Source organism: Larkinella sp. VNQ87, from assembly GCF_049445795.1.
In the GTDB taxonomy this organism is placed as follows: Bacteria; Bacteroidota; Bacteroidia; order Cytophagales; family Spirosomataceae; genus Larkinella.
The window spans coordinates 400,293-457,963 of sequence record NZ_JBMSDT010000002.1 but is presented as its reverse complement, the minus strand read 5'-3'; the positions used below and the strand labels follow the sequence as shown (position 1 = coordinate 457,963).

50 protein-coding genes (2 of these 50 cut by a window edge) are annotated in these 57,671 nt (G+C 54.4%); 29 read left to right on the top strand and 21 right to left on the bottom strand.

What is annotated here, in order from left to right:
• From ACO2Q8_RS04570 to ACO2Q8_RS04535, 8 genes are all read left to right on the top strand, one after another.
• Nucleotides 1-193: the 3' portion of a winged helix-turn-helix domain-containing protein gene (locus ACO2Q8_RS04570; RefSeq protein WP_423343602.1), read on the top strand. 143 nt of this gene lie to the left of the window's left edge; 193 of the gene's 336 nt are visible here — the last part of the coding sequence; its start codon lies beyond the left edge, outside the window; it ends in the stop codon at nt 191-193.
• 327 nt (nt 194-520) lie between these two features.
• Entirely contained in the window at nt 521-1,288 is a 768-nt protein-coding gene (locus ACO2Q8_RS04565; protein ID WP_423343601.1) for a ferritin-like domain-containing protein, read from the top strand.
• A gap of 12 nt (nt 1,289-1,300) precedes the next feature.
• On the top strand, nt 1,301-2,113 hold the full coding sequence (locus tag ACO2Q8_RS04560) for a ferritin-like domain-containing protein (RefSeq protein WP_423343600.1): 813 nt from the start codon (nt 1,301-1,303) through the stop codon (nt 2,111-2,113).
• Nucleotides 2,114-2,459: 346 nt separating this feature from the next.
• Entirely contained in the window at nt 2,460-2,828 is a 369-nt protein-coding gene (locus tag ACO2Q8_RS04555; protein WP_423343599.1) for a sugar 3,4-ketoisomerase, read from the top strand.
• Complete coding sequence (locus ACO2Q8_RS04550) at nt 2,825-3,913, top strand: DegT/DnrJ/EryC1/StrS family aminotransferase (RefSeq protein ID WP_423343598.1); 1,089 nt, start codon at nt 2,825-2,827, stop codon at nt 3,911-3,913. The genes ACO2Q8_RS04555 and ACO2Q8_RS04550 overlap by 4 nt, the downstream gene beginning before the upstream one ends.
• A gap of 2 nt (nt 3,914-3,915) precedes the next feature.
• A complete protein-coding gene (locus ACO2Q8_RS04545) occupies nt 3,916-4,881 on the top strand; it encodes a glycosyltransferase family 2 protein (RefSeq protein ID WP_423343597.1) in 966 nt (321 codons plus the stop codon).
• Nucleotides 4,832-5,584 (top strand): class I SAM-dependent DNA methyltransferase, encoded by a 753-nt coding sequence (locus tag ACO2Q8_RS04540; RefSeq protein ID WP_423343596.1) that lies wholly within the window; start codon nt 4,832-4,834, stop codon nt 5,582-5,584. The genes ACO2Q8_RS04545 and ACO2Q8_RS04540 overlap by 50 nt, the downstream gene beginning before the upstream one ends.
• Complete coding sequence (locus ACO2Q8_RS04535) at nt 5,584-7,191, top strand: hypothetical protein (protein ID WP_423343595.1); 1,608 nt, start codon at nt 5,584-5,586, stop codon at nt 7,189-7,191. The genes ACO2Q8_RS04540 and ACO2Q8_RS04535 overlap by 1 nt, the downstream gene beginning before the upstream one ends.
• A gap of 16 nt (nt 7,192-7,207) precedes the next feature.
• Here ACO2Q8_RS04535 and ACO2Q8_RS04530 read toward each other — a convergent pair whose 3' ends face one another.
• Nucleotides 7,208-9,601 carry a family 78 glycoside hydrolase catalytic domain gene (locus tag ACO2Q8_RS04530; protein WP_423343594.1) on the bottom strand — a complete coding sequence of 798 codons (2,394 nt, stop codon included), beginning with the start codon at nt 9,599-9,601 and terminating at the stop codon, nt 7,208-7,210.
• A 657-nt stretch (nt 9,602-10,258) separates the two neighbouring features.
• Between ACO2Q8_RS04530 and ACO2Q8_RS04525 the strand changes: the two genes are divergently transcribed.
• A complete protein-coding gene (locus ACO2Q8_RS04525; protein WP_423343593.1) occupies nt 10,259-10,636 on the top strand; it encodes a hypothetical protein in 378 nt (125 codons plus the stop codon).
• A gap of 160 nt (nt 10,637-10,796) precedes the next feature.
• Nucleotides 10,797-12,734: a metallophosphoesterase gene (locus ACO2Q8_RS04520; RefSeq protein WP_423343592.1), complete on the top strand. Its 1,938-nt coding sequence runs from the start codon at nt 10,797-10,799 to the stop codon at nt 12,732-12,734.
• Nucleotides 12,735-12,754: 20 nt separating this feature from the next.
• Here ACO2Q8_RS04520 and ACO2Q8_RS04515 read toward each other — a convergent pair whose 3' ends face one another.
• Nucleotides 12,755-13,783 (bottom strand): YpdA family putative bacillithiol disulfide reductase, encoded by a 1,029-nt coding sequence (locus ACO2Q8_RS04515; protein WP_423343591.1) that lies wholly within the window; start codon nt 13,781-13,783, stop codon nt 12,755-12,757.
• Between the two features lie 251 nt (nt 13,784-14,034).
• Between ACO2Q8_RS04515 and ACO2Q8_RS04510 the strand changes: the two genes are divergently transcribed.
• The 3 genes from ACO2Q8_RS04510 to ACO2Q8_RS04500 all read left to right on the top strand — a co-directional run bounded on the left by ACO2Q8_RS04510 (nt 14,035) and on the right by ACO2Q8_RS04500 (nt 18,436).
• Nucleotides 14,035-14,625: an NAD(P)H-dependent oxidoreductase gene (locus ACO2Q8_RS04510; RefSeq protein WP_423343590.1), complete on the top strand. Its 591-nt coding sequence runs from the start codon at nt 14,035-14,037 to the stop codon at nt 14,623-14,625.
• A 9-nt stretch (nt 14,626-14,634) separates the two neighbouring features.
• Nucleotides 14,635-16,521, top strand: a complete 1,887-nt coding sequence (locus ACO2Q8_RS04505; protein WP_423343589.1) for a monovalent cation:proton antiporter-2 (CPA2) family protein — start codon at nt 14,635-14,637, stop codon at nt 16,519-16,521.
• 109 nt (nt 16,522-16,630) lie between these two features.
• The gene (locus tag ACO2Q8_RS04500; RefSeq protein WP_423343588.1) at nt 16,631-18,436 is read left to right on the top strand and encodes a protein kinase domain-containing protein; all 1,806 of its coding nucleotides are present in this window, start codon (nt 16,631-16,633) and stop codon (nt 18,434-18,436) included.
• 125 nt (nt 18,437-18,561) lie between these two features.
• On the opposite strand, the gene ACO2Q8_RS04495 is transcribed toward ACO2Q8_RS04500, so the two are convergent.
• Nucleotides 18,562-18,927, bottom strand: coding sequence for a winged helix-turn-helix transcriptional regulator (locus ACO2Q8_RS04495; protein WP_423343587.1), 366 nt, complete (start codon nt 18,925-18,927; stop codon nt 18,562-18,564).
• Nucleotides 18,928-19,064: 137 nt separating this feature from the next.
• On the opposite strand from ACO2Q8_RS04495, the gene ACO2Q8_RS04490 reads away from it, so the two are divergent.
• Complete coding sequence (locus tag ACO2Q8_RS04490; protein WP_423343586.1) at nt 19,065-19,439, top strand: DoxX family protein; 375 nt, start codon at nt 19,065-19,067, stop codon at nt 19,437-19,439.
• A gap of 73 nt (nt 19,440-19,512) precedes the next feature.
• Here ACO2Q8_RS04490 and ACO2Q8_RS04485 read toward each other — a convergent pair whose 3' ends face one another.
• The 8 genes from ACO2Q8_RS04485 to ACO2Q8_RS04450 all read right to left on the bottom strand — a co-directional run bounded on the left by ACO2Q8_RS04485 (nt 19,513) and on the right by ACO2Q8_RS04450 (nt 27,948).
• Nucleotides 19,513-19,953: a hypothetical protein gene (locus ACO2Q8_RS04485; protein WP_423343585.1), complete on the bottom strand. Its 441-nt coding sequence runs from the start codon at nt 19,951-19,953 to the stop codon at nt 19,513-19,515.
• 33 nt (nt 19,954-19,986) lie between these two features.
• Complete coding sequence (locus ACO2Q8_RS04480) at nt 19,987-20,604, bottom strand: RNA polymerase sigma factor (RefSeq protein ID WP_423343584.1); 618 nt, start codon at nt 20,602-20,604, stop codon at nt 19,987-19,989.
• Nucleotides 20,605-20,631: 27 nt separating this feature from the next.
• Nucleotides 20,632-21,384, bottom strand: coding sequence for a caspase family protein (locus ACO2Q8_RS04475; RefSeq protein WP_423343583.1), 753 nt, complete (start codon nt 21,382-21,384; stop codon nt 20,632-20,634).
• Between the two features lie 24 nt (nt 21,385-21,408).
• Complete coding sequence (locus ACO2Q8_RS04470; protein WP_423343582.1) at nt 21,409-22,986, bottom strand: protein phosphatase 2C domain-containing protein; 1,578 nt, start codon at nt 22,984-22,986, stop codon at nt 21,409-21,411.
• A gap of 14 nt (nt 22,987-23,000) precedes the next feature.
• Nucleotides 23,001-23,681, bottom strand: coding sequence for an FHA domain-containing protein (locus ACO2Q8_RS04465; protein ID WP_423343581.1), 681 nt, complete (start codon nt 23,679-23,681; stop codon nt 23,001-23,003).
• Between the two features lie 52 nt (nt 23,682-23,733).
• Entirely contained in the window at nt 23,734-25,170 is a 1,437-nt protein-coding gene (locus ACO2Q8_RS04460) for a hypothetical protein (RefSeq protein ID WP_423343580.1), read from the bottom strand.
• Between the two features lie 104 nt (nt 25,171-25,274).
• Nucleotides 25,275-25,976 (bottom strand): FHA domain-containing protein, encoded by a 702-nt coding sequence (locus ACO2Q8_RS04455; protein WP_423343579.1) that lies wholly within the window; start codon nt 25,974-25,976, stop codon nt 25,275-25,277.
• 109 nt (nt 25,977-26,085) lie between these two features.
• The gene (locus ACO2Q8_RS04450) at nt 26,086-27,948 is read right to left on the bottom strand and encodes a protein kinase domain-containing protein (protein ID WP_423343578.1); all 1,863 of its coding nucleotides are present in this window, start codon (nt 27,946-27,948) and stop codon (nt 26,086-26,088) included.
• A gap of 334 nt (nt 27,949-28,282) precedes the next feature.
• Here ACO2Q8_RS04450 and priA point away from each other — a divergent pair, with 334 nt between their 5' ends.
• Nucleotides 28,283-30,814, top strand: a complete 2,532-nt coding sequence (gene priA, locus ACO2Q8_RS04445; RefSeq protein ID WP_423343577.1) for a replication restart helicase PriA — start codon at nt 28,283-28,285, stop codon at nt 30,812-30,814.
• A 70-nt stretch (nt 30,815-30,884) separates the two neighbouring features.
• Here the strand turns inward: priA and ACO2Q8_RS04440 are convergent, their stop codons facing one another.
• The 6 genes from ACO2Q8_RS04440 to ACO2Q8_RS04415 form a co-directional block, all read right to left on the bottom strand.
• A complete protein-coding gene (locus tag ACO2Q8_RS04440) occupies nt 30,885-32,327 on the bottom strand; it encodes a TolC family protein (RefSeq protein WP_423343576.1) in 1,443 nt (480 codons plus the stop codon).
• Nucleotides 32,311-35,514, bottom strand: coding sequence for an efflux RND transporter permease subunit (locus tag ACO2Q8_RS04435; RefSeq protein ID WP_423343575.1), 3,204 nt, complete (start codon nt 35,512-35,514; stop codon nt 32,311-32,313). The genes ACO2Q8_RS04440 and ACO2Q8_RS04435 overlap by 17 nt, the downstream gene beginning before the upstream one ends.
• Nucleotides 35,515-35,615: 101 nt before the next feature.
• Entirely contained in the window at nt 35,616-36,698 is a 1,083-nt protein-coding gene (locus ACO2Q8_RS04430) for an efflux RND transporter periplasmic adaptor subunit (RefSeq protein WP_423343574.1), read from the bottom strand.
• A gap of 895 nt (nt 36,699-37,593) precedes the next feature.
• On the bottom strand, nt 37,594-37,773 hold the full coding sequence (locus tag ACO2Q8_RS04425) for a hypothetical protein (protein ID WP_423343573.1): 180 nt from the start codon (nt 37,771-37,773) through the stop codon (nt 37,594-37,596).
• Nucleotides 37,774-37,777: 4 nt separating this feature from the next.
• Nucleotides 37,778-38,242 (bottom strand): hypothetical protein, encoded by a 465-nt coding sequence (locus ACO2Q8_RS04420; protein ID WP_423343572.1) that lies wholly within the window; start codon nt 38,240-38,242, stop codon nt 37,778-37,780.
• A 102-nt stretch (nt 38,243-38,344) separates the two neighbouring features.
• On the bottom strand, nt 38,345-38,755 hold the full coding sequence (locus tag ACO2Q8_RS04415; protein ID WP_423343571.1) for a hypothetical protein: 411 nt from the start codon (nt 38,753-38,755) through the stop codon (nt 38,345-38,347).
• 135 nt (nt 38,756-38,890) lie between these two features.
• Here ACO2Q8_RS04415 and ACO2Q8_RS04410 point away from each other — a divergent pair, with 135 nt between their 5' ends.
• The 6 genes from ACO2Q8_RS04410 (at nt 38,891) to ACO2Q8_RS04385 (ending at nt 48,399) form a co-directional block, all read left to right on the top strand.
• A complete protein-coding gene (locus ACO2Q8_RS04410; RefSeq protein WP_423343570.1) occupies nt 38,891-39,919 on the top strand; it encodes a helix-turn-helix transcriptional regulator in 1,029 nt (342 codons plus the stop codon).
• 117 nt (nt 39,920-40,036) lie between these two features.
• Nucleotides 40,037-41,491 (top strand): DUF3375 domain-containing protein, encoded by a 1,455-nt coding sequence (locus tag ACO2Q8_RS04405; protein ID WP_423343569.1) that lies wholly within the window; start codon nt 40,037-40,039, stop codon nt 41,489-41,491.
• Between the two features lie 43 nt (nt 41,492-41,534).
• Nucleotides 41,535-42,137 carry a DUF4194 domain-containing protein gene (locus ACO2Q8_RS04400; protein ID WP_423343568.1) on the top strand — a complete coding sequence of 201 codons (603 nt, stop codon included), beginning with the start codon at nt 41,535-41,537 and terminating at the stop codon, nt 42,135-42,137.
• Nucleotides 42,124-45,606 carry an ATP-binding protein gene (locus ACO2Q8_RS04395; RefSeq protein ID WP_423343567.1) on the top strand — a complete coding sequence of 1,161 codons (3,483 nt, stop codon included), beginning with the start codon at nt 42,124-42,126 and terminating at the stop codon, nt 45,604-45,606. The genes ACO2Q8_RS04400 and ACO2Q8_RS04395 overlap by 14 nt, the downstream gene beginning before the upstream one ends.
• The gene (locus tag ACO2Q8_RS04390) at nt 45,593-47,371 is read left to right on the top strand and encodes a Wadjet anti-phage system protein JetD domain-containing protein (RefSeq protein WP_423343566.1); all 1,779 of its coding nucleotides are present in this window, start codon (nt 45,593-45,595) and stop codon (nt 47,369-47,371) included. The genes ACO2Q8_RS04395 and ACO2Q8_RS04390 overlap by 14 nt, the downstream gene beginning before the upstream one ends.
• A gap of 86 nt (nt 47,372-47,457) precedes the next feature.
• Nucleotides 47,458-48,399 (top strand): carbohydrate-binding family 9-like protein, encoded by a 942-nt coding sequence (locus tag ACO2Q8_RS04385; protein ID WP_423343565.1) that lies wholly within the window; start codon nt 47,458-47,460, stop codon nt 48,397-48,399.
• A 17-nt stretch (nt 48,400-48,416) separates the two neighbouring features.
• Here ACO2Q8_RS04385 and ACO2Q8_RS04380 read toward each other — a convergent pair whose 3' ends face one another.
• From ACO2Q8_RS04380 to ACO2Q8_RS04365, 4 genes are all read right to left on the bottom strand, one after another.
• Entirely contained in the window at nt 48,417-49,271 is an 855-nt protein-coding gene (locus ACO2Q8_RS04380) for a DUF3037 domain-containing protein (RefSeq protein WP_423343564.1), read from the bottom strand.
• Between the two features lie 63 nt (nt 49,272-49,334).
• Nucleotides 49,335-50,267 carry an HNH endonuclease gene (locus ACO2Q8_RS04375; RefSeq protein WP_423343563.1) on the bottom strand — a complete coding sequence of 311 codons (933 nt, stop codon included), beginning with the start codon at nt 50,265-50,267 and terminating at the stop codon, nt 49,335-49,337.
• 89 nt (nt 50,268-50,356) lie between these two features.
• Entirely contained in the window at nt 50,357-50,554 is a 198-nt protein-coding gene (locus tag ACO2Q8_RS04370; protein ID WP_423343562.1) for a hypothetical protein, read from the bottom strand.
• Between the two features lie 44 nt (nt 50,555-50,598).
• Nucleotides 50,599-51,264: an SWIM zinc finger family protein gene (locus ACO2Q8_RS04365; protein ID WP_423343561.1), complete on the bottom strand. Its 666-nt coding sequence runs from the start codon at nt 51,262-51,264 to the stop codon at nt 50,599-50,601.
• A gap of 148 nt (nt 51,265-51,412) precedes the next feature.
• Here ACO2Q8_RS04365 and ACO2Q8_RS04360 point away from each other — a divergent pair, with 148 nt between their 5' ends.
• The 8 genes from ACO2Q8_RS04360 to ACO2Q8_RS04325 form a co-directional block, all read left to right on the top strand.
• A complete protein-coding gene (locus tag ACO2Q8_RS04360; protein WP_423343560.1) occupies nt 51,413-53,134 on the top strand; it encodes a PQQ-dependent sugar dehydrogenase in 1,722 nt (573 codons plus the stop codon).
• A gap of 147 nt (nt 53,135-53,281) precedes the next feature.
• The gene (locus ACO2Q8_RS04355; RefSeq protein ID WP_423343559.1) at nt 53,282-53,542 is read left to right on the top strand and encodes a type II toxin-antitoxin system RelE family toxin; all 261 of its coding nucleotides are present in this window, start codon (nt 53,282-53,284) and stop codon (nt 53,540-53,542) included.
• A complete protein-coding gene (locus ACO2Q8_RS04350; RefSeq protein WP_423343558.1) occupies nt 53,539-53,751 on the top strand; it encodes a prevent-host-death family protein in 213 nt (70 codons plus the stop codon). The genes ACO2Q8_RS04355 and ACO2Q8_RS04350 overlap by 4 nt, the downstream gene beginning before the upstream one ends.
• A gap of 164 nt (nt 53,752-53,915) precedes the next feature.
• A complete protein-coding gene (locus ACO2Q8_RS04345; protein ID WP_423343557.1) occupies nt 53,916-54,401 on the top strand; it encodes a VOC family protein in 486 nt (161 codons plus the stop codon).
• A gap of 63 nt (nt 54,402-54,464) precedes the next feature.
• A complete protein-coding gene (locus ACO2Q8_RS04340) occupies nt 54,465-55,031 on the top strand; it encodes a dihydrofolate reductase family protein (RefSeq protein ID WP_423343556.1) in 567 nt (188 codons plus the stop codon).
• 17 nt (nt 55,032-55,048) lie between these two features.
• Nucleotides 55,049-55,447, top strand: a complete 399-nt coding sequence (locus tag ACO2Q8_RS04335) for a polysaccharide deacetylase family protein (protein WP_423343555.1) — start codon at nt 55,049-55,051, stop codon at nt 55,445-55,447.
• A gap of 251 nt (nt 55,448-55,698) precedes the next feature.
• On the top strand, nt 55,699-56,043 hold the full coding sequence (locus ACO2Q8_RS04330; RefSeq protein WP_423343554.1) for a hypothetical protein: 345 nt from the start codon (nt 55,699-55,701) through the stop codon (nt 56,041-56,043).
• Between the two features lie 134 nt (nt 56,044-56,177).
• On the top strand, nt 56,178-57,671 hold the 5' portion of the coding sequence (locus ACO2Q8_RS04325; RefSeq protein WP_423343553.1) for a glycoside hydrolase family 31 protein. Its footprint extends 675 nt past the window's final position; the window shows 1,494 of its 2,169 coding nt (coding positions 1-1,494); the start codon lies at nt 56,178-56,180; the stop codon falls past the right edge of the window.

The window sequence follows — 57,671 nt, the reverse complement described above, 5'->3', positions numbered from 1 at the left end:
ACGGGCCTGGGAATTGGTACAATCCATGAATAACCAGGCGGATGCTCCGCTGGTATCGACACAAACCGGCGGGGAGCGGGGTGGGGGCGCTGTTGTCACCGAGGAGGGACTTAAATACCTTACGTATTACCGGGGACTACAGGAACGATTTCAGCATTTTTTAAAGCAGGAACTTCAGAACTTACCCCTTTAGCCCACGTACTAAATCTGACGGCTGCTTACCAATAATTGCTCTTCGGCTGAAAATAACAAAAGCGGTTTCTCTCCAATTCGTTCGAGTCCAAATTCACTTCTGCTGATCCTTAACCTGAAGGTAAGGAAAAAAATAATAAAAAATTATTTAGGGAAGAAAGGCCTTTATTTCTTCAGAATCAGCTTCTTTTTTGAGCCGGTCGCTCGGTTATTTGTCTGAATTTGTAAAAAAACAAACGGTCTGAAATCCAAAAAACCAACTGGTTCGTTCGTATGGGTGTCTTGCAAGGCACACCATTTCATACACCCATTAAAATAAACTTTTCTTATGGAAGAACTAACCAGTACCGCTACGCCCAAGAAAGGACCGAGTGTACCCGCCATCCCGTCGGTTGAGCGCCGGATGTTTCTGCGTGCGCTGGGTCTGACGACTGTTTCAGCGTCGGCTTTTCTGGCGGCTTGCCAGAATTCACTCACTGAGACGGCTCCCAAGCATTCCGGGGCCCGGATTACAGCCGCTGGTATCAGCTTCGGAGAAGGAGATTTTGCCATTCTGAACTACGCCTACGCCCTTGAACAACTGGAAACCGCTTTTTACATGGCTGTCGTTGAGAAAAAGACGTTCGCTATGGGAAGTCAGGAAGATATGGTGTTCCGGACCATCCACGACCATGAACTGATTCACCGGGAATTTTTCAAAGCAGCTATTCCGAACGAGCAGCGCATCACGGACAACTTGGAATTCGATGTCAGCAGCATCGATTTTACCAATCGCCGGGAAGTATTGAACACCGCCCGGGTGCTGGAAGATACGGGCGTGGCGGCTTACAACGGTGCGGGTCCGCTGATCTCGAAAGCCGGAGCGCCTTTTCTGACGATTGCGGGTAAAATCGTGTCGGTCGAAGCGCGTCACGCTTCGCTGATCAGCTCGATTCTGCAACCAAACGGGGCCTTATTTGCCGGTGACTATGTCGTCGATAACAACGGTCTGGAAAAAGCACTGACGGTTGCCGAAGTACTGGGTCGCGCTGGTAAATACATTAAAACAGAACTGAATCCGGCCTCTCTGCTTGCCCTGGAAGCCGCCAACTCATAACCCCAACGAACGATGAATCTCTTCGGAATATTCTCTCAAATCGAAAAAGCTGATCCGGAAGCGGGTGAAAAGCTGGACTTTGCCCGCCGGAAAATGTTGAAAACCGCCACGGTGGCGGCCGCTACGCCGGCTTTCTTTGTCGGGATGGTCAACAAAGCTTTTGCAGCCGATGGCTGTGCCGGTGATGCCATTGCGATCCTGAAATATGCCCTGACGCTCGAATACCTGGAGCGTGATTTCTACCGGGCCGCTCAATTTAAGGCCGGTTTGTTGCCCGTCGGAACGCGCACGTATGTGGTACAAATTGCCAAGCACGAAGCGCAGCACGTCGATTTGATCGAGGGTGTTTTGGGCTTGAAAAAGAATGAGTTACAGCCTAAATACAACATGGCGACCCTGAACGCAGCCCTGGCCGACTACCCGACGTTCCTGACCTACGCACAGGCGCTGGAAGATACGGGCGTGCGGGCTTACAAAGGGCAGGCCGCCTGCTTGCTGGAAGAGGGTACCCCGACAGCCAAAACGGTTTTGGGTGTAGCCTTGCGAATTCACTCCGTAGAAGCCCGGCACGCGGCTGCGGTTCGGTACATGCGGGGGTTACGGCCCTATCCGGCGGGCGGTCAGAACGGTACCGAGCCAGATCCGAAAGTCTACGCAAACGAGGATCAGGGCAGCCAGGCTGGTGTCAGTCTGTCACCGTTGGTCAGCGGCAAACTATACGAAAATGGAATGGTCGATCAGTTGATCTACGAATCGTTCGATGAGCCGCTGACGGCTGCGGAAGTTTTGGCCATTGCCGGTCCTTTCTTTGCGCCGATGATGTAAGAATCAGTGTTGTGTTTATTGATCAAAAGGCCGGTTCAAAAAACCGGCCTTTTGATGTTTTTAATCGATTCTGGCTGGCAATGAATAAGTTGGTAGTAAGGACAAATTAAATGCAAAAAAATTGCCATGAATAATGAAGTTGATAAGATCAGTTCTGGCAGGAAGTCATATGTGGCTTATTTAATAAATTGAGCGGTTTTATCGAAGTAGATAATCTCTCGGTATGGAAATTGAACAGGTAGCTCAGTCAGTCATTCTTTCAACTATTTATAGTTAATTATTCCCGTTTATCCGATTTCAAAAAAATAAAATTATACCTAATTTCACGCCAGTAACTACTGTCTCTATGCCCAAACTTGTACAGCTAACTACTTTTTCAGCAGAAAAAGGCGACTTAACCGTTTTCGAAAAAATATTACCCGGCGAATTAAAGCGAGCTTTTTACATATATAACGTTACGTCTCCTTCACAACAGCGGGCTTTACACGGGCACCGGAAAGAGTCGAATGCCCTGATTGCGCTGAACGGACATTGCCGGGTGTTTGTGACCAACGGAAATGAAGAATCCTTCTTTTGCCTGAATCGGCCGGATGAATGTCTGGTAATTGAGCCCGGTGATTGGCATATCATCGATGAGTTTTCGAAAGAAACCATTTTACTCGTCCTTTCGAATGAGCATTATGACCCATCCGATTACTTCTTCGATCGACCATGATTTCGCACCTGGACCTCAGGCAGGTCAATGAACCGTATCTAACGGCTTTGCAGGAAGCGACCGCCCGGGTGCTGGCGTCCGGTTGGTATGTGCTGGGTCGGGAGTTGGAAGCGTTCGAAAACCAGTTTGCCGCCTACTGCGGAACAAAATACGGCATTGGTGTAGGCAATGGCCTGGATGCCATCAACCTGATTCTCCGGGCGTTTGCGTTCCCGGCGGGCAGTGAAGTCATCATTCCGGCTAACACCTACATTGCCACCATTCTGCCCATCACCGACCTCGGCCTGGTGCCGGTTTGGGCCGAGCCTGATCCCCGGACGTATACCCTTGATGCAGAGAAGCTGGAACCGTTGATTACCGAAAAAACCCGCGCCATCGCGGTCGTGCATCTCTACGGACGCTGCTGCGACATGGCCCCGATTCGGGCATTGGCTGAGCAATACAACCTCCGGCTGCTGGAGGATGCGGCTCAGGCCCACGGCGCTGCGTACGGTGGCCGGAAAGCCGGTAATTGGTCCGATGCAGCCGCGTTCAGCTTTTACCCGACCAAAAACCTGGGCGCGCTGGGCGACGCCGGCGCCGTGGTGACCAACGACGATGCCCTGGCGCAACGAATCCGGCTTCTGCGCAATTACGGTTCTGAACAAAAGTACATTCACCAGATTCCGGGCGTCAACAGCCGTCTGGACGAGGTGCAGGCAGCCATGCTGATGGTGAAGTTGCCGCATCTGGACGCCGATAACCGCCGTCGGCAGGATCTGGCAGCCCGTTACCTGCGCGAAATTCGGCATCCGGCCGTTATACTGCCCCCCGCCGACCGGATTTACGACGATGTCTGGCACCAGTTTGTAGTCCGCCATCCGAACCGGGAAGCTTTTATGGCCTATCTCGCGCAGCAGGGCGTGGGAACGGCCATCCATTACCCGGTGGCTCCGCACCGGCAAGATGCGTATACCGATTATCGGCGGTTGTGTTTACCCGTTACCGAACAGTTGCACCGGGAAGTGCTGAGTTTGCCGCTTAATACGGCCTTAACGGATGCCGAAGCCGATTACATCATTCAAACCATTAACCAAGCGCCGTAGCGATGTTACTCTCTGTCATTATTCCGGTTTATAATAGTGAGCGCACGATTCTACCGCTGGTGGAATGCCTGGTCGACGAACTGGCGGCCTATCCGTTCGAAATCGTGCTGGTCAACGATGGCAGCCGCGATGCCTCTGAGGCCATCTGCGAAAGTCTGGTGCAGCTATACCAACCGGTTCAGTTTATTTCACTTCGCAAAAACTTCGGCGAGTTTCAGGCCGTGATGTGTGGCCTCAACCACGCCCGGGGCGAATTCTGTGTGATTATCGACGATGACTTTCAAAACCCCCCGCAGGAAATCATCAAGCTGCTGCGGGAAGCGCAGCGGGGAGGCTACGATGTGGTGTATTCACAATACATGAAGAAAAGACATGCCTGGTTCCGGAACTGGGGAAGCTGGCTCGTCAACCGGTTGACCACCTGGCTGTTGAAAAAACCGTCGGACCTCTACCTGTCCAGTTTCAAGCTGTTGCGGAGGGAAGTCGTTCAGGAAATTATCCGGTACAAAGGTCCTTATCCGTACCTCGACGGCCTTATTTTTCAGGTTACCCGGAACGTGGGCCGGGTAGTGGTCACGCACGAAAAGCGCCGGGAAGGTGGGTCGAATTACACCGTTAAACGACTGATTTCGCTCTTTCTGACCATCTTTTTTGGCTATTCCGTGCAGCCGCTGCGCCTGTTGACGCTTACCGGAATGGGTCTGATGGCCTTCAGTTTTCTCGCGGGTTGCGCCGAAATCATTGGGTCATTGCTGCGGACGCATTTGCCCGAAACGGATCATCTGGTCTGGCTGAGCATCTGTCTGGGTGCGGGGGTTCAACTCTTCGGAATGGGCGTACTGGGCGAATACGTCGGCCGGATGTTTATGATGCAGAGTGGATTGCCGCAATACATTGTCAAATCGGAACATTTCAACCATGATCGGAAACCGGAGCGAGTACGAGCGAATGTATCAAGTCGAGCGTGAGTTGTGGTGGTACCAGACGCTGCATAACAAGGTCATTCGGCAAATCCGGGCGGTTTTTCCGGCCAATCAATCCGTTCGGATTCTCGACGCCGGTTGTGGTACGGGCGGTTTGCTCGATGCGCTCCGGCGGGTAGGATATTCTCAATTGAGCGGTTTTGATGCATCGTCCGATGCGGTTGAATTCGCCCAGGGGCGGGGTGTTGCGGCTGAACTTCACGACCTGCGGGCCATCGACAGCTTTCATCCCGGCCAAACCTTCGATGTCATCATCTGCAACGATGTGCTGTGTTATTTTTCGGATGACGAAATTGTCCGGATTCTGGGCATTTTCCGGCAGCGGTTGCGGTCCGGCGGAATTTTCATCAGCAACAACAACGCCTTTTCGGCTCTACGGGGTACGCACGATATCGCCCTGAACATTCCCCGTCGGTTTGTCCGGTCCGAATGGGGCCGGTTTGCGGATCTGGCTGGTTTTACGCTCGCCCAGGTGGCTTACTGGAATTTTCTGCTGACCATCCCGATCTGGTTTTTGCGAAAAACACAGTTGCTGCTGCACCGGATCAGCCGCCCTGCCAGCCTGGCTTCCGACGTGAAGTTACCGCCGTTGTGGGTCAATGAGCAAGTGTTAGGGCTGCTTCGGGTCGAAGAGCGGTTTTTCGAAGATCCGCCCTTCGGCAGTTCGCTTTTCACCGTTATGCGTTGATGGAAAGCTGGGTGTATGCACTGCCGGTGCGGTTGTTGGTATTGGCTATTCTGATAGGATGGACTTTTTTGCTGGGAAAACGGGCGGTTTTTCGGGAAACGCATCCCCGGTTTTCCGGACAAACGGCGGTCGGCATTTCGCTCGGCTTATTTGTGCTGATCCGGCTGCTCTACCTTCCCGACCGTGAGCAGAACGTCGATACCGGCACCTGGATTGCCACGGCCATCACGGTCGGAAAGGCCAGTGATCCGCTTTATACCCTGCTGACCAGCTCCGATGGCCGACCGCTGGGTGTGTTGCCGCTGGCGCTGCTGGAGATGGCGGGTATTCCGCTGGAGTATGCATCGATCGACCTTTTGGGCGTTCTGATTTGGTGCCTGACACTCTGGCTTTTCCGGCGACTCATCATCCGGTTTTTGCCGGAAGAAACCGCAACCTGCCTCATCTGGCTCCCGATCCTGTTGCTGAGTACTATCTGGTACCACGATTTTGCCAGTTTTAATACCGAAATAACGGGCAACCTGTGGCTGATGCTGGGAATTTTCGGACTGGAACGGCTTTCGTCAAAATCTGGCAAAATGGCCTTGTTTCTCGGGTTTTGGCTTGGATGCCTGCCGTTTGTCAAGTTCCAGACCGTGCCGATGGGCCTGGTGTTCGGGCTATTTGCCGTCTGGAAACTATACCGCATCGGGCGAATCGGCGCGCTGGCCGGGCTGTTGGGCGGGGCGGTGGTGCCGGTTTTGCTGCTGACGGTGTATTTCGCCAGTCGAAACGACCTGGAATCGTTCTGGGGCGATTATTTCAGCAATTATTTCGTCTATTCCTACACCACCGAATACTCGTCGCTGTCGGGCTGGGAGCGGTTTTCGCCCGTACGCATCGGCCGCTATCTGTTTCATTCGTACAAAGTAGCCGGTTTTTGGCTGGCCCTTTTCTTGGCTATGTTGTTTGGGAGCGGGAGGCTGTTTCGGCTACCTTTGAAAACCGGGCAGCGAGAGCGGTTTTGGCTGGCAGTGAGTTGGTGGACCGCCAGTCTGTATGCCGTTTTGCAGGCCGGAAACAACTACCCGCACTACCAGCTTTTTCTGTTTTTTCCGAGCCTGTTTCTGCTGGCGGTTTTGCTTGAAATTAACGTCCTTTCAACTACCCGGCGAATGCTGTTCCTGAGTCTGGGGCTGGCTTTGGCGCAGGCTGCTGTCAACACCGTTTACCGCGCTCCGCTGCCAGTGCATCCCGGCGAACCGGTGTTCCGACAACTTACCAGTGAAATTCAAAACCGGACCCAACCGAACGAAAGCGTGGTGGTCTGGGGTTACCTCGACCGGCTGCACGTTTACGCCCGCCGACCGATGGGCTACCGTTCGTCCAACACCTTCTGGGTCTATTCCCCGACCTCGACGCAGCCGTACCGCATCCGCCAGTTTCTCGGCGATCTCCAACAAAACCGACCCCGGCTTTTTGTCGACGCCCTCTCGCATCGGCTGGCTCCGTTTTCGGATCAGGCGTACCGATTCGAGCGCATTCCGGCCATCAACGCGTACATCCGTGAGCATTACCGGCTGATCAAAACCGTGGAGGATGTCCGGATTTTCGAGCGAAGGGAATGAAGAAAACCGTTCAGGTTCACAAACTCACCGTCTGCTGCCCTTCCTTCAACGCCACGGTTTTTCCTTTCCATTTCAGGGTTCCGGTCAGGCCGTCGGGCAAGGTCACGGTTCCTTTTAAACCGCCGGTCGGGGTTTTGTCGAACCGCACCGCAATTTCGCCGTACGGATGCGGCATGGCCCCTTCTGCAAATTGCAGGGTGCCTAGGTACGGCGTGATGACCACAGTTTCAAAACCGGGGGATGCCGGGTTGATGCCGCAAACCGTCGACAAAAACTCGTAGTTCGGCGATGCGCTCCAGGCGTGGCAGTCGGAGCGGGTCGGCTCGGGGTTTTCGGCAAAAGTCGTCAGGCCCATCGCCAGCATGTCGCGCCAGGGTTGCAGCAGCGGCAGAAACTGGTCAGCCAGGCCGGTTTTTTTCAGGGCCTGAAACAAATAAAATTTGAAGTAGAACGTCGCCTGGGTTAAGGAGATATCGCTCATGACCTTCTGCATTAGGGCTTTCTGCTGCGCGGCCGGAACCGCGTCGGTCAGGATGGCCCAGATGTTGGCGTGCTGGCTGAAGCTGGTTTTGTCGGGGGTATCAGCCATCAAACCGCGCCCGGCATCCCAGCAGCGTTCGTAGACGTTTCGCGCCAGCCGGATGCCCACGGCCCGGTAATGCTCGGCCTGCTGGTTTTTGCCGTAGTGGTAAAACACCTGCGAAATCCGTTGCATCGTGTACGCCTGTTGCAGCGTCAGAATGGCCGAACCACCTTTCCGCGCGCCCTTCGGAACCCCACCCATGCCTTCCTCCGGCGCTTCCCATTTCGACCAGTCGACGAAATTCCACCATTCGAGCGGGCCGTTCAAGCCGTTGGCGGCCAGTCGTTTCTCGTGCCAGTCGAGCACGCTCGTGATGCCGGGCATCATCGATTCTACAAACTTGTCGTCCTTGCGGTGCATCCAGTAGTCGTACACCATCGTGACCCAGTACAGCGAAAACGGCGGAATGACCTGAAAGTCGGCGCTCGGATAGCGGCTTTGCGTCAGGCCGTCGCTGAACCGGCTGTGGTCGTAATCCTGAATGGCTTTCCGCATCAGCCGGTCGTCGCCTGTAACGTAGAGCGAAATCAGCGCCTGAATCCGGGTGTCACCAGTGTACTGCAATTGTTCGTAATACGGACAATCATAATACGTCTCGCCCGCGCACAGCCGCGCCGTCCGCCAGCCGACCGTCCAGATATTCTTCAAACTCTCGTCGCTGCTCGAAAACCGGGCTTTTTCGGGAAAGGGGTAGCCCGTAAAGTGCCCGATCAGATCGTGGACTTCCAGCGGTTCGCCCTTGGTTTCAATGGTAATCTGCACATACCGGTACGTCCGGAACAGCAACGGCCGGAAGGTGCGTTTCTGCTTGCTGCCGTCGCCCACAAATTGATCCTCAAAACCGATCAACTGCTTGCCTTCCACCTGGTTGCGGTTGCCTTTCTGCCGCTTTTCGTCCACCATCGCTTCGGCGTAGGCCAGCGTGATGACAGCGTCTTTCCCCCGGCTGACGGTCAGTTCGGGAAAGGCGTTGGTCAGGTGGCCCTGGTCGCAGAGAATGACGGCTTTGGAGTTACGGTGAACCGTGAAGGAGTTTTTTCCCTGCAAAAAATCATCGTCCACATCGATGCCTTCCGACCGGCGGACCGTCGCCAGTCGTTGCGGTACCTCGTCCATCAGCGGAATTGTGCGCGGCACCAGGTTCCAGTTGCCGTCGGTGCCGAGGCCACGTGGTTTGGCGGGCCAGCCCACTGGTTTGGCCGCCGACCAACCGGCGTCGTCAAAACCGGGTTGTTCCCAGCCCCAGGGGTATTTGTCGCCCGCAACCCGGTCGCCCGCACCCACGACGATGTACGTCCGGAGTTTCGGAATATCGTTGATCACCGGCGAATAAGCCGGGTTCTGGTACACTTTCCAGGTGTTGTTCGTATTGACCACCTGCTCGGCATCGCCGTCGCCCTGCACGATGAATGCGAACTGATAACTCATCTGGTAAAACGGCGCGTATTCGGCCTGGTAGGTCACCACGGCCGCCAGCGTGTTTTTTCCGGCATTGAGATAAGGCGCAATGTCGACGGTTTCGTAGTTCCAGTTCTGCAAATCACTGCGTGCCGGGCCAGCAACAACGGCTTTCCCGTTGACAAACAGCCGGTAGCGGTTATCGCCCGAAACATTGATCACGAAGCGGCCGGGCTTTTGGGCCAGCTCAAAACTCTTGCGGAAATGGTAGACGCCGTACGCCCGGATCGGGGCCGTCGGGTGGCCAATCCACTGGGCCTTCCAGAAGTCGGTTTGCCAGCGGGACGCGGGTGCTACGGGCGAGGGCGTTTGGGCGAAGGAAAGGGTGGTAACCAGCAGGAGGATAGAAAGCAGGAATCGGGTCATCATCGGGCAACTAGTTGGTTTGCAAAAATGCAGGATTTACCGGTTTTCAGCAGCGGGGCCAGGCGGTTTTATTTAGCGGCTACCCGAAACGAGGGGAAGCCTGACAACGTGAGCAAGCTTGTGGTAACTGACGACACAAGCTTACTTCAATGATTACTGCGGATTATTTTTTAGCCTTACGTTTAAAAAATGGTATAGTCGAACTTTTGCTGGTCTTTTCGTACATTTGTTTCACCACAAAATCAAATTCTGGCCGAAGTGTATTTTTGTCTTTAAGACAATGTTTTATGTCTGTCCACAACCATTTTCAACAATTAGCTAATACCAGATTACAGGAAGCTGAACTTTTATACGCAAACAATTTTCTCTCGGGGCTTACTATTATGGAGGAATTGCCGTCGAAATTGCCCTGAAGGGTACCATCCTGAAGCATTTGGGAATCAAGGTTTTGCCTAAGCAGTTAGAAATACACGATCTTAGCATTTTACTTATTTTTGCTGGACTGTCCCCGATATTTCAACAAGAAAGAGCCCAAAACACACGTCTGTTAACGGCCTGGAACAATGTGACCGGTTGGAGAGTTGATCGGAGGTACGAAGCAGCCCCGGCCAATACGGTCCACATTGAAAACTTTATGAAGGACGTAAAAACCGTATTCTCATGGATAGAAAAGCATTGGTAACGATCTTAACCGAAAAACTCGACGCGCTAAACCGGGACTACCAAACCAGCACATCCACTCCGCTCGTAGAAGCATTCACTATAGTCGAGACGCTCACTGATTTTTTCAGCGGGGTGTATATTTTGGGCGTAAGCTCGCCGGGCCTGCAGCAAGGGCTGTTGCAGAAATTTGAGGTTACCGACACCATCATTGATTATCTGAGTGAACATTTGCCCTTTGAAGCCTGGAAAACAATAGATCGGGTTAGGGCCTACCCAACGGTCGAAGATCTGTTGCGCGAAGCCGCGCTGGGATTTGATTATGATTCCAGCAATTTAGTGGTCGCTAAAAATGCCGAGCTAGTTTCTTTATACTAGTTTTGCCTTCGTAAACAAAGCCCTTCGCAACAGGGTAAATTCCTTGTTATGAAGGGCTTAATTTACATTTCTGCTATCAAAATACGGACTTCCCGACACAATTTCTTAACACCCACATGCTGAGGGAAAACCGTACCTTTAGGGCTCAAAACCCACTCGTATGAAACCCTTCGGCTTTATCCTCCTGGCCGTCTTCTTCTTGCGTTCTGTTTCGTCCAATGCGCAACCGTCGCCCGCCCAACTGCTGGGCGACTGGTGGTTCTGGCCCGATTACACGCTGGAACGGAACGCCCGCAATTACCCCGGCCCGCGCCTGGATGCGCCCAAAACCCCCGCCGTCGTGGCTGCGACCGAAACCGCTCCGCTGCTGTTCTGGGGAGAAAAACCGACGGATCGCCTTCAGAACCTGCTGCCCGCCGTGGCCCGGTCCGGAAAACCGTTCTCCGTAGAACTATGGCTGCTCAATCACGTCAACGAACCGGTGGGTGCCCTGGTGGCGCTCCGCAGTCGGCAACGGCCGGAACAAGGCGGCTGGCTGATCGGCTACCACGACCGGACGATGGTGTTTTCGCTGAAACCCGACGAACTGGCGCAACTCGGAGCTACCGGCAAACAACCGGACCTGACCACCGGGGCTTCGCTGGTGCGGACGACGCAGGAACGGGGCTGGAAAAAACGCTGGAGCCACCTGGTCGGCACGTACGACGGAACCGGTTTGCAGTTGTACCTGAACGGTAAAAAGATTGGTGAGATCGCTCGGGTGGCCCAACCGGCCGCCGGAACGGATTCGCTGTACCTGGAACTGGCGGCTTACCTGGGCCGCGAACCGTATATGCAGTGGGGCGATCTGGTCAAAAACGTGCGGATTCACGAGGGGGCGCTGAGCGAACCGGCCATCGCCCGGCGGTTTGCCGACTTACAGCAGATGGTCGAAGACGGGCGTTTGTACCCGGATTTGTTTCACTTCAACGCCGGGCCGTACCTGAACAGCGCGCAGCCCGAGAGCATCCGGCTGGTCTGGGAAACGGATCGGCCAGCCTCGGCGGTGATCCGCTACGGTGACCGCCAGCCCCTGAACAACACGCTCACAGTTCCGCTGACCGAAGGGAAAACGCACAACGAAGGCAAGGTGCGCAGCTACATTCAGGAAGCGGTGTTGACCGGTCTGAAACCGGGGACGCCGTATTTCTACGAAATTGAAGCCCAATCGAAAACCGGCGAAACGATCTCGTCGGGCATTCTGACGTTCAGTACGGCGGTGAAAGAAGGGGTGGCTTTTACGTTCGGGCTAATCGGCGATACGGAAGCGCGGCCGCACGTCAACCACCGGGTAGGGCGGTTGCTCTGGGATGAGCGACCCAATTTTGTGTTGCACGTAGGCGACCTGACCGACGGGGGCGAACAGCCGTACAAGTTTGAATGGAATTACGAATTTTTTACCGGTAGCCGCCAGTTGTCGAGCCGGGTGCCGTTTTTTCCGGTGCCGGGCAACGGCGAAGGCGATCTCTATTGGTATAAACATTACAACGCCCTGCCCGAACCGAGGGCCTACTACAGTTTCCGGTACGGCGATGCCGAGTTTTTCATGCTCAACAGCAACGAGGAGAAGGAGTTTGCGCCCGGCGGTCGGCAGTACATCTGGCTGGAAGAACAACTGAAAAAATCGACGGCCCGCTGGAAATTCGTGGCCCACCACCACGCGCCGTATTCGCCGGACGAAGACGATTACGGCAATGCCTGGACGCGGTCGACGGACCTGGGCGATGCGCAAATCCGCAAGATCATTCCGTTGTACGAGAAATACGGCGTCGATCTGGTGTTTTACGGCCACCTGCACACCTACCACCGGACGTTGCCGATCCGCGAGGGGAAAGTCAATTACCAGAAAGGCATCATATATGTACAGGCGGGTGGAGCCGGGGGCAATCTGGAGGATTTTGCGCCCACCCGGGCCTGGTTTACGGCCAAAGCCTTCCGGGGCTACCATTACGGCACTGTCACGCTGGCCGACGGTCACCTGAACCTGAAAATCTACGATACGGAAGGCCGTCTGAAGGACTACCTCGATCTGAACAAAACCGACCGGGTGAAACCGTGAGCGGGGTGCCCGCTGCCGCATCAAATCCGCTCGATTAGCTCGGCGACTTTCCGGACCGGTTTGCCGGTGATGTGGTCGATGATGGCTTTGGCGTGGTCGCGGCCGTTTTCGATGAACACTTTTTCGGTGTAAATTCCGGCCATGACGGTGCCGCAGACGTACAGGCCCGGCACGTTGGTTTCGAAGGTTTCCTTGTCGTAAACCGGCACCTGGGTTTCCGGATTCAGTTCGACGCCACATTCCCGCAGCAACTCGGCGTCTGGGATGTAACCGGTCAGAATCAGCACGAAATCAGCGGGGAGTTCGGTTTCTTCGCCGGTTTGGAGGTTCGTCGTGCAGATTTTACCGGGTTCGATGCGGGTCACGCAGGTGCCAAACCAGGTGTGAATCTTACCTTCCCTGACGCGGTTTTTGACGTCGGGAATGAGCCAGTATTTTACGGTTTTCCGGAAATCGTCGGCGCGGTGAACAATCGTGACGTGGGCGTCGGCCCGGTAGAGCTCCAGCGCGGCTTCCACGGCCGAGTTCGACGCGCCCACAATCACCACGTTCGTGTACGAATACTGAAACGGCTCGTCGTAATAGTGTGTGACGTGCGGCAAATCCTCGCCCGGAATGCCGAGCGTGCGCGGTTTGTCGAAATAGCCCGTCGCCAGGATCACCTTGTGTGCCTGGTACGTCTGGCCGTTGGTCGTGAAAACCGTAAACAGGTCCTCGCATTTTCCGGCTTCCTCCTCCGAAGGCTGGTAGCGCGTAATGTGCTTGACTTCGGTGAACAGCTTGAAATTCAGGTTGAAATAGCCCGCCACTTTCCGGTAATATTGCAGGGCTTCGGTACGGTTGGCTTTCACGCCCGCAATTGGAAACGGAATGCCACCGATCTCAATGTTTTCGGCGGTCGAGAAAAACCGCATCATTTTCGGGTAACGCCGGATGGATTCGGTCAGGCTGCCTTTTTCCAGAATCAGGTGGCTCAACCCAGCTTTCGACGCTTCGATTCCGGCCGCCAGCCCGCACGGCCCCCCGCCAATGATAATGACATCGTACATAGTTTGGTGCTCGCTGAGCAATGGTGATCGTATCCTCTTACAAATAAGAATACCAAAGTTAACCAAAGAAGTTTGGTTTGGCGGTTATTTTCCCCGAAAACGCGCTCTTAAACGACCAAAAACCGGGCGGTTTTACCCGCCAATCGGGCTACCCGGTTTTTATTTCCTGTAGGTTTGGGTTAAATTTGGTGGAACCGGTCGGTTACATTCCGTCGCAAACCGGTGCTGATTATCCTCTTTTCCCGTACCGAATGGCGTCTGTTCTCATCCTTTTTGCGCATCCCGCGCTGGAAAAATCGCGAACCAATCGAATCCTGATGGGAGCCTGCCAGTCGGTGGAGTCGGTGACGGTCAACGACTTGTACGAAGAATATCCGGATTTTGACATCGACGTGGACCGCGAACAACAACTGTTGCTGGAACACGACTACATTATCCTGCACCACCCGATGTACTGGTACAGCTCGCCCGCGATGGTGAAGCAGTGGGAAGACCTGGTGCTCGAACACGGCTGGGCGTACGGGCGCGAAGGCAATGCGTTGGCAGGCAAAAAGCTGTTCAACGCCATCACCACCGGCGGTCCGCAGCGGGCGTACGAGGAAGAGGGCCACAACCGGTTTACGATCCGGCAGTTTCTGGCGCCCTTCGACCAGACGGCTTATCTGTGTAAAATGATTTACCTGCCGCCGTTTGTGGTCCACGGCACGCACCGGCTGACTGAGGAAGAAATGCACCAGTATGCCCGGCAATACAAAAGCCTGCTCCGGATGCTCACCACCGACCAACTCGACGTGGAAGACGCCCGGACGCGCCAGTATCTGAACGAAATCATCATTGAGTAACCGATCCGTATGAATCAATCTGTTCTTATTCAGGCCATTATTTACCTGGCGTCGGGCGTCGTGTTTGTCCCGATTGCCAAACGACTGGGCCTGGGCTCGGTGCTGGGCTATCTGCTGGCGGGCATTGTCATTGGCCCGGCGGTGCTGGGGCTTGTGGGCGACGAGGGCCAGGATATTATGCACTTTGCCGAGTTTGGCGTCATCATCATGCTGTTTCTGGTGGGGCTGGAACTCGAACCCGAACGGCTCTGGAAACTCCGGATGCCGGTGCTGGGGCTGGGCGGTTTGCAGGTGCTGCTTACGGCGGTGCTGACTGGCGGGTTGAGTATGCTGACGGGCCTGCCCTGGCAACCGTCGCTGGCGCTGGGAATGATTCTGGCGATGTCGTCGACGGCCATTGTGCTCCAAACGCTGAACGAAAAAGGGCTGATGAACACGGCGGCCGGGCAGAATACGTTTGCGGTGTTGCTGTTTCAGGACATTGCCGTGATCCCGATTCTGGCAATCATGCCGTTGCTGGCGACCTACCCGGTAGCGACCGAAACCGATGCCCACGCCCATCCTTCGCTGCTCGACGGCCTGCCCGGCTGGTTGCGGCCGTTTGCGGTGGTGGGGGCCGTGCTGGCGCTGGTGCTAATCGGGCGGTATGTGATGGGGCCGGTTTTCCGGATCATTGCCCGGACGGGGCTGCGGGAAGTGTTCATTGCCACGGCTTTGCTGATGGTGGCGGCTATTTCGGTGCTGATGGAAATGGTGGGTCTGAGCCCGGCGCTGGGCGCGTTCGTCGCGGGCGTGGTGCTGGCCAACAGCGAATACAAACACGAGTTGGAAAGCGACATCGACCCGTTCAAGGGCTTGTTGCTGGGGCTGTTTTTTATCTCGGTCGGGGCGGCTATTAATTTCGATCTGATTATGGAAAATCCACTGCGGGTGATCGGAATCGTGCTGGCAGTGATGGTGGCGAAGGCGCTGGTGCTGGCAGGTTTGGGCAAGTGGTTTGGGCTGCAAACGGACCAAAACCTGCTGTTTTCGCTCGGGCTGTGTCAGGTGGGCGAATTTGCGTTTGTGCTGTTTTCGTTTGCCACCCAAAACGGGATTCTGTCGCAGGAGGTGGTCGATTTGATGACGGCCGTAGTAGCGATTAGCATGGGCCTGACGCCCCTGGTTTTCCTACTGAATGAGAAAGTACTGTTGCCGCGTCTGGGCACCAAAGAGGCCGTGGAGCGCGAACAGGATGTGATTGAAGAGAAAAACGCCGTCATCGTCGCCGGTTTTGGCCGATATGGCAACATTGTCGGGCGGTTTTTGCGGGCCAACAAGATCGGCACCACGGTTTTGGACTTCGATTCCGACCGGGTCGATATTCTGCGGAAATTGGGCATGAAGGTGTACTACGGCGATGCCTCACGCTACGACTTGTTGAAATCGGCGGGGGCCGAAGAAGCCAAACTGCTGATCATTGCGCTCGATTCGCCGGAAAAAGTGCTGGAACTGGTCGAAACCGCCAAAAAGCATTTTCCGCACCTGAAGCTGCTCGTCCGGGCCGCCGACCGCGAAGACGCCTACGACCTGCTGGAGGCTGGCATCGCTCACGTTTACCGAGAAACCGTCGATAGCTCGCTCCGGATGGGCGTCGATGCGATGACGATGCTCGGTTTTCGGGCGTATCCCTCGCAGCGGGCGGCCCGCTTATTTCTGAAACACGACGAGAAGAACCTGGCCGGGCTGGTGGCCGTTCGGCACGATCGGAAACAATACATGACCAGTGCCCGCCAACGCATCCGCGAATTGGAACAACTGCTCAGTTCGGACGACAAAGACCGCTGGCTGAAAGACGTGGAGGACGGCTGGGACCCCGAAACGCTGCGTAACGAAGTCCGGCAAATGAAGCTGTAAAAAAACTTGTGTCCCGGCACTGACATCCCGGAAGTCATTCGGATTAAGCTAGAAACGAACGGTCGATTGTCGCGATCTGGTCCGTTTCGGTCATTAAACGCCTTGTCCCATGACTTACGAAGACTTTCGCCAACGCTACCAGTACGACCCGGGTAAACTTTCCTTTCCTGAACACGACGAAGATTTTGGCCGCCTGGGCGAAGGTGGTTTTGGTGCCGTTTACAAAGGGTGGGATGTCGTCGAGAATCAGTGGGTTGCCGTAAAAGTGTCGCCCGTTCGGAGCGAACAACGGGATTTGTCCCTCCAGCGGGAAGTCGAACTCGCCAACCAATTGCCCCGCCACACGAACATTGCCCGGTATGAGTTCTGCGAACGGTTTACGACCGTCTACGGCGTCGTTGACATGGCCGTGCTGAAGTATTACCGGGAAGGCAGCCTGGCCGACCTCCTGCGCAGCAAAAGCCTGACGCAGGCCGAGAAAGACGATCTGATCAGCGGCATCCTGAGCGGCCTGGCGCACCTGCACCGCCACCACATGGCGCACCGGGATTTGAAACCCCAGAACATTCTGATTACCCGGACGCCGTACGGAAAATACGTTCCGCTGATCACGGATTTCGGTTTAAGCAAAGTGGTTCGGGGGGAGGATATGGCGGCTACGGCCACGGCTTTTCTGAATTCGACCGTGGGTGGCTCCGTTTACTACATGGCCCCGGAACAACTGGCCAATAGTCGCATGCGCTTCAATGTCGATCTGTGGGCGTTCGGAGTCATTCTGTACGAACTGATGACCGGGCAAAAACCGTTCATAGGCGATAGCGGGGCCGGGTCCGAAACCGAACGTTCGCAAATCATCCAGCGCATTAACCAGGTTGAAATTCCGTCGCAGTTCAATCAGATTCCCGAACCCTATCAGGCCATGATCCGGCAGTGTCTGGTGCGGGATGTCGATCAGCGGGTTCATTCGGCCGACACGTTGCTGCTGATGTTGGCGACACAGACCGAACCCGGACTGGCTGCCCCGGTTGAGGTTTCGAACGAGATACCGACGCCCGTTGAACGTCCTTTTTATGATGAGCAACGGTCCTTCCGCGAAGGGTACGCAGCCGTCCGGCGGGGACCGCGCTGGGGGCTGGTCAACACCGCTGGTAACCTGGTGGTGCCGGTTGAATACGATTCGGTGACGGATGTGCAGGAGCGGCAGGCGCTGGTTCGGAAGCAGGGACAGGCATCCCGGATTGTGCTCAACGGTAACAGTTATCAGCTTTTGTCGCCGATTCCGGAGCGCCCGGAACCCCAGCCCGTTCCTCCTCCGCCCGTGCCGCTCCCTGGCCCGGCCCCGTTGCGGAAAGACGCCATTCTGCCGACCCCCGATTTTATAGCCACCGCCCCGACTGCTTTACGGCAGGTGTACATCATTGTTGCCGTGGGATTCGGGTTGGCGCTTTTCAGTTTCCTGTTGATGCGGCTGGTGTCGGAGGGCGCTTTTTTACCGGATGACCATTACAATTACAATTATTACGACTACGAACACCGGCGAACCTCGAATAACGTGGAGCTACTGGCACTGCTGATGCTGGGAACTGGTTTTTTGCTGGTGGCTGGCGTATGGGTTACGGCTCTTTGGAAGGTGTTTGAAAAAGCGGGTGAACCCGGTTGGGCCGCCATCGTGCCGGTCTACAATGCGCTGACGCTGCTGAAAATTGTCGGGAAACCCTGGTGGTGGCTGTTGTTGATGCTGGCTCCGTACGTGAATTTCATTTTCATGTTCTGGGTGCTCAATCTGTTGAGTAAACGGTTTGGCAAAAGCGGAAGCTTCACGGTCGGTTTGCTGTTTTTACCCTTCATTTTCTATCCGCAACTGGCCTGGGGCGAGACTCACTTTCAGCGGGCTTCCCAACCGGCGGCTGTGTAGCAAAACCGCCGACGAACAATCCGGTAGTTCGCTCAACCCGTACAACCTTTCCCATGCACACGGGAAAGGTTGTACGGGTTTGGGAGCTCCGGGGTCGGCTGAATCAGGCCGGTCAATCGCGCCACCTACCGGGACTGAATGCGCGCCCGATGCTGCTTTCCCCAGTCGCTCAGGGCTTTAATGATAGGCTGCAAGGTGTCGCTGTACGGCGTGAGTTCGTATTCGATTCGTACCGGCGTGGTAGGATACACCTTCCGGATGACGAATTCGTTGATTTCCAACTCCCGTAATTCCTTTGTAAGCAGCTTTGGCGTAATACCGCTCACTGTGCGTTGCAACTCCTTGAAACGGGTGTGCCCTTCCGCTAAGGCAATGATAATGGGCAACTTCCACTTGCCATTGAGCACATAAAGCGCATCCTGAACACCCGCCAGATGCTGGTTACATTCGGCCCGGTCGAGTAAAGTCGTTTGTTTTTTCTGAATCGTCATGAGAAGCTCAGTTACTATCCCGAAGGATACTGGTATCCTTCGGGATAGTGGTATCTTTTGCATAGTAAAGGTAGGTAATTTTGCAGCAGATACAACACAAAGCGATCGGTTGTGATCGCCCCTAACTTCTGAAAACGATGAATACCAAGATCAAACGCGTGATTATGCTCATTTTCAATGTGATTGCCATTGGAATGGTTATCATGAGCGGTATTATGAAGCTAAGTGGTGGGCCCGAAATCAAGGCCGTGCTGACCAAAGCCGGAGTCGGGCCGTATATTCCTATGCTGGGGATCATGGAAATTACATTTGCGGCTCTGTACATCTATCCGAAGACCATGAAAGTGGGTTTTTTACTGCTAACCTGTTATTTTGCCGGTGCTATTGCCGCCGAACTTTCGCACGGCGGACCTGTGACCAACGCCATCATGGTGCTGGTGCTGATCTGGATTGGCGCTTTTCTGCGAGATAAATCAATCTTTCTGCCGTCGTCGTTGCCGGGACGAGTTTGAGGGTGCCTACAGAAATACGCCCCAAAGACCAGACTATTTCCTTCATCTGGTCTTTGGGGTGTAAATAACGGTTTTATTCTTCGTCAGAATCTTCAGGGTAGGGGTGGAGCAGATCAGCGTCCCACTCATTCGGGGCTTCGCCGGCTTTGGGGGGAACTTCCGGATCAGGTTCAGCCAGAATGGCTACTTCAATGTGGTGTGCGGATTCATCCGGATCGGCCTTTGAATCGTCAGCTACGAACACCTCCGGTTCGTCATCTGCGGGTTCGGCTTCCACCCAGAGGTCGTCCGCGTCCAGCAAGCCTTGTTCTTCCAGTTGCTCATGCAAATCCTGGAAATAGGCGACCGCCACCGGGACATGGAGTCCTTCCCAGATTACCCGGTGTTCTTCAAACGCCTGCCGAAGGTCGGGATCCTGGTTCATATCCGCTTCCAGTTGCCGCTGTTCATCGGGCGGCAGGGTGCCTGCCAGAAAGGCCTCGATGCGGTCGAATTCTGCTTCAGTTAAAGTCATGGTTGTAAACAGTTGCCAGCCGTTGGGATTCACTTAAACACGGCGATTGACCAACGACTGATTTTTCTCTTTCCCCCAAAACAGCTTTTTCAGTTGCTCCGTGCATTCGTACCGCTTGGTACGGGCGGTTTGGGGGGTATAATTCATGATAACGGCAATTTCCGCCAGCGGTTTTCCCTGAATATAAAACAAATCAATGACTCGCTGGCAATTTTCGCCCATTCGTTGAAGCAAGTGATTGACGCGGTTCACATTTTCGGAAAAGGTCATCAGTTCATCTGACGAATCGTCATCCTGGGGGTCCAGGTAAACATCAAGCGCCTGCGTGCGACGGTGCCGGGCACTTTGTAACTCATTCAGCCACTTGCGCTTGCAAAATTCGAAAAGGACACTTTTTAAGCGAGCGGTGGGCGATAACTGATAGCGGCCGGATTTCAAGGCGATGTAAAATTCGGCGATTCCCTGCTGAAACGCATCCTGGGCGTGTTCCATCGTTCCTTGGTGGGTTTGCACGTAGTGGGTAAACGAACGAAACGTTTGGGCGTACAGGCAGGCGTAGGCCCGGTCGTCCCCGTTCTTTAAACCGGCGTAAAGTGACTCATCGGTCGGGAAAGCACTGCATGGATTGGTCGGCAGAAGCATAGGCGTCATTCAGACTGATTTCGGTGAAAAGGGACGTTATAAAACCGTTACCGGCAGGGAGTCGGCGAATTTGCCGTAGATGATCGGAATCTGCGTATTGTGGGACACACTCCGCACCGACTGGTACACATACCGGAAATGTTCGCCGATGGTCACCACCCCGTTGCGGTCCTTGTCGGCTGCGCCTTCGGCACCTTTCACCATGTAGAAGGTGAACGCTCCCTGTCGCAGCGAACTGTATTCGGCCGAGCTCTGGCTCGACCGCGACGACGCCATCACGATGATGTTGAGCGACGGGTCGTTCAACTGGCGATACGTCGGGTTCGATACCAGCCGGACCTTTGTTTTCCGTCTCATACTGCCCGAATAACAGGCGTCGGCCCAGACGATTTTGGTTTTGGCGGCCGACCGGCGGAACGCATTTTTCAACTCCTGATGCAGCAGTTCCTGGCCGTTATAGGTAAAAAACTTGCCATCGAGACCGTGACCGGAGAAGTAGAAGATGATCCGGTCGCCGGGCCGGGCCAGTTCGAACACCCGGAACGCCCGCAGGACGTTGACACGGGTGACCTCGTTGTTGGTCAGGGTGACGATGTGGCTAGCCGGAACCCGGCCTCCGCGTGGGCTGCGCAGAAACTGAGTAATAAGCCGGGCATCGGCGTCGGCATAGTGCAAATCATTCTGCGTCCCGACGTAGTCCGCTACGCCCAGCACCACCGCGTACGTTTGCTGAGCCCGGGCGTTGGTAATCGCTGTGAGGATCCAGGCACTCAAAAGGAACCATTTCATAGCCGTAGAAAAGTTGATAAGGGATTAGATTGGGGTCGCTGCCGGCCGCGTCGAGACGAGTTTTTTCGAAAGATTATCTGCCTGACCCGCTTCCGTTTTGGCGTCCAGGACGGCAACGCGCTTCCCGGTTTTATTGATTTCGTAGGGCTCGCCGTTCCGGACGACGTGGGCCCTGCCGCCTTCGAAATCGCTGGCTTCGTCGAACTGGCAGACAATGGCAGTTTTTCCTTCCAGGGTTAGGTAGCCCCACTTGTTTTTCTGCCGGACGGCAATGAATTTGTCGCTGGGTTCGCGAATTTCCGCGTAGACCTGCTGGTTGATGGGCTGATCCTTGGCATCGACCAGGATCCAACCCTGTTTGGTCGGTTTCTTGAACAGCGTCCGGGTGATTTTGAGGGGGGCATCATCTCCGCCCAAAACCTGGGTGATTCCTTCGACAGCCTCGATGTTCGGGGGCGGGTTTTTATCCGGGTTCGGCACCCGGATCGGCGGCTGGTTACCCGGCTTGGGGGGCTGATCCTGGTTTTTTACGGGTTGTTCCGGTTCCGTGGTAAGCGTCGGTTGGGTCCAGTGCCGGTACACGTACGTTCCGCCCATCGTCAGAATGGCGGCCATCAGCGCCACCGTCAGCAGGAGGAACAACGAGTTGGTGCCGGGATGCCCGGTTTGTTTAGGCTCTTCCGAAGCGGGTTTGGCAACGGGAGGTTTGCCCGGAACCGATCGGGGGGACGAAACCGGGTCCGGCAGCGTCCGCTTCGCGTCGACGGCCACCACGGCGACGGTTTCGTCTGGTACGGTTTCGGGCCGGGCGTACACGGGCGGGGGAACCAGGTACGCGTCGGGAATCTCCCCACTGACGGTTTCGATCTGAATCAGATACGCCGAAAAATTGTCTTTGGTGTTCCCCTGGCAGCAGTCGATCAGGGTTTGCTTTTTCTGTTCGTTGGATGCCTGTCCGCCGAGGACGTTCTCCAGAAGCTGGTCGCTGACGCGCTCCAGCACCCCGTCCGTACACAGGAAAAAATAATCGCCGGGCTGGATGTCGTTCAGAACTTGCACAGCGGCTTTGACGGGTTTGGTATTGCCCTGAATGGCCCGTTCGATGACGTTCCGTTGCGGGTGCTCGCGGGCTTCCTCCTGCGAAATGACCCCGGCTTTCAGCAGTTGATTGACCAGCGAATGATCTTCGGTGCGCCAGATAACCCGGCCATTGCGAAGGTGATACACGCGGCTGTCGCCGATGTGGGCCACGGTGGCACCGGCTTCGTGGAGGTACAGCAACGTGAGCGTCGTTGCCATGCCCTGGGCCTCCGGATGCCGGTTTAGGTAATCGTCAAACTGGGCCTGGACGTAGTCAAGCGCCGACTGAATGTAGGCGGGTGTGGGCACGTCCGGCTGATTCTGAATGAAATAGTCGTTGAAACTTTCGGTGGCAATGTGGCTGGCTATTTCACCCCGGGCTGCTCCGCCGACGCCGTCGCACACCATAAACCACGGCTGGTGGCGCGTTGCCTCCTCAGCCCCGGGAAAGATGGCATCTTCGTTGTTGCTGCGTCCACCCAGGTAGGAGTAACCCAAAGGCGGGTGAATGGATACTTTCATAACAGGGGTCGATTTTAGGTGAACGATAAAATGGTGCGGGTGTAATCCGAGCCTTCTACCTGGCGGTGTGCCTTTTGCAGCGATTCTGACATCTGGTAGGTTTTCAGAACCACCTTGGTTTCGCCGATCTGGATGGTGTCGCCGTCTTTGAGGTAAATTTGCTCGGAAGGGTGCAGGGCGGGCTCCTGGCCGTTGAGGAAGGTGCCGTTCTGGCTGTTTTTCCGGCTGCCGTCGGGCTGGCGGGCACCGTCCTGAAGAACATAGTCCACCTGGCCCAATTTGTTGATTTTTACTTCAATCGTGCAGTGCGGCCGACTCATGTACCGGTCCTGGGTTTGAATCATCAGGTCCGATGGAGATTTTTGGGAAACCCGGCCGACGGTATTGAGACCTTGCTTGAGGTTGAAGGTCTGCGCCGACGTTTTTTCGTCATGAACAATCAGCCATCCCAGCACTTCGGGCAGGGTCGGTTTGGTCGCGTCTGCATTCTGAATCCAGGTTTTTTCGTTGTCCTGGAGCAGTGTCCCCTCGTCGTCCACGGGTGGTTGGGGTGCAGAAAGCGGAGGCAGAGGGTTAAGGTAGCCGCATTTCGGGCATTTGACCTCTTTGGCCTGGGTCGGGACTTTGACCCGGACCGTAAGCCGGGCCCGGCAGGCCGGATTACCGCAGGTGAGCGTGAGTTCCTGAACGTTCATGACAATTGCAACGGAAGAGAATCGGGTACGAGATACCGGATGCCGTGTGGGATCAAGCCACCCACTCGCTGACGTCGGCGTTGTTGTCGAAGTCGTGGGCTACTTCCGTATTCTCCACCGGTGAAATGCTGTCCATGGTCGGGACTTCGTAGGTGTGCTCCATCGGCGCCGTGGCCACGACTTCCCCCGTTGTCATATCGATCTGAATCGCCGTCTCAAACCGGTGGTCGCCATCCCGGTCGACCGCGCCGAGGCCGTTTTCGGCGACGACGATATCGACATACCCGTCGTTGTCGAGATCGCTCGCGTTGAATTCCTGGCCGTCGATCGTCGTCTTGACCACTTCGACCTCCTGCGTCGGGCTGTCGGTTTCCACTGGTTGGGGCGTGTCAAAAGCGTGCATGGAGGGCGCATTGAACACTTCTGCCATTGCGTATTGGCCAACTATCTCCTGAGTAGTGGGGTCGAGTTCGACCTGGGTTTCCAGGATGCCGTCGTTGTCTTTGTCGACAAACCCGTGGACCCCGTCGACGATAAGCACCTCGGCGTCGCCGTCGTGGTTGGTATCGCCCAAAATGACGTCGTGGCCCTGGTATTGCGTATGGTGTACTTCCATTTCGCCCTCGCCGGTGGTGCTGGCCGTCGTCACTCTGGCCGGGCCGGTTTGCAGATCGCTCATTTTCGGTGCTTCGAAGGTGGTCGCCAGTGGAGTCTGGTTAACGACTTCGTGGGTGTTTGGATCAAGTTCAACGCGGGTTTCCATAATGCCGTCGTTGTCTTTATCGATAGCCCCCGTCGTTCCGTCGAAGACGATCACTTCTGCATCGCCGTCGCGATCGGCATCGCCCAGCGCAACGGTGTGGCCCTGGTATTCACCGACCCGGATGTCGGCTTTGCTGGTCTCGTTGCTGGCCGTCGTGTAGGACGAGGACGACGGATCGTCGTGGTAAACGCTGGCCGTGTACTCCTCACGTTCGGACGGCGACAGCGCTTCCCATTCTTCTTTATAGTACGTGTTGTACAGATGGCCGTTCCATTCGAAGTAGCCGCCGGGGCCTACTTCCTGCCGGGCCGTTTTAAAGGCGTCTTCAAAGGACATTTCGTCGGTAACGTGCGTAGCCACCGTGGGTTCGTTCGCAGGCGTTGATTCATTGGCGGCAGAGGATTCCGGGGCGGAATTGGGGCGGGAAGCGACTTCGGGCTGCGGGGCTGCCGAGACTTTCGTACTGTCGGCGGATGCTTCGGCGGACGTGTTGGGTTTGTCGAGGCTGGAAGCGGTTTCGTCGGTCGGTTTGGCTTCGGTCTTGGGATGTTCTTGGTTCGGCTTGCCATCCTGGCTCATGCCCCAGGCCAGGGCGCTGCCACCGGCCAGTGAGACGGCTCCCCCAAGCCCGCTGTAAATCAGGCTTTTTTGTTGGCGAGTCAGTTTTTTGCCGCCTGTTTTACCGGTTTGGGTAGGCTGATCGAAAGAATTGGAAATCGGGTCCATGGTTAAAATGCATTTAGAATGTCAGATACGTTTAGCTTGGTATTTACTTCTTTATCCGGCGGGGGCCGGGGATGTCAGTGCTGTCGTAAAAAAAAGTTGAATTTTCAGGGGTTGACCCACAAGCATTTGCAGTAGCGACATTGCCGTTGATTGAGCAGGTCGGTGAAAGGAACGTACCCTAAAAATTGCTGGCAGTTGGGATTGGGACATTTGTAGTCGCGTCGGAAGGCTTCGTCGAGAACCTGCACCCGTTCACTGGTATTGAACACGTACGCGTCGATCAGGGCTGCCAGCGGAAAACCGGCGTAGGGTACCCAGCCAATGGCCACGCGAATCCAGGCTTTTTTCTTGGGATCACCGGTTAAAATTTCCTGTTTAGCGACCGTATACTGTTCAAAATGCCAACTCAGCCGCTTGAATTCCTCCGCAAAAACCATCGGCCTGGCTCCTCCGGCAGGCGGTTGAAGGGGTTGATTAACCAAAGGCAGTCCCGACGGCGGTAACACAGGGCGGGGCTGTGAAGGGGCCTTCGCGCGGTCGAACAACGCCTGCACATCCAACCGGACGATGGTACCCAGCACGACCAAACTGCTGGGTGTGATGAGTTTCTGGACGATCCGGCGGCCGTCTACCTCCGTTCCGTACGTCGAGCCTAAGTCTTCCAGCAATCCCAGAAAATCGGTGTAGAGGGTCAGTCTAGCGTGGTAACGGCTAATACCCGGTTTTTCGAGCACCAGGTCGTTGTCCTTGTTTTTTCCGATACGAATCACTTGTAAGGCCGGTTGCTTCAGCGCATCGGGGTTCATGGGTAAGGTTTAAGGTTTATGGTTTAACGTTTAAGGTTGGAAGTTTGACGTTTGGGATGGCGGGGCGAAGCAACCTGAAACATTAAACCTCAAACCTTAAACCTATTCTTTACCAGCGAATGAAATATTCTCTCAGGCGTTTCTGGGCGTCGGCATTGCCGAGTCGGGCGGCCCGTTTGTAATACTCGACGGCGACCGACCAGTTGCGGACAACGCCTTGTCCGTAATCGTAGAGGTAGCCCAGGTTGTAGAGCGAATACACGTTATTCTGGGTGGCCGCTTTCTCGTACCAGAAACGGGCAGTTGCGTAATCGACTCCGTTGCCGCCGATGTACCCGAAGTAATAGAGTACCCCCATCGAATTCTGCGCGTCGGCGTAGTTCTGCCGGGCGGCTTTCCGATACCAGTATTCGGCCAGCGAATAATCCTTGTTCACCCCAGTGCCGTACTGGTAGGCCAATCCGAGTTTGAATTGCGCCCCGACATCGCCGTCTTCCGCGCCATCCCGGTACCACCGAACGGCTTCGTAGTGATTTTGGCTGACGCCGAATCCGTTCGCGTATAGTTCGCCGAGGTTGTACTTGGCGCGGGCAATGCCTCCGGCGGCCGCGCGTTCAAAACAATCCCGGGCCATCTGATAATCCTTCTCAACGCCCAGCCCATCCCGGTAAAACACGCCAATGTTGCTTAGACTGAGCAAATACCCCTGCTCGGCGGCTTTTCGGTACCAGTGCAGGGCTTCGGTGTAATCTACCTGCGTTCCGAGCCCGGTTCCGTACATATACCCGAGGTAATTCATGGCTTCGGGCGTCATAAAATACGATTCGCGGTTTTCGTAGATCAGATGAAACGCTTCGGTGTATTCACCTTTGCCCGCCAGTTCGACCCCCTTTGCAATTTCGCGTCTCACGTTCTGGACCCACAGCCCGGCCAGGACCGCGCCAACGAGGAGTACGCCGGTAGCAATCAGCAGGGCTTTCCGCAGGGGGCGGGGTTTGGGGACCACATCCCGGCGGTTAACGTCCGTCTGGTGAGGAGCATCGGTTTTCGGCGGGTCCACCGGCGCGGGTTGTTCGGTTATGTTCCGGACATCGGGGGGCAGGTTCGGGTGGTTCGGGTCGGCTTTGACGTAGGTTTTTTCGTCTTGGTCGTTTCCGTCGAATTCGACGGGTTTGAGGCCGGTCAGCGCGTCTTTCATGTCGGCGCAGCTCTGGAAGCGGTCGGCGGGATTCTTGCGGGTCGCTTTCTGAATGACGGCATTGGTACGCTCGGAAACCCCCGGTATCCACGGCAACGGTTTTTTAACGATCTCAGCCTGAACGGTAAACGACGAACCAAACGAATCGTCGTACGGTTTTCGGCCCGTCAGAAGCGCGTAGAGTGTAACGCCCAGGGAGTAAATATCGGTTCGGTAATCGATGGCTTTTGGCGTGGTGATCTGCTCCGGACTCATGTACTGCGGGGAACCGATGTGGGTATTCGTATCGGTCATTTCCAGGTTGGAATCGACAAGTTTGGCGATTCCGAAGTCCATCACCTTGATCTGCTGGTCGCGGGTCAGAAACAGGTTCGACGGTTTGAGGTCGCGGTGAATGTAATTTTTCGCGTGAACGTACGCCAGGGCGTCCAGAATAGAAACAAACCATTGGATGGCCTGCGACTCGGATACCGGGCCCTGTTCGATCAGATACCGACCGAGATCCTCGCCCTCCAGGTACTCCATGATGATGGCCATCGTGGTGCCATCTTCGTGATAATCAAACACCTGGCGGATGGACGGGTGTTCCAGACTCACCATCATTTTGGCTTCGAGCCGGAATCGTTCCGCCAGTTTTTCCTTGGCTTCCATCCCGGGCTTAAGCACTTTAATCGCAAAGCGTTTTCCGAGAAGATTCTCGGCGTACCAGACGGTTGCCATGCCACCTTCGCCTAGTTTCTGGCTTAGCTTGTAAGAAAGAAATTGCGTTTGCATAAGAACTGAAGTAAGAGCTGTGAAGATTATGATCAGCCGCAACTGGCCTTGTCATTGATTTCATCAAGCTTCCCGGTCAAATGTCATTGACTATTCTTTTAAAAAATAAGACCTACTTATGTGTCTGTCTTTCATTGCTTTAATTTTGGGCTTGTTCGAGGGGTGCCAACGGGCGGAGTAAATAATCGAGCCTAAAAAAACACCTCAAATTCCTGGTTGGGGCCTGAACGGACAATAGTTAGTACTAACGATTTTACTGAATAGCGGCATCAGAAATAAAGCTCGGGATGGCCCCGGGCCGATCTGAACGGAACATACCGGGACAATTGTTAACTTGCTGTACCAACAGCCGTATCTCTTTGTGCAAGCGCAGCCACTGACATTTTCATTTGCGGAAGAAACGACCTATTTCGCCGACCTGATCATCCCCGTGCCGATTCCGCGGCTGTTTACCTACCGCGTCCCGCGCGATATGGTGGATCGGCTGAAAGTGGGCGCGCGCGTGATCGTGCCGTTTGGGAAAAACCGGGTCTATACGGCCGTTGTGGGGCGTATTCACCACCAGCCGCCGAGCACCTACCAGGCTAAATACATTCTGGAACTGCTCGATGAATACCCGCTGGTGACGGCCTACCAGCTCGAACTGTTTGAGTGGATGGCGGAGTATTACCTCTGCAACATCGGCGAAGTGCTGAACGTGGCCCTGCCGTCGGGACTGAAAATCACGAGCCAGTCGAAGGTGCAGTACAACCCGGATTTCGATTACCCCGACCTGCTGACGGACGAGGAAGCGCGGCTGCTCGACGAACTGAAGAAACACCCGGCGCTCTCGTACGAGGAACTGGGCCGGTTGGTGGGTGAGACGAACGTGCCGACGACGATCAAATCGCTGGTCGGGAAACGGGCGGTGATCGTGTTTGATGAGGTGCGCGAAAAGTACGTGCCGAAGATGGTCCGGAAGGTCCGGCTGACGGAGCGGTATGAGAGCCGGGAACAGGTGCTAGCCTTGATTAACGGACTGGACAAGTCGCCGAAGCAGCAAGAGGTGGTCATGAAATACCTGAGCCACATACCGGTACACACCAACCCGGTTTTGAATCGAAAAGGGCTGGACAAAACCGTGCTGAACCAAGACGACGAGGTGTCGCAGTCGTCGTTGCAAACGCTGATCAAAAATCAGGTGTTTGAAACGTTTGAGGTGATTGTGCCCCGTTTCGGCGACGATAATTCGCCCAGCGTAGAAGTGAAACTGACTGAGGTTCAACAACGAGCCTGCGACCAGGTGCTGAGCCAGTTCAACGAAAAAGACATTGTGCTGCTGCACGGCATTACCGGTAGCGGCAAAACCGAGGTGTATATTAACCTGATTCAGAACGCGCTGGAAAGCGGTTCACAGGTGTTGTATCTCTTGCCCGAAATTGCCCTGACGACCCAGATTGTGGTTCGGCTGAAAAAGGTCTTCGGCGATAAAATGGGCATTTACCACTCGAAGTTTTCGGACAACGAGCGAGTGGAGGTCTGGAAAGGCATCGTGTCCGGACAATACCAGTTTGTGGTGGGCGTTCGCTCGGCGGTTTTTCTGCCGTTCGACAACCTGGGGCTGATTATCGTGGATGAAGAGCACGAAACGTCGTACAAGCAGCACGACCCGGCCCCGCGCTACCACGCCCGCGACGTCGCCATGATGATTGCCCACTGGCAAAAAGCCAAGGTGCTGCTCGGCTCGGCCACACCCTCGGTTGAAACCTATTACCACGCGCAGCAGGGCCGCTATGGGCTGGTCGAACTGCTCGAACGCTACGGCGATGCGATGCTGCCTGACATTGTGCTGGTCAACACGCGGATTGAACGGCAGCAGAAGAAGATGAAAAATGAGTTTTCATCAGTCTTGCTCGAACACCTCCAGCATAACCTGGAGCGAAAGGAGCAGAGCATTCTGTTTCAAAACCGGCGCGGATATTCGCCCTACCTGCAATGCGAAGACTGCGAGTGGACGAGCCGCTGCCCCAACTGCGACGTGAGCCTGACCTACCACATGCGCGACGCCGAGCTGCGTTGCCACTACTGCGGCCACAAAGATCCCGTGCCGAAAAGTTGCCCGGCCTGCGGGTCGGTGAAGGTCAGAACGATCGGTTTTGGGACTGAAAAGCTGGAAGACCAGTTGCAGATTGTGTTTCCGGACGCCCGGATTCAACGGATGGATTTGGACACGACGCGGGCCAAAAACGCCTACCAGCAGATTATTTCGGAGTTCGAGGGCGGCAACGTCGATATTCTGGTCGGCACGCAGATGATCAGCAAGGGGCTGGACTTCGGTAACGTCAGCCTGGTCGGGATTTTCGACGCCGACCGGATGATTCACTACCCGGAATTCCGGGCCGTCGAGCGGGCGTTTCAGATGATCACGCAGGTGAGTGGCCGGGCCGGTCGCCGGGCCGACCGGCGGGGTAAAGTGCTGATCCAGACCAGCAATCCGCAACAGGCGGTTTTGCTCCGGGTGCTGGAAAACGATTATAAAGGGCTGTTTGAGGAAGAGATTGTGGAGCGGCAGAACTACAACTACCCGCCGTTTTCGCGCCTGATCAAGCTCACGGTGCGGCATAGCGAGCAAACCGTTAGTCAGCAGGCGGCCCAGCGGCTGGTGGATCAACTGACCGAGAAACTCGGTTCGGCGCGGGTGCTGGGGCCGGAGGTGCCGCTGGTCGAGCGGATTCGCAACCAGTTTTTGTACACGATTCTGATCAAACTCGAACGCACCATCAGCCCGAAAGCGGCCAAAGTGTTCATTCAGGAAAAAATCAACGAATTGCTGAGCGACAAGGGTTTAAAAGCCGTGACGGTGGTGGCCGATGTGGATTGTTTGTAAAATATAAAAAAAAGTTCGCTCACCAGCGGCACAATTGTATCGCGTACCGCTGGTGAGCGAATGGGTTTCCTTACTTCCAGCCACCCCCCAGAGCCCGGTACACATTCACCATGGCATTCATCTGCTGCATTTTCGTCTCGACCAGGTCAAACCGGGATTCGAGCGCATCGCGCTGGGTCAGCAGCACCTCCATGTAGTCGGCGCGGGCCGAACTGAAAAGTCGGTTGGAAATCGTGATGGACTCATTCAACGCCTGGACTTCGTTTGCTTTCACGCCGTAACTTTTTTCCAGGTTACTGATTTTGGAAAGCTGATTGACCACCTCCATGTAGGCATTTAACAGCGTTCGTTCGTACTGGTAAACCGCCTGAATCTGCCGGGCGTTGGCGTTGGCGTAGGTCGCTTTAATGGCATTCTTGTTAACGACCGGTCCGGCCAGATCGCCGACCAGCGATGCCAGCAGCGATTCGGGCAGGGTTGCCAGATAAACCGGGTTGAAAGCCTGCACACCCAGGCTGGCGGAAATGCCCAGCGAGGGGTAAAAATTGGCCCTGGCTACCTGAATATCCAGCCTGGCGGCTGCCAGCTCCTGCTCGGCCTGGCGGACATCCGGGCGGTTTTCGAGCAACTGCGCGGGCAGACCCGCCTGAATAGCGGCCGGAACCAGCTTCTCAAAATTCTGGTGATCGCGGACAATCGGTTGCGGATACCGGCCCAGCAAAAAGTTAATGCGGTTTTCGGTTTCGACGATTTTCTGCTGAATGTCGTACTGAAGATTCTGCGTATTCAGCACCTGGGCCTGAAACCGCCGGACCGCCAGTTCAGTCACCCGCGTGGCTTCCTTTTCCAACTGGACGATTTTCAGCGCGTTCGTCTGAATCTCAATGTTTCGCCGGAGAATGTCCAACTGCGTATCGAGCGCCAGCAGTTCGTAGTAGGAGTTGGCAATTTCGGCGACCAGGTTGGTGACCATGAAATTTTTCCCCTCTACCGAAGCCAGGTACCGGTACACGGCGGCTTGCCGGGCATTGCGCAGTTTGTGCCAGATATCGACCTCCCAGCGGGCATAGGCGGCCACCCGGAAGTCGGGCAGCGGATCGGGTACTTTTCGACCCGGTTTTATTTCACTGGCCTCCTCGGCGGCTCCCAGCCGCGTGTAGCGGGGCGTTTTTTCGATGCCGGGGCCACCGCCAATCCCGACAAAGGGTCGGTATTCCCCCTGCCGGGCGCTGACTTCGTTGCGCGACATCTCAATCTCCTGCAACGTAATGTTCAGTTCCTGGTTATTGCGCAGGGCCGTGTCGATCAGGGCAATCAGGTTGGGGTCGGTAAAGAACGCCTGCCACCGGACTTGAGCGCTATTGGCCGAGTCGAGCGAGTTGGAATAACTCGCCGGAACAGAACGGTTCTCGGTTTTCTGGGCCAGACGCGGGACACTGCAACCGACCGTACCCAGGATAAGCAGCGCGATCCCCAGGCCGTTCAGAATTCGTTGATTATTTGTTGATTTCACTTTCTTCGGGTTGGGGGAAACGGTCTACGGAATGGACAAACTCTTCGGTCAGCGGATCATCTTCTTCATCCCGGATCAGCTTGCGGCCATCGGCCAGATGACCAAAGATGTAATACAAACCGGGAATGATGATGACGCCGAAAATGGTCCCGAACAACATACCGCCGAGGGCCGACGCGCCAATCGTCCGGTTTCCGATCGCACCCGCTCCCGTGGCAATGATCAGCGGAATCAGACCGGCCACGAAGGCGAAGGAGGTCATCAGGATCGGGCGGAAACGCACCCGGGCGCCTTCGATGGCGGCATGCAGGATGGTTTCGCCCTGCTGTCGTTTCTGAACGGCAAACTCGACGATCAACACCGCATTTTTCCCCAACAGACCGACGAGCATGATGAGCCCAATCTGGGCGTAGATGTTGTTTTCCAGCCCCATCAGTTTGAGCAGCAGAAACGAACCGAATACCCCAACAGGCAGCGAGAAGACCACGGCCAGCGGAATGATAAAGCTTTCGTACTGCGCAGCCAGTACAAAGTAGACGAAGGCCAGCACGATCAGGAACACGTACAAAGCCTCATTTCCGCGGATCGACTCATCGTAGGAAAGTCCTTCAAACGCGATGTCATAGCCTTTGGGCAGGGTTTTGGCGGCCACTTCCCGAATCGCCTGGATGGCTTCGGCCGTGGTGTAGCCCTTCGCCGGAAGGCCCTGGATGGCGGCTGAATTGTAGAGGTTAAACCGGGTAATCTCGTTCGGCCCCTGCCCTTTTTTCAGCGTCATGAAGGCCGAATAAGGCACCATTTCGCCCGCTTCGTTCTTGACAAAAAGCTTCAACAGGTCGGAGGGAAGCCGCCGGAAACTGGGGTCCGACTGCACGTAGACCTTAAAGAACTGGTTGAACTTAATAAATCCCTGTTCGTATGTACTGCCAATCATGATGTTCAGGTTCTCCATCGCTTTCCCGATCGACACGCCTTTTTGCATCGCCAGTTTGTTGTCGATTTCGAGTTCGTATTGCGGATAATTGGCCGCAAAAAACGTGAACAGACCCGTCAGCTCTTTCCGTTTGCTCAACGCATCCATGAAGTCCTTGTTGATTTTATCGAATTCGCGGTAGTCGGTGTCGGTGGTTTTGTCCAGCAAGCGCATCGAAAAACCGCCTGACGTACCGAAACCGGGGATGGCCGGGGGTTCAAAGAATTCGACCGTCGCGCCGAGTCCCTTCGATTTCACTTCCAGTTCTTCCATGATTTCCTTCACGTTGTGATCGCGCTCCGACCAGGGTTTCAGGTTGATCAGACACGTCCCGGCGTTGGAACCGCGCCCTTCGGTCATGATCTCGTAGCCAGCCAGCGAAGAAACCGATTGGATGCCCGGCACTTCTTCGCAGATTTTCTGAAGCCGTTGCGACACCTCATTGGTTTTTTCCAGCGTTGAACCCGGAGGAGTCTGAATGATGGCGTAAATGGTGCTCTGGTCTTCGTTCGGAATAAAACCGGCGGGCAGCACCTGGTTTTCGTAGAAAATTCCCGCCCCGAAGGCCAGCAACACCCCGAACGTCACCACGCGTCGGTTGACGATCAGTTTCAACAAACCCACATACCGGCCGGTCAGGTTGTCGAATCCCCGGTTGAAGCGATCGAACGCCCGGGTCAGCAGGTTTTTCTTCTTGGTGTGTCCATGATGGTTTTTCAGCAACATGGCACACAAAACGGGCGTCAGCGTCAGGGCGATCAGGGCCGAAATCACAATGGAACTCGCCATCGTGATGGAGAACTGCCGGTAAAACGTTCCGACCGGCCCCGACATAAACGAAATCGGCAGGAAGACCGATACCATGACGGCCGTAATGGCGATAATCGCTCCGCTAATCTCGCCCAGCACTTTTTTAACGGCACTGAAGGGCGAGAGGTGCGGTTCTTCTTCCATCTTGGCATGCACGGCTTCCACCACCACAATCGCATCGTCGACCACAATACCGATAGCCAGCACCAGAGCAAAGAGCGTAATCAGGTTGATGGAAAGCCCGAAAAGCTGAATGACAAAAAACGCCCCGATCAACGAAACCGGAACCGCCAGAATCGGAATGAGCGTCGAGCGCCAGTCGCCCAGGAATACAAACACCACCAGGGCAACAAGAAGAAATGCGTCCCGCAACGTATGAATCACCTGCTCAATCGACGCATCCAGAAATTGTGAAACGTCATAACTGATTTGGTAATCCATGCCCGGCGGAAAGGAGGCTTTCATGTCATTGAGCTTCGCCTTCACTTCATCGATGACCTCGCTGGCGTTACTGCCGTAGTTTTGCCGCAACACAATAGCCGCCGAAGCGTGACCGTCCAGGTTCGAATAAATGTCGAAGAATTCACTGCCCAGTTCGACTTTAGCGATATCCTTCAGGTGGATGCTTTCGCCTTCGGCATTGGCCCGGATGATAATGTCTTCGTACTCCTTCGGTTCGCTGTACCGGCCTTTGTAGGTAAGCACATACTCCAGCGATTGGGCGGCAATCCCGGAGCTTTGACCAAGCCGGCCTGGTCGACCGATGATGCTTTGCTCGCCCAGGGCCTTCATCACTTCTTCGACGGAGATGTTATAGGCCCGCATGCGGTCGGGGTTGAGCCAGACACGCATGGCATACCGGCGGCTCCCCAGGATTTGTGCCCTTGCCACCCCCCGGGTCCGCTGAATCTCCGGGATCATTTTCACGGTGGCGTAGTTGAACAGGAATTTTTCGTCAATCCGCTTATCCTTCGAATAAAGGTTGACGTACATCAACATACTGGGTTGGATGGGCGTAATGATCACCCCTTCGCGCTGAACCAGTTCGGGCAAGAGGGGCATGACCTGGTCGACCCGGGTTTTGACCCGGATAACCGCATCGTTCGGGTCGGTCCCTGGTTCGAAGATGATTCGGAGGGTGGCCTCCCCGGCGCTGGTGGCATCCGTAGCGATGTACCGCATGTCCTGCACGCCGTTGATGGCCTGTTCCAGCGTAATCAGTGTGGATTTAACCAGCACATCGGCGCTGGCTCCGGGATAGGCAATGAAGATATTGACGGTAGTGGGCGCAATATCCGGGAACTGCGAAATCGGTAATTTCTTGATTGCCAGGATGCCTATAAAGACAATCATGACCGATAGGACAATCGCGAATACGGGCCTGCGGATGAATTTACTAAACATATCCTTGTGTTTTGTACAACGGAGCGCTGCTCCGTTGAGTCATAAGATGACTAGGGTGTTACTACTGCCTAAAAATTCAACGGAGCAGCGCTCCGTCGTACTTATTCGGCATACAGGTTTAAATGGGAGAGAACCGATTCCGGCTGCAGGAATTTGCAGTGTATTTTTTCGTTTTCGCGTACTTGGCGTAAGCCTTCCAGCAGGATTTTATCATCTGGTTGAAGGCCGGATTGTACAGCGAAGATGTGGGGCATTTCCGCGGCTATTGTAATTTCCCGCGACCGAACTACGTTGTTTTTATCCACCACATACACATACTTTTTTTCCAGCACTTCAAAGGTGGCTTTCTGCGGGATTAGCAACGCATTTTTAAGGGCCGTAGTCATCTGAACATTGCCGGTTTCACCGTGTCGTAGTAACCGGTTTGGATTGGGAAAAGTCGCCCGAAAAGCAATGTTGCCGGTTTCGTTGTTAAAGTCAGCTTCAATCGTTTCCACTTGTCCCGAATAATTGAACAGTTTATTGTTTGCCATCAGCAGATTTACTTTCGTGAAATCGCCTTTCTGAACCTTGGTTTTGTATTCCAGGTATTCGGCTTCCGGTACATTGAAATACACCCACATTTTGCTGTTGTCAGACAGCGTTGTCAGTAAATCACCTTCGTTGACGAGGCTTCCTAGCCGCACCTGAAAGTGGTCCATAATGCCATCGAACGGAGCCCGGATTTGGGTAAAGCCTAAATGAACCTGGGCTAAGGCCAGTTCGGCTTTGGCCTTGTCGAGCTTGGCCTTGGCCAGCGCCAGTTCATTTTTGGAAACCACATTGCTATCAGCCAGCGATTTGGTGTTTTTGTACTCTATTTCCGCGAAATTGGCCTCCGCCTGCGCTTTTTGCTGTTCGGCCTGGTATAGCATGGGCATGATTTGAAACATGAGCTGCCCCTTGTGGACTAGCTGCCCTTCATCGACAAAGATTTTCTGTAAATAGCCTTTTTCCAAAGCGCGCAACTCAATGTGGCTGATGGAGCGAATTTGACTGACGTAATTCCGGACAATTGTCGTATCCTTTTTTAGCGGACTGGTGACCAGAAACTCAGTTTCTTCTTCTTTTTCTTCTTTTTTGGATTCACAGCCGGTGTGGAGTAACAACACGCACAGGCTCATGATCATCATGATTTTTTTCATGAGGATTTGCATTTAATAGTAGGGGATTTACGGAAAAAATAGTCAGGCGTCGGCAGAATAATGCTACGGATCTGGGCTCGGGATTTGACTTCCGGTTTATGATAAAAACCGGCAAAAGTGCATGTACGTCAAGATTAAGTCAATCGACTTTGCCGATTGGAAACTTTCAATCAAACTCTGATTACGCGAAGTAGAATATGCCTGTCCGGGAAGGAGTAGGGGAAAGACCTGTAGGAGAAAGAAAATTTTTTAGTACGGCAGAGGTATACGATAACTAGTTGATTTAAAAAAGTAAAGGTACATGCCTTCCTATACTTCTTTAGAGAAGTTAATTTATCATCCTCCTCGCTTTCCTCTATATAAAGGTTTTCATTACCATTCAGCCCCAAAAAGATATGTCTGTCGATTACTTTGGGGCTGGTCGATGTACAATCAAAGCGAATGTATTCAGTCTTTTGATGCAGGATTTCCGGTTGATTCTGATCTGACGTTTCCGGTTTATCTGCATAAACATATCCCCATCCGCTCAGTAGAAGAATGCACAGTGTTAGAATATATTTCCTTCCGGCTTGAATCATCTCGGTGTTCAGCTTAGCCAGGTACAAACAGACCTGTTGCGCTTTGGATAGGAGGTATTTTAAAAGACACTACAAAGAGCGCTTCTGGTCCTTAATTGGGCGTTAAAGGCACGTTAAAAAGGGATTAAAATTGTTTCGAAACTTCTTTTTTATTGTAATATTTGGAGATTATTCTATTTTAATTTGAGAAATAGATAAAGAAGGCCGGGTCCGTCGACAGCGCATGTCGACACCGATGAAAATTTTGGTTTGGCGGAGACGGTTGGATGAGGTAAGGGGAAGCAGAACTGATGGAGACAAACGATCAAAACCGTACTCTAAGTGAACGGAAAAAACCGGCGCAGTGAAAACAGATACAGCATGACCTGAAACCGGGCCTGGGTGGCCTGGCAAGCCAACGTAAAGAGCACCAGCGGCTTGTTCTGGAACACGAGTAACGACAGGATTTTCAAGGCCATGAGTGTCGTGGCAGATGCGGAGTGAAGAAACGGGATCATGGTGTCAGACCAGCGCCTGGCGAAAAAGGTCTTCCCGACTGCGCAGAATACTCCGGTGGATTTCCGCCCCGCAACTGCCCGGCTCGTGTGATCCGAACGCCCGCAGACTCGTCGGCAGCGTATCGTACTTGGCCAGGGCCGCCAGCCAGCGGTCGCGGTCCTGGTACGGAGCCAGCAGCGCCCGGGCGCGGTTCAGATACCGGTGCTGGCGCGGTTTCCAGACGGGACGGAGCTGGTAGACAACGCCCTCGCCATTGAGCAACTCCGGCAGGGCCTGCGGGGGGGCCAGCGGCAGCAACTCGGCCAGCAGAAACAACCCCAGTTCGACGTTCAGCAACCGGTTGGCTACCTGGCCGGGCAACTCGTGCTGATAGCGGAGTTGCGTCGCCAGCGGTTCCTGCCAGTGCAGCAAAAACGGACTCAACTGGCGGGCGAGGGGAGCGTCGGACAAAGGCAGTGCGTTCATCATCGTGTTGTTTACCGTCGGTCAGGTCGACGTGTTGTTCATAACAAAAATGCACCTGGAAGAACGTAATCTTTTTACGTTGTCAACTTTTTTTTCAACTTTTTTTCAGCCTAGCACTTTCCGTAAAATGCTGACCCGGTTTCGCGAAAAACCGACGGTTTTCAACTGAAACCGGCTGCGGTCGCGGCTGATGTCGTAGGCTTGCAGATCAACGGGGGCCAGTATGTATAGTTCCAGCAATTGCTGCCAGCGGTGGGCATCGGTCAGGTGGGCCAGCAGCGCCAGACCCCGGCTGCGAAGTTTATGCTGGCGGGCAGTCCGGAAGTCCCAGGCGGGTTCGGAAGCCCGGAGCAAACCGGGCAGGGCGTCGGGCGCAGCCGTGGGAAGCAGTTCCGAAAGCAGAAACAAGCCGAGTTCGACATCCAGCAACTGGCGGGCCGAAAGCCGGGTTGGGCGGTGCGTGATGCGCCGGGAGGTCGAAGCTAGCGTTTGGGAGGTTGAGAGTGTAGCAGTCATGGATCGTTGTTGTTTGCTGTTCGGTTGAGGACGTTGAACGATACAAAAGTGGTTGGGCCAGAACGTATTCTTTTTACGTTGTTCTAATTTTTTGCCAAAAAAAATTCCTTCCTTGCAGCTAAAATAGTCTGACGTATGCCGATAACCCGTTCTGCCTTCCAGCGTTACCGCCTGATTGATGAAGTAATCAGCCGCCATCCGCGCCGGTATTCGAAGCAAAAGCTGTTCGAACTCCTGCGCGAACACTGCGGAATCCGTTCGGTATCATCGCTTGAAAAAGACATTCAGCGGCTGCGCGAGGACCACGACGCGCCCATTGCCTACGACAAACGCTGCAACGGCTACTATTACACCGATCCGCAGTTCCGGCTGCTTCGGCTGATGCTCACACCCGACGACATGGAAGCGCTTGATTACGCCCGCGAGGTGCTGGCGGCTACACAGGGCGCGCCGGTCGTGGCCGAACTGACCAATGCGTTGCAGAAGGTGCGGCAGAGCCTGGATATTGTCCGGGAAGTCCGGCCGGAAGACGGTAACACTCTGGGACCGGGCCGGAAAGTGGTGTACGTGGAAGAAAAAGTGCTGGGCGGAAACCGGCAGTACGTGCCGGTTTTGATCCGGGCCGTCAACCAAAACCGGCAGGTATCGTTTCACTACCGCAAGCACGACGGCCCGGTCCCCGAAACCGCCGGGGCCGAACGGCCCCGGATGCTGCACCCGATTCTATTGCGGGAAGTGGCCGATAGCTGGTACGTGATTGGCTACGACGAAAGCAGTGGTCGCGAAAAAACCTACGCCCTCGACCGCATGAGCGAACTGGAAATTCTGGACGAACCCTGCGCCGTGCCGGATGCGGTTTTGGCCTACGTGTCGGAGTTCTTCGAACACATTTACGGCATTACCGACACCAGCGACCCCGTGGAGGAAATTGTGCTGTCGTTTACGCCCCTGTTTGGCCGCTACGTGAAGGCCAAACCGATCCACCAGACGCAGGAAGTGCTGCGTGACGACGACACCGCCTGCGTGGTCCGGCTGCGGCTGGCCCCCAACCGCGACCTGCTGATGCACCTCCGTAGCTACGGCGAACACCTGACAGTGCTGCAACCCGAAAGCCTGGTGCGGATGATGACCGAGTCGTTGCGGGCGACGCTGGCGCGGTATTGAATCGGACGGTAGGTGTTGCCAAAGGTTTTATCGTTTTAGAAAATAAAATGGTTGAGCATAAATAGGTTACGTTTAGGTTCAACTATTTTTGTTTACGACTGACCTACAACCTGATTCATGGCGGCTAAACCGACTCTCGATTATCATTGGGCTAAAACGCTCTACGAACGGCATCCGGTTTTGGCCGCTTTTCGGAAACGGGCCGACGGTTTTCCGCTCCTGGTGTCGTTTCTGTTCGAAGCCTTTGAGTACCGTCGTCAAAACCGATATGTCCAGCCTGATCTCATCAACCGGCTCACGGATTTTTTGCTGGCGGCCGACCTCTTGGATGAGCAGACCAAACCGCCCCGCGATTATTTGGAGGAATGGACGAACGATGGGATGCTGCGACGGTTTTATGATGACCTGACCCACGAAGAACCTTTTTATGAACTTACGCCCGATGCGGCCCTGTTGCTGCGGTGGTTGCAGGAACTCGACCAGCATGAATTTGTCGGTACCGAGTCGCGGCTGCGGACGTTGCTGAGTTTGCTCGAACAGTTGGCCTACCGGAGTTCAACCGACAAAGCGTCCCGAATCGAGCAATTGCGCCGGGAAATCCGGGAGAAAGAAGCAGAGATCGCGCGCATTGAACAGGGGGAACTCGATGTCTGGGATTCGACCCAGGTCCGCGAGAATTTTCAGTTGGTGCAGGAAACCGCCCGGCGCCTGCTGGCCGATTTTCGGCAGGTCGAACACAATTTCCGGCAAATCGACGGGGAACTTCGCGACGAAATCCTGACGACTTCCCTTTCCAAAGGGCGATTGCTGGATAACCTGTTTGCCACGATCGATGCGCGGATCTGGGAGCGCGATCAGGGCAAGAGCTTTCGGGCGTTCTGGGAGTTGTTGATGAACCAGGCCCGGCAGGACGAGTTCGATGCCCTGGTGACGATGGTCACGCAACTGCCTGATTTGCAAACCGCCGATTTGCGTGATCTTGACCGACTCAAGTTCGATCTGCTGGAAGCCGGGAGCAGCGTCACCAAAGCAAATGATCTGATTGTAAAGAGCCTCCGCCGATTGATTGAAACGAATTTTTTTCGCGAACACAAGCATATTCTCCAGAAAGTCGAGTCGATCCTGGAATGGGCCGTTCGGGTGAAAGCCCGTCCGCCGAAAGACCGGGATCTGATGCTCATCGAAGGAAAACCGCAGCTCGATTTTTTCCTGAACCGCCCGTTGTTCAGGCCCGTATCGGGATCGGTGATCCGGTCGGAAGGCGTCGAAGCCGGGGAGGAAGACGCGGATGTCTCCCTGTTACTGACCGATGATGACGTGTCGCTGGAACGGCTGGAAAGTAACATTCAGCAGGTGCTGCGCCAGCGGTCGCAGGCGTCGCTGCCGATGGTGCTGGCGGAGTTTCCGCCCGAAAAAGGGCTGGCCGAAATTGTTGCATACCTGACCCTGGCGACGCAAAGTGAAGCCCAGGCCAAAGCCACGATCAGCGAGGAAGTCGGCGACGAACTGACGTATACGATCGACGGTGTCAGGCGGACGGTGAGATTACCGAAAATCCTGTTTATCCGCTGAATAACAGCGTGTTTTTATTGGTTGATTGTCCAACAAAAAATGTATGGATTCTGCTAAACTAGAAAGAGCACAAGTGTTGGGGGCACTTTACAAAGCCCCGATCTATCAGCATCAGGACAAACTGTGGCGGCTCCTGCTCAAACACCAGTACGAGGTTCGGAAGCATTTCGCTGAATGGGGCGGTGACCTGTATCTGGACGAAGCGGAAGGCTACGCCCGGGTGACGGAACTGGTCGTCGACGATGATATCCGGGAGCAGTTGCCCACGTTGATCGAGAAGCGTCCGCTCAACTACCCGACCACGCTGCTGGCGGTGCTGCTTCGTAAGCAATTGATTGAACACCAGCGGTTTTCGGGCGAAAATATACTGCGGGTCAGTCGCACAGAGATGCAGGAACAGTTGAGCCACTTTCTGAATAGCGGACAAACCGATGAAACCAAAGTACGTGACAAAACCAATGAGTCGATCAATACGCTCGAAAAATACGGGTTGCTGCGAAAACTTAGCAACGAAGGCGATGAATTTGAAGTCCGGCGGATTCTGAACTCGTTCGTTGACCTGGAATTTATGGCCGAATTCGAAGAAAAGCTCCGGCAGTACGCCCTCATCTACTTCAAACTACCGACCGACCATGACGCCGACTGACCCCTACGCCAAAGCCGGTTACCGCCTGCACCGCCTGGAAATTCTGAACTGGGGCACGTTTCACCAGAAAGTGTGGCAGGTGGAACCCCAGGGCGATAATGCCCTGATTACGGGCGACATCGGCGCGGGAAAATCCACGCTGGTCGATGCGCTGACGACCTTGCTAGTGCCGCACCAGAAAATCACGTGCAACAAAGCGGCCGGTTCTGAAAAGCGCGAACGAAACCTGAAATCGTACGTGCTGGGCGCTTTCAAAGGCGAAAAGCTGGAGACGTCGCACAAAAGCAAGGCGGTTTATCTGCGCGATCCGGCCACCACCCATTCGGTGTTGCTGGCTTATTTTTACAACCAGCACACGCAGCAGGGCGTCACGCTGGCGCAGGTGTTCTGGCTGACGGATGGCACGGAGTCGCCCCATAAATTTTTTGTCGTCTCGGAGCGAAATCTAACCATTCGGGAGCAATTCACCGGTTTTGAGAACATTCGCGACCTGAAAAGACGGCTGCGGGAGCAGAAAGAGGGTGTTTTCGATACGTTTGAAGACTACACGACCCGGTTTCGGGCGCTGCTCGGCATCCGGACGGAAGAGGCCCTGGAGCTCTTCTACCAGACAATTTCGATGAAGCAGGTCGCCAACCTGACCGACTTTGTGCGGGCGCAGATGCTCAGCAAAACCGACATCGACCAAACGATCGAGGAAGTGATCCACCGGTTTGAAGAGCTGAATGCCGCTTACGAAGCCGTGCAGCGGGCCCGGCGGCAGTTGCAACTCCTCGAACCGATCACCCAGCGGTTGGCAGAGTACCGCCAGCGGGAAACCGCCATTGCGGACCTTGAAGAACTGGCCGAAAAATTACCGCTGTTTTTTGCCTACCACAAAACGCAGATTTACCGCGAGGAACTGGAAGCCTGCGATACCTACTACGGAATCGAAGCGGGCAAGCGCGACCAACTGAATCAGGAAGTCGACGATTTGCAAAACCGCCTGCATGAGTTAAAACAGGATCGGGAAAACTCCTCGGCGGGTCGGCGGCTCAAGTCTATCGAACAGGAAATCGCCACGAAAACAACCCTCCGGGCGGGACGGGAAGCCAATGCCCGGCGGTACCGTGAACTGTGCGATACGCTGGGGTTATCCAATTCGCTCGATGTGGATACGTTTGCGACGAACCTGCGGCAACTTCATCCGTTGACCGAACGGATCGAAAAACAGCGCTCGGTTGCGCAAACCGAACGGGATCAGTTGGTAACCCAGCTTCAGAAACGGGCCGACGAACGGACCGAACTGCAAACCGAAATTGCGTCGCTGAAGCAGCGGAAAACCCAAATTCCGGACCGCTGGCTGGCCATCCGCCGACGCATCGCCGAGACCGCCGGACTGCCGGAAGCCGATCTGCCGTTTGTGGGCGAACTGATTCGGGTAAAACCGGAGGAAACCGCCTGGGAAGGTGCCATCGAGCGCCGGTTGCGCGGGCTGGGGCTGAGCCTGCTGGTGGCGGATGCGCAGTATGGCAGGTTGGTGGAAACGATGGAACGGATCACGCTGGGCGAGCGCGTGGTGTATTACCGGGCCATCGGCCACGAACTGCGTTATGCCGACCGGGTTTCGGGGCAGTCGTTGGTGAACAAGGTTGACATCAAAGAAGACAGCGCGTTTTTTGACTGGATCGATGCACAACTGCGGCAGGAGCATAACCTGATTTGCTGCGAATCGCTGGACGAATACCGCCGGACGCCCTACGCCATGACCCGCAACGGCCAGGTGAAAACCGGTAAGATGCGACACGAAAAAGACGACCGACGCGACCTGAACGACCGCCGGAATTACGTCCTGGGTTGGAGCAATGAGCAGAAGATTCGTGATTTGACGGCGGAGTTGGCCCAGTTGGATGAACGGATCGGGCAAACCAAGAAGCTATTTGATCAGCAGGAACAAAATTTGAAACGGTTAAGGGAGCAGGAAGATGCCGTCAATGACCTCCGCAAACACCGTGATTTTGCCGAGTTGGATTGGATGCGGACGGCTTTGGAGATTGACCAACTGGAAGACGAAAAGCAGTTATTGCAACAGCAATCGGACGAGCTGAGTCGGCTGGAAGAGGCCATTGCCAAAACCGATAAAGAGCTGAGTAATAAAAAAGTAGCCTTGAACAAACAGGCGGAGAACGTTGGAAAACTGAAAAATCAAACGACGACACTGGCTCAGAAATTATTCGATGCGCTCGATACCCTGGGCGTCATGAACAAGGATCTGGATTGGCTGGAATCCTTTTTCCGGAGTGATGACGATGTCATGGAGCAATTGCCGCTCTGGCTGCAACGACTCAATCGGCTCACCATTCCCGACAACCAGCTTTCGGAAGCCCAAAAAACCGGCCTTATTAATCGGTTGGGTGCGACGGATTTGAATGCCGGCAACATCGAGCGCAAACAGGACGAACTCCACAAACTGCTGACGGGCAAGCAGGGCGAAATCGGCGAATTGACGAAGCAAAAAAGTAAACTGGAGGTGGAGATTGTCAAGAAGATGCAGCAGTTCGGACACGAATTTCCGGTCGAGAGTCGCGATTTTGAAGCGAGTGCTGCGCCCACGGCCGCCCGCGACTACGAAGAATTGCACCGGCGCATTGCCGATGATGATTTGCCCCGCCATCAGGACCGGTTTCGGAAAGAACTCAAAGAAGGAACCATCAACAGCATCGCCATTTTGCAGATGCGGTTGGGCCGGTATGACAAGGATGTGCAGGACAAAATCAGCAAAATCAACGAGCGATTGTCCGATATTACCTACGATAACACGCTCGATACCTACATTCAGTTGGTGCCCGAACCGGTTACGACCTCGGATCTGATGACGTTTAAGAACGACCTGCGCAACTGTCTGAGCACGACCCCGGGTGATGCGGACAACTACGCCGAGCGTAAATTTACCGATGTTAAACTCATTTTGGATAAGCTGATGAGCCAGGATGAAGTGGATCGGCGGTGGCGCGAAAAAGTGACCGATGTCCGGCAATGGTACTCGTTCGGCGCCAGCGAACGGTACAAAGAAACCCAGGCCGAAAAAGAGTATTACAGCGATTCGTCGGGCAAATCAGGGGGGCAAAAAGAGAAACTGGCCTACACCATTCTGGCGTCGGCGATTTCCTACCAGTACAACATTACCTGGGAAGGTTCTCCGCGCACGTTTCGGCTGGTGGTCATCGACGAAGCGTTTGGGCGTGGTTCAAAAGCCAGTACGCGTTTTGGGCTGGAATTGTTCGGTAAAATGAACCTGCAACTGCTCATCGTGACCCCCGGCGAGAAAATCCGGACCATTGAAAATTACGTGCAACACGTTCATTACATCGCTAAAGGGACCAACGAAACCTCAAAAGTGCGCAACCTAACGATCCAGGCGTATCAGGAGGCAAATCGGACCGTCGCACGGGAGTTGCAAAAAACCGCCGTGAACGATGATCAGTCCTGAGGAAGTGCGGCAAAAAGCCGAACGCTGGTGGCCGGACGTGCTGCGCGCCTGGCTGGGCGGTACGCTGGAAACCTTTTTTCCGAAGGCAATTCCGCAGATCGGCCTGACCAGAGCCGCCGACAAACTGGCGCGGTTTGCGGCCATTCAGCAGGAGCAGGACGCGCTGCACCGGGCCTCCAGGGCCGTTGTCGGTTCTGGGTACACGTTGCACTGGAAGATAGAAAGCGGTCGTTCCGTGGGGCAAAACGCCTACATTACCGGTATCAGCGTCGCTACGCTCGATGACTTTCTACAGTTGATTGACCAAAAACCGGCTTTTCAGCGGTTCACCTCACTGGCTGAGCAAACGCGCGAAATTGTACCGGAACTGGAGCTTTGGTTGCATCAAAATCCGCTTCGGTTACTCGAAAATGCCGACGACTGGCCTCACTGGGTAGCGATTTGTCGGTTTTTTCGGGATACATATGAACCCGGGCGTTACTATGTTCGACAACTGCCTTTGCCGGTTCATACTAAATTTCTGGAAGAGCGACACGGTTTGCTGCTGAGTTTGCTGGGCGTTATGCGTCCCGACTTGCTTCAACCTGGGCAGAAAACGTGGCAGAAACGGCTGGGACTGCTCGTTCCCGAACCCATGATTCGCATCCGGGCGCTGGACGATACCCTCCGGCTGAACGGGGAACATGATGACTTTGGTTTGCCGCTGTCGGCCTTTGCCCGGCACAGCCAATCCGCAACGCAGGTGGTTATCTGCGAAAATCAATTGAATTTTCTGACATTTCCGCCCCTGTCTCAGGCCGTTGCGATCTGGTCGGGTGGCGGTTTTCAAATTGAATGTCTGGCCGAGGTAACGTGGCTGCGCGAGAAAACGGTTCTATACTGGGGCGATTTGGATGCGCACGGTTTTCAGCTATTGAACCAATGCCGCAAGCACTTTCCGAAGACTCAGGCGCTGCTCATGGATCAGGCCACGTTTGATGCGCATGACGACCTTGTAAGTGAGGGCGAAAAAACAACGGTGGTTTCGTTGCCCTTTTTGACCGAAGAAGAACAGACGTTATTCGGTTTATTGAAACGGAATAACTGGCGGATTGAGCAGGAGCGGCTGAGCGAGGAATGGGTACGGGAACAACTGCTAATCCATACTGGCGTTTCTGCCGCCGGTTTTGTAAATTTGATCAAGACCATTGACTGTACCCTTATGATTGCCACGCCAACGACACCCACCTTGCCGACTGACCTGCAAACCGTCGACGAGTTTGAAGCCTGGGAGCAGACGCACGCCCACGAAGGCGGCTATGAATTTGTGCGCGGCCGCATTATCCCAAAGCCCGCCATGAAACAAGATGAAATTTTTATCACCAGCTTTTTAGTTCGTCAGTTTTATCAATCTAGCCTGTCGAAACAAGGGAATGAATTGTTGCCTGAGTTGGATTCGTACGTAGATGGTGCCCGCAAGCGGATTCCGGATTTAACCTACGTCACCGCCGATCAGAAAGCGGCCATTCGCCGAAAAGAACGAATCAGTACGGTTTTCGCCATCGAAATTCTGTCGGATTCGGAATCGTACGAAGACGTGCTGGACAAGTTGCAGGATTATTTCGACGGGGGCGCGCAGTTGGTCTGGTACATTGCACCGAAGCGGCAGAAGATTTTTGCTTACACCTCGCCCGACGAGTCGAAAACCTACAAGGGGCAGGACGTGATATCGGCGGCTCCCATACTGCCGGATTTTCAGTTTGTCGTCGCGGAGATGTTTGCCTGAACCCAGAATCATGACGGTTTTTTGGCGGAAACCGGCGAAATCATGGGTGGTAACCCGTATGTTTGCGGAACTTGCTGCGACTCCTCATGAAAAAATACCGCCCCGCTGGTTGGCCTTCCTTCCTGGTTCTGGTTCTCACTGTTTTTTTCGTTCAGGGACTGCGTGTCGAAAAACCGCTTCGGGAAACCGGACCCAAAACCGGGGTTGATACAACGGGCTGGGCTTTTCCCTGCGACCAAAAGACCATTGAGCAATATACCGCCTACCGAACCACCAAACCGCCTGTGATCGACGGGAAACTGGACGAGGAAATCTGGACCAAACTGCCGCGCTCTCCCCGGTTTGTCGATCTGGTGTCGGGCCGTCCGACGATTCACGACACGCGGGCGGCTGTCTGTTGGGATACCGAAAACCTCTACGTAGCCTTCTGGGTGGAAGAACCCTTCATCAATGCCAAACTGACGACCTACAACGACCCGGTGTATACCGACAACGATGTGGAGGTGTTCATTGCCGGAAAAGACACGTATTACGAATTTGAAATCAACGCCTTAGGGACGATTTACGAAGCGTTTTTTATTTGGGAAGAAGCTTACCAGAAAGGCGGTTTTGCGCAGGATCTCCACTTTGCCCTGACCAACCCGAAGGTCCGGAAATTCAACGGCGTTGGCTTTAAAAAGCACCCGCGCGGGCTGCGGTACGGTTCCTGGGATTTCCGGTTTCCGGGCCTCCAAAGCGCCGTTGCCATCGACGGAACGATCAACCACAACGCCGACCGCGACCGCCGGTGGACCGTCGAACTGGCGTTTCCCTGGAAAAGTATGGGCGATCTCGCCAAAGCCGATAACCGGGCGCTGCCGCCGAAAAACAACGACCAGTGGCGGATTGACTTTTCGCGCTTTAACACCTACAAGGAAGCCGCTCCGGCCACCGACCACGGCGGCTGGGCCTGGAACGCTCACCGCGTCTGGGATTCGCACGTGCCGGAGTGTTTTCCGATGATTACGTTTTCGGGGAAGACGTTGTAGGGTGGTTCTTGTTAAACTTATCGAAAAGCCTCGGCCGCCTTGGCAGTATAGCTATCCAACTCGTCTTCTTCCACGATTTTCACCTTTGGTACCCTTTCAATCTGTTGGAGGGCATCATCATAGGCGCTATACAGATTCTTGTCTTTCGGGCGGGCCACCAGCAGGTCGAAACGGGCGTTGTGTTGGTCGGCATACGGTTGCAGCAAGCTGAATTGACCAAAATTGAAGGTGGCCTTCTCGTGAATGGATTCTTCTAATTTCAGATCGAAGCTAACCGGTTTGACCAGGTTGTAGGTGCCGTTCTGCCAGGCGAAAGGGAATTTGTAGCTGAATTTAGTTCCTTCGGGTTTGATCGTAAGCGGATGTTCAAAGGCTTCGCGCAACGATACGCCGTTCAAACGTAGTCGAAGTCGTTTTTGAAATTCTTTTACCAAATAACCCTCATCATGGTGGATACGGTGTTCCTCCTGATCATAGAAGGACAGATACAATCGGTAAAATTGATCACTGATCGCTGCCAGATCGTCGGTGTAGAGGATGGCGGTTTTGACGTCACCGAACTGCAAGGCGCTGGAATCGCGGATCAGGATTTCGTTGTCGATCAGTTGACGGGGATGCTGTTCATAATCGGCAAAGATTTCCGGCTGTTTGGTTAGCTGGTTCGTTCGCGTGGCAATGCCTTTGAAATAGGACCGGATCGTTTTCTCCGCAAATTTGGGATAAAGCTTTCTAATGCGGCTTAACCGTTCCGGATAGCGGAAAACCGCTTGCCGCTGCTCCGGAAACAAGAGCAACACCCCGACGTTCAGTACTTCACCCAGCGATTGAGCGTACCGATATTGAAGGAGGGTATAGTAGAAGACGGCGTTCACGCGATCAGGGTGGTTAAAAAGTTACAAAACGCTCTAGGGCAGGTTCACTAGATTTCAGATTAATTATGGTCTAAATATTACATTGTTATGATATTCTAAGTACAGCTCGGAAGGCTTATTGATAGCTAAATCAGGGAGTATAAATAAATCCTTTCCATGATACTGATAGTATTCTTTACCATTTTCAAATTCTTCCCGAATTCGCTTACTTATTTCAATTTTAAATCTGGGAGTAATTGTTATATAGCCATTGTCAAATAGCTTGTGCATATCAGAGCGAAGCAGTATTCCATTAGATGTTTGGTTAGGTCCAGCTTCGGCAAAGGGCTTAATATGAGCCGCTTCTAAAACGGGTAATGTCTTCTCACCTGTAATGGCACACCGTTTATGATAGGCATCAATTACTGAAAGCCGGAAAGCGCCTTGCCCCATCCGTACTTTTTGCAAAACCGTATAGTCATACTGTGGCAATTCTTCCGCTACAGCAAACGAATCCTGATCCGGAGGAGCTGTGGTCAGATAGCTTGCTACTACTGCTTCAATCTGTTGCCATAAGGCTCGGCCAATACTATCCGTTGTGCTGTAAGTCTTGCCTTGCATAATGCTTTTACTCCAATTTTCGGGAACCGGTATCCAATCTTCTCGCTTAAAGAATATCGGATTGGTAAGTGCTATGCAACCGATAGCGGGATTGCGTTCTTGACTTTTACGGTATTGTTGGATTTTTGCTCGAAATTGCTCTAAACTATCACATCCATTGCGTGTGCCAAACGTATCCCAGGCTAGTGAAAGAGGAAGTTGGCTTTGGGCGGCAAAGAAGCCAATTCCACCAATAGCGTTGTGCGGACTTTTTAATTTAAATAAGAACGCGCCACCGGGCTTCAGAACTTTAAAGGAAGTTTGACCACCCGGCTGCCAAAAATTTACGTCTTCTGGCGCAAGCTTGCTCAGATAGTAATACCAATTCCAATCGGTTACACCCAAATAAAAATTCATACTTGCAAGATAAGTACCCTATGATAATCTGATACCCGCATTGATTCAAAATCATCTGTGAAGAAAGCACATTCGTGTCAACAAAATATTCACCGTTCATTAGCTTCCTCGCGGTTAAATCGGAATCCGAGCGTATTCAACCGAATCGCTTCAAACCTGGGCGTATCGGCAGCGTTTACCGTCTTGTCAGGCTCGTCCGTTTGCTGAATGCGGACAAATTCAAACTTGTTGAGCAGCGCCGATAAAAACACCCATTCCGAATCCTTTACTTCCCATACTGCCCGCATAACTCCGTCAATTTTGTTTCGTACTACAAATTAGGGTATTTTCTTCACTTCCCCGCCAACCGCCCGTTCCTCAACTCCTCCCGCAGCGCCTTCAACCGGCTGTAGGTACTATACAGATGCCCGGCGAAGATGGCCACCTGCGGCCGGAGCGACTGAAAACCGTTCAGCGCCGTCAGCCAACCGGCGATAGCCACGTACAGGGTCCGGCCGCGCTGGCCGCTGTCGAGGTACTGCGTGCTGCGCTCCATCACCCGGTCCATGCACTCGTTGGGGTAGGTGCGGGCCGCGAGTTTCAGGATCTCGTCCAGGCCCTGCACATACAGCCAGTCGGTGTTTTCAACCAGCTTCAGCAACTCGGTGGGGCGGTTTTCGACCTGGAGCACCTGGGCGTAAAACAGGTGGTTGTGGATGATCCCACCCTTGCTTTTCAGGCTGTCGACAAACCGGTTACGCTGGTCGTCGGTCCAGAACGTGCGCAATTGCTGGTAGTCGGATACGCTGCCCTCGGCCCGGCAGCGGTTTTCGAGGGCTTGTAAATACAGGTTCAGTTCCTCGCCGGGCGTCAGCGTCGGTTCGGAGCCGTGGACCGTCGCTTCAAATGTACTGCCCCGTTGTTTGAGTTTTTTGACGAGTCCTTGCCGGTAATACGATTCGCCCCGGGCAAAAACCGTGTCACCCGCCAGCACCCGCAGCGTGTTTTTCGTGAACATCGTGAATCGGTTGATTTTGGCAAGATATTGCCCTAATTTTCAGTCGGAAATAAAGCAACGCATGAAAGTAACGTCACTATTCCAAATCCCTGATCGAGCAACCTCTTTTTTTGCTAAAAAACGAATTCTTCCCGGGGCGTTCGCGCTAATGGCGCTGTTAGCGGTTTCTCCGTACACCTTCGCCCAGCAAGCTCCGAAACCCGCAAAACCGGCCGCGTCGGCCGCCACCGGTTCTTACTCGACCGACCCGGCGGTGTTGACCAAAGGCCAACAATTGTTCCAGCAGAACTGCACGGCCTGCCATAACTTCCTGCAAAAAGGCATCGGCCCGAATCTGGCCAGCGTGACGACCGAAGTGCCCCAGGAGTGGGTGAAGAAGTTTATCCGCAACGCGCCGGACGTGATCAACAGTGGCGATGCCCGGGCGCACGCGCTTTTCGAGGAATACAAGCAGATGATGCCGCCCTTTACGCACCTGAAAGATGGCGACATCGACGCGCTGGTGGCCTACATCCATTCCAAACGCAAAGTGTCGACCGTCGATGCCGGGAGCGAATTGCTGGGCGCTCCGCTGGCCGACCCCATTCCGACCAAAATCCCGCCCTCGGGCCTGCGGCTGGTGCTCGAAGAAGTAACGACGGCCCCGGCCAGCGCCGACAAAGTGCCCCTGGCTCGCATCAACAAAATGCAGGTGCTGCCCGGCCCGAAAAACCGAGTGTTTCTGGAAGACCTGCGCGGGACGCTGTACGAAATGGAAGGAAACGCCCTGCGGCCGTACATGTCGATGGCAAAAGAACGCCCGAATTTCATCCATACGCCCGGTTTGGCGACCGGTTTCGGCAGCTACGCCTTCCACCCGGATTTTTACCAGAACGGCTTGCTGTATACGACGCACACCGAAAAAGCCAACACCGCCCGGGCTGATTTTACCTATGCTGATTCGATCAAGGTCACGCTGCAATGGGTGCTGACCGAGTGGAAAGTGGCCGATCCGGGCGCGACGACGTTCGCGGGCACCGGTCGGGAACTGTTCCGAATCAACATGGTCACCCCGATTCACGGCGTGCAGGAAATTACTTTCAACCCGCTGGCCAAGCGCGGCAGCGCCGACTACGGGATGCTGTACATCGGCATCGGCGACGGTGGAGCAACCGAAAACGGTTTTTATTTTATCTGTAAAGACCGAAACCGCCCCTGGGGTAAAGTCCTGCGCATCGATCCGCAGGGTAAAAACAGCAAAAATGGGAAGTACGGCATTCCGGTCCACAACCCCTTTGTGAAAGACCCGAAGGCACTTCCGGAGATTTTTTGCCAGGGATTCCGGAACCCGAACCGCATTAGCTGGACGCCCGACGGCAAGATGCTGATTTCGGACATCGGGCAGGCGCAGTCGGAAGAGCTGAACCTGGGCGTGGCCGGGGCCGATTACGGCTGGCCGGAGCGCGAAGGGCTGTTTGTGATGAATTACCGGGGCCGCATGGACCGCGTGTATGCCCTGCCCGCCAACGACGCCAGCTTTAAATACACCTACCCGGTGGCGTTGTATGACCACGACGAGGGCAACGCCTTTTCGGCCGGTTTTGTCTACCCGGGGACGGCCATTCCGGCGCTGACCGGCAAGTATATCTTCGGCGACATTGTACTCGGCCGGGTGTTTTTTGTCGACAGCGATCAGTTGCAGTTGGGCAAACAGACGCCGATTCAGGAACTGGCCGTGGAGGTGGGCGGCAAACCCGCGACCTTCCAGCAGTTGAGCGGCAGCAAGAAAACCGACCTGCGGTTTGGCCTGGGCCTGAACAACGAGTTTTACATTTACACCAAAGCCGACGGCCGGATTTACCGGATCAAAGACTGTGTGACGGGGAAGTAACCGGTCCGGGCGGTTCTCAGGCAGGCTCTCCAGGGTGTTGGGGAGCCTGTTTTGTTTGAATGAGCCAAACAGGCAGCTTACTTTAAGATTGCATAGGGATTGTTTTCCAAAAAAGGTAGCTTTGAAAAGTAATCTGTCTTATCGTTCATGTACCAATTACTGTTTTCTGACAAAGCATTGAAGAGTCTTAAAACAATCCAGAAGAAAGACGCTCAGCGCATTTTGTCAAAAATTGACGAATTAGCCGCAAACCCAAACGAGACGCCAAACGTTAAGAAACTGGCTAATCACCCGGTTGCTGCGTATCGATTACGGGTCGGTGATTACCGGGTTCTGTTTGATAAAGAGGATGAAATTCGGATTATTGAAATAGTGGATATCGGGCATCGAAAAGATATTTATCAATGACACTGAAGGCGCAAATTATTGAAGAAAACGGCGAGCCAAAGTTCGCTGTCTTACCCTATGCCACCTATCAAACCCTAGCGGCCGAGTTAGAGGACTTCGATTCGCTGGAGGATTTTCTGGATTATGTGCACCTGATCAAAACAAAATCCGAGACCAAAAAATGGCATAGCCGTGATGAAGTGTGGAAAGAATTGGGATTAGAGGAGTGAAGTAAGATTCAGAGCGCAAGACCATGCACAACCAGGCATGAGCTGCTTGTGCAGGTGTAGAATTTGTTGTCGCAAACCGCCCTCAGAATGTCGTTTTCGCCCTCCGTTGGTGCCGAAAAACCGCTTTACCTTTGTCTGCGTACAAAACCAAACCGGTAAACAACATGCCAACGATCACGACTTTTCTGACCTTCAACAACCAGGCCGAAGAAGCGGCAACGCTGTACACGTCGGTCTTCAACAACTCAAAAATCACGAACATCAGTCGGTATGGCCAAGGCGGACCCGCGCCTGAGGGCAGTGTCATGTCGGTTTCCTTTGTTCTCGACGGCCAGCCCTTTTCGGCCTTAAACGGTGGCCCCCATTTCACGTTCTCCGAGGGAATTTCGCTGTTTGTGCATTGCGAGACGCAGGAAGAAGTCGATTTATACTGGGAGAAACTGACGGCCGACGGCGGAAAACCGGGACCGTGTGGCTGGCTCAAAGACCGCTTCGGCGTTTCCTGGCAGATTATTCCCGCTCAATTAGGGAGGTTGTTGCAGGACAAAGACCCCGAGAAGGCTGGTCGCGTGATGCAGGCCATGCTAAAAATGACCAGAATTGACATCGCGACACTGGAACAGGCCGTCGAAGAAGCCGTGTCGGCATAAGTGACTTAATCGATTCATCCGTTAACCGACAGGCGGTTCTAAACGTCTGGTCTTCCCAACTCCATGCGAAAAATCATCTTATCCCTGCAAATCTCCCTGGACGGCGTGGCATCCGAGCCCGAAAACTGGATGACCCTGAGTGACGAGATTCTGGAAGCAGCCATCGCGTATTACGACACCCTGGACGCCATCATCGTCGGCGGCAACACGTATTTCGGGCTCGGTGAATACTGGCAACAGGCCGAGAGCAACTCGACATCAGAAACCGAGCGACGGTTTGCCAAAAAGATCAACGACATCCGGAAAATCGTCATTTCCCGGTCGAAAGCAGACCTGACCTGGCGAAATTCCGAGCAGCTACTTTTCAGTGATGCCGAATCGCTGGTGCAGGCGATTGAAAAACTCAAACAGAGCGACGGAAAAGCGATTTCGGTCGAAAGTGGTCTGAAAAGCTGGCAATTGTTTCTGGAAAACAACCTTTTCGATGAAATCGTGCTGGGCATCCACCCCGTTGTGGCCGCCCAGGGCGAAAAGCTATTTGCAAATCCGGGCGATCAGCGCAAGCTGCACCTGAAAAGAAGCCATGTCTACCAGAACGGCGTCGTTGAACTGCATTATCAAAAAGCCTAACCGGTAAGCCGGCTTTAATGTCCCCTTTTACCCCGCATGCTTCGGCATTCGGGGCTTTCTTTCTCCACGCCCGTGTCGATACGCATCAAAAAGTAATGGCGCTGACATACGACGATGGGCCGACGGAAAAAACCGCCCGAATCCTGGCTATTCTCGACAGACTGAACATCAAGGCGACGTTTTTGTCACCGGAAAAGAACTGGAAAACCACCGCCCTGAAGGAACGAAGCTCGCGGCCGCCGGTCATCAGTTGGGTAACCATACCTACTCCGGCCCGGCCCGGTTCCATCATTCTGCTGCACGTGATGTACGACGACCGCGCTGAATCCGTCAAGGCCATCCGGGGAATTGTAACCGGTTTACGGCGGCAGGGCTATGCCTTCAAAACCGTCAATGAACTCCTGCGCTACCGGTAAATAGTTCCGAAAGCCAGTGGACTAATCGATGAAAACAGGCCTGACCATTGGCTACTCCAGCCGATTGAGAACTTTTTATTTACGATAAAATCGTACACTGAATCGCTACAAATGTACACTGAAGTAGTCTGATTTTATTATAATATTGCGATGTAATTGTACACGTCGGTGGTTTTTCGGTAGTATTCTGTAAGTAATTCCATGAGGTGTATGATTTTCTACCACGTATTGATGACTCAAAAAAATCTTGCATGACTTCCGCGCGCGAACATCTTCCGAATCGGGTGACCCGGGGATACCGGGCGGTTGCGTTGCGGTTCTGCGAGTCGTTGATCAAGGATCGGGCGGATGCCGAGGAAATCGTTGATGCGGTTTTTCGGGAATGGGCAGAATGCAAGCCCGTCCTTCAACCCGGCCAAACCTGGGAGTCGTATTTGTTCGTTCAACTGCGCGACCGGTGTTTCGATTACCTGAAAACCGCCAGTAAAACCCAGCTTCTTCGGGCAAGTGGTTCGGAGAAACTAAGTCGGTATTCCGAATCAGCATCCGCCCGGCAGCCTGTTGGCCTTCTATCGCTGTTTAACTTCTTTCTTTAGTCCTACCAAGTAAGTTGTCGAGGGGCTCAGAGGCTCCGGAGACCGACATGGCAAACCGGGGGCTGCTTCAAAAACTCTATTTGATGGAGTAGAAAAAACACCTCCGGTTTTTTCATGGAAAAGCCCTCGACTTCATGTTCCATACCCAGTCAATGATCAGCCAGATCCGTCCATTACTGGCTATTTTTTTCGCGCTGGCCAGTAGTTTGTCGCTACAAGCCCAAACCAACTGGACCGAAACCGCTCCCGGCGTCTGGAGACTCGCCGTCGGCCAGCCCGAAGCCTACGACCTGCTCACCGCAGCCGGGATTCAGCCCAACACAGCGGCTCTTCAAAAACTGAACAAAACCGGTTTCCCGCTGCCGAAAGAAGAGATTGCCGTCCGCGTCGTCGATGGTAAAACGTACCTGCGGTTTCCGCTCGAACGCGGGGAGCAACTGTACGGATTTGGCCTGAACTTCCAGACGGTTCACCAGCGCGGCAAGGTGCTGAACCTGCACATGGACCACTACGGCAACCGCGACAACGGCCGGACGCACGCGCCAACGCCGTTTTACGTCTCGTCCAATGGCTACGGCGTTTTCGTCAACTCGGCCCGGTACATCACGGTTTATGCCGGATCGGCCGTGCGGCAGGATAGCAAAAATCCGCCCAAAGCGCAGGACCGCAATACCGACAAAACCTGGTCGGCAAGCCCCTATTCGGATGCCGTCGAACTGCTGGTTCCGGCCGGGGGCGTCGAGGTTTACGTGTTCGAAGGGCCGAAACCGATGGACGTGGTTCGGCGGTTCAATCTGTTCAACGGTGGGGGCTGTCTGCCGCCCCGCTGGGGACTCGGTTTTACGCAGCGCGTCCATCGGCTCTACACTGCCGACAGCGTCCGGAACGAAGCCGCCGAATTTGAAGCGAGGCAATATCCGCTAGACTTCATTGGGCTCGAACCCGGCTGGCAGAGCAAATCGTATCCCTGCACCTTTGAGTGGGATAAAACCCGGTTTCCGGACCCGGCCGGTTTTGTGAAGGATATGCTTTCCAAAAACATCCGCATCAACCTGTGGACGAATCCCTACGTCTCGCCCGATGCGTCGATTTATCCCCAAATCAAACCGTTTACCGGTTCGCACACGGTTTGGGTGGGCGCGGTGCCGGACCTGACGATGCCGCAGGCGCAACAAATTTACTGGCAGCAATTTGATAAAGACCACGTTGGTCTTGGCGTCAGCGGCTACAAAATCGACGAGGTCGATGGGTACGACTCCTGGCTGTGGCCGGATGTCGCCACGTTTCCGTCGGGCGTCAGCGCCGAGCAGATGCGACAAACGTACGGGCTGCTGGTGCAGAAGCAAAGCACGGATTTGTTTCATCGGCGCAACACGCGGACCTACGGGTTGGTGCGGGCGTCGAACGCGGGTGGCTCGTCGTTCCCGTACGTGATTTACAACGACAATTACAGCCACCAGGATTTCATTACGGGCTTGATCAACAGCGGTTTTGCGGGCGTGCTGTGGACGCCGGAAGTGCGGGCATCGAAAACCGGGGAGGAGTGGCTGCGCCGGTTTCAGACGGTTTGTTTTTCGCCGATGGCGATGATCAACGCCTGGGCCGATGGCACCAAGCCCTGGTCGTTT

Bases quoted from the DNA above. Each gene is read 5' to 3' on its own strand.
- ACO2Q8_RS04565 (WP_423343601.1), top strand. From the start codon at position 521: ATGGAAGAACTAACCAGTACCGCTACGCCCAAGAAAGGACCGAGTGTA.
- ACO2Q8_RS04560 (WP_423343600.1), top strand. From the start codon at position 1,301: ATGAATCTCTTCGGAATATTCTCTCAAATCGAAAAAGCTGATCCGGAA.
- ACO2Q8_RS04555 (WP_423343599.1), top strand. From the start codon at position 2,460: ATGCCCAAACTTGTACAGCTAACTACTTTTTCAGCAGAAAAAGGCGAC.
- ACO2Q8_RS04550 (WP_423343598.1), top strand. From the start codon at position 2,825: ATGATTTCGCACCTGGACCTCAGGCAGGTCAATGAACCGTATCTAACG.
- ACO2Q8_RS04545 (WP_423343597.1), top strand. From the start codon at position 3,916: ATGTTACTCTCTGTCATTATTCCGGTTTATAATAGTGAGCGCACGATT.
- ACO2Q8_RS04540 (WP_423343596.1), top strand. From the start codon at position 4,832: ATGATCGGAAACCGGAGCGAGTACGAGCGAATGTATCAAGTCGAGCGT.
- ACO2Q8_RS04535 (WP_423343595.1), top strand. From the start codon at position 5,584: ATGGAAAGCTGGGTGTATGCACTGCCGGTGCGGTTGTTGGTATTGGCT.
- ACO2Q8_RS04530 (WP_423343594.1), bottom strand. From the start codon at position 9,601: ATGATGACCCGATTCCTGCTTTCTATCCTCCTGCTGGTTACCACCCTT.
- ACO2Q8_RS04525 (WP_423343593.1), top strand. From the start codon at position 10,259: ATGGATAGAAAAGCATTGGTAACGATCTTAACCGAAAAACTCGACGCG.
- ACO2Q8_RS04520 (WP_423343592.1), top strand. From the start codon at position 10,797: ATGAAACCCTTCGGCTTTATCCTCCTGGCCGTCTTCTTCTTGCGTTCT.
- ACO2Q8_RS04515 (WP_423343591.1), bottom strand. From the start codon at position 13,783: ATGTACGATGTCATTATCATTGGCGGGGGGCCGTGCGGGCTGGCGGCC.
- ACO2Q8_RS04510 (WP_423343590.1), top strand. From the start codon at position 14,035: ATGGCGTCTGTTCTCATCCTTTTTGCGCATCCCGCGCTGGAAAAATCG.
- ACO2Q8_RS04505 (WP_423343589.1), top strand. From the start codon at position 14,635: ATGAATCAATCTGTTCTTATTCAGGCCATTATTTACCTGGCGTCGGGC.
- ACO2Q8_RS04500 (WP_423343588.1), top strand. From the start codon at position 16,631: ATGACTTACGAAGACTTTCGCCAACGCTACCAGTACGACCCGGGTAAA.
- ACO2Q8_RS04495 (WP_423343587.1), bottom strand. From the start codon at position 18,927: ATGACGATTCAGAAAAAACAAACGACTTTACTCGACCGGGCCGAATGT.
- ACO2Q8_RS04490 (WP_423343586.1), top strand. From the start codon at position 19,065: ATGAATACCAAGATCAAACGCGTGATTATGCTCATTTTCAATGTGATT.
- ACO2Q8_RS04485 (WP_423343585.1), bottom strand. From the start codon at position 19,953: ATGACTTTAACTGAAGCAGAATTCGACCGCATCGAGGCCTTTCTGGCA.
- ACO2Q8_RS04480 (WP_423343584.1), bottom strand. From the start codon at position 20,604: ATGACGCCTATGCTTCTGCCGACCAATCCATGCAGTGCTTTCCCGACC.
- ACO2Q8_RS04475 (WP_423343583.1), bottom strand. From the start codon at position 21,384: ATGAAATGGTTCCTTTTGAGTGCCTGGATCCTCACAGCGATTACCAAC.
- ACO2Q8_RS04470 (WP_423343582.1), bottom strand. From the start codon at position 22,986: ATGAAAGTATCCATTCACCCGCCTTTGGGTTACTCCTACCTGGGTGGA.
- ACO2Q8_RS04465 (WP_423343581.1), bottom strand. From the start codon at position 23,681: ATGAACGTTCAGGAACTCACGCTCACCTGCGGTAATCCGGCCTGCCGG.
- ACO2Q8_RS04460 (WP_423343580.1), bottom strand. From the start codon at position 25,170: ATGGACCCGATTTCCAATTCTTTCGATCAGCCTACCCAAACCGGTAAA.
- ACO2Q8_RS04455 (WP_423343579.1), bottom strand. From the start codon at position 25,976: ATGAACCCCGATGCGCTGAAGCAACCGGCCTTACAAGTGATTCGTATC.
- ACO2Q8_RS04450 (WP_423343578.1), bottom strand. From the start codon at position 27,948: ATGCAAACGCAATTTCTTTCTTACAAGCTAAGCCAGAAACTAGGCGAA.
- ACO2Q8_RS04435 (WP_423343575.1), bottom strand. From the start codon at position 35,514: ATGTTTAGTAAATTCATCCGCAGGCCCGTATTCGCGATTGTCCTATCG.
- ACO2Q8_RS04430 (WP_423343574.1), bottom strand. From the start codon at position 36,698: ATGAAAAAAATCATGATGATCATGAGCCTGTGCGTGTTGTTACTCCAC.
- ACO2Q8_RS04425 (WP_423343573.1), bottom strand. From the start codon at position 37,773: ATGATCCCGTTTCTTCACTCCGCATCTGCCACGACACTCATGGCCTTG.
- ACO2Q8_RS04420 (WP_423343572.1), bottom strand. From the start codon at position 38,242: ATGATGAACGCACTGCCTTTGTCCGACGCTCCCCTCGCCCGCCAGTTG.
- ACO2Q8_RS04415 (WP_423343571.1), bottom strand. From the start codon at position 38,755: ATGACTGCTACACTCTCAACCTCCCAAACGCTAGCTTCGACCTCCCGG.
- ACO2Q8_RS04410 (WP_423343570.1), top strand. From the start codon at position 38,891: ATGCCGATAACCCGTTCTGCCTTCCAGCGTTACCGCCTGATTGATGAA.
- ACO2Q8_RS04405 (WP_423343569.1), top strand. From the start codon at position 40,037: ATGGCGGCTAAACCGACTCTCGATTATCATTGGGCTAAAACGCTCTAC.
- ACO2Q8_RS04400 (WP_423343568.1), top strand. From the start codon at position 41,535: ATGGATTCTGCTAAACTAGAAAGAGCACAAGTGTTGGGGGCACTTTAC.
- ACO2Q8_RS04395 (WP_423343567.1), top strand. From the start codon at position 42,124: ATGACGCCGACTGACCCCTACGCCAAAGCCGGTTACCGCCTGCACCGC.
- ACO2Q8_RS04390 (WP_423343566.1), top strand. From the start codon at position 45,593: ATGATCAGTCCTGAGGAAGTGCGGCAAAAAGCCGAACGCTGGTGGCCG.
- ACO2Q8_RS04385 (WP_423343565.1), top strand. From the start codon at position 47,458: ATGAAAAAATACCGCCCCGCTGGTTGGCCTTCCTTCCTGGTTCTGGTT.
- ACO2Q8_RS04375 (WP_423343563.1), bottom strand. From the start codon at position 50,267: ATGAATTTTTATTTGGGTGTAACCGATTGGAATTGGTATTACTATCTG.
- ACO2Q8_RS04370 (WP_423343562.1), bottom strand. From the start codon at position 50,554: ATGCGGGCAGTATGGGAAGTAAAGGATTCGGAATGGGTGTTTTTATCG.
- ACO2Q8_RS04365 (WP_423343561.1), bottom strand. From the start codon at position 51,264: ATGTTCACGAAAAACACGCTGCGGGTGCTGGCGGGTGACACGGTTTTT.
- ACO2Q8_RS04360 (WP_423343560.1), top strand. From the start codon at position 51,413: ATGGCGCTGTTAGCGGTTTCTCCGTACACCTTCGCCCAGCAAGCTCCG.
- ACO2Q8_RS04355 (WP_423343559.1), top strand. From the start codon at position 53,282: ATGTACCAATTACTGTTTTCTGACAAAGCATTGAAGAGTCTTAAAACA.
- ACO2Q8_RS04350 (WP_423343558.1), top strand. From the start codon at position 53,539: ATGACACTGAAGGCGCAAATTATTGAAGAAAACGGCGAGCCAAAGTTC.
- ACO2Q8_RS04345 (WP_423343557.1), top strand. From the start codon at position 53,916: ATGCCAACGATCACGACTTTTCTGACCTTCAACAACCAGGCCGAAGAA.
- ACO2Q8_RS04340 (WP_423343556.1), top strand. From the start codon at position 54,465: ATGCGAAAAATCATCTTATCCCTGCAAATCTCCCTGGACGGCGTGGCA.
- ACO2Q8_RS04335 (WP_423343555.1), top strand. From the start codon at position 55,049: ATGTCCCCTTTTACCCCGCATGCTTCGGCATTCGGGGCTTTCTTTCTC.
- ACO2Q8_RS04330 (WP_423343554.1), top strand. From the start codon at position 55,699: ATGACTTCCGCGCGCGAACATCTTCCGAATCGGGTGACCCGGGGATAC.